The organism is Nocardioides panzhihuensis (genome assembly GCF_013408335.1).
GTDB classification, from domain to species: domain Bacteria; phylum Actinomycetota; class Actinomycetes; order Propionibacteriales; family Nocardioidaceae; genus Nocardioides; species Nocardioides panzhihuensis.
Genome location: NZ_JACBZR010000001.1, coordinates 1,533,132 through 1,590,136, shown reverse-complemented (window position 1 = coordinate 1,590,136; position 57,005 = coordinate 1,533,132). Strand labels below are relative to the sequence as shown.

Sequence of the window (57,005 nt, the reverse complement as noted above, 5' to 3'; positions counted from 1 at the left end):
CCGCGAACGCATGGCCGATGCCATGGCCGACACGGTCATCGCCACCAGCACCCGTCCGGACGGCACCGTCATCAGCCCGATGCGTCTGGCGGAGGCCCAGCTGACCAAGGCCGTCCTAGCCGCCCGCGACGGCAGCCCGGTGACAGCACTCGACCTCGCCGAAGCGGCACTCAACCACGAACGCCGGTCCCAGCCCAGCCTGCTGCTCGTCGCCAGCGAGGTCGCCCACGAGCTCGAGTACCGCTCCCCCGCCGACGGCGCCGAGTTCCGCGCCCACCTCCGCGCGCTCGGCACATCCGACAACCCGCGCACCTGATCAGGCCGTACGCAGCAGCCTGAACTCGTGCCGCCGCAGCACCTTCAGCACGAGCTTGGCCGGATAGCCGAACGCCTCCCGCCCCGCTTCGGACGAATAGGGCTCGATCGCGGAGACCTGGTGCCATTGCCCGTCGACCAGCAGCTCGCAGCCGCCAGCGGCAACGATGTTGCGGTACCAGTTCACGTCCTCGCCGTAGGTCAGCTCCGCGATGAACCCCTCCGGCACCCGCGCGACGATGATCGGCGTCTCGTACGTCTTCCCTGACTTTCGCCCGACGTGACGCACGAGCGAGAACGGGCCGCGACCCGAGCGAGCCGCCCGCGTCGTCACCCGGTTGAGCGTGTTCTTGAGCAACCACAGCCACTTGCGACGCATCTCAGTCCCCTAGGAGTCTCAGGTTCACCATCGGCAGTACCTCGACCTCGTGACCGACCGCCGTCTCGATCGCACCGCGCAGTCGCTGCCAGGCCTTCGGGTGCGCCTCCTGATACCGACCCAGCGCAGCGACAGCCTCCTCCTCCGAGAGGAACCTCGCCTGCGCCGCGACGCTCGTACGCTTCCCGATGCTGACGCGACATGCAGGCTCGGCCAGGAGGTTCCGATACCACTGCGCCGCGGTGCCGAAGCCGCTCACCACCACGATCTCGTCCACGCTCGGCCGCTCGACGACCTCGAGGCAGACATATCGCGGGACCCCTGATCGGCGTCCGATGTGTTCGAGCATCAACATCCGGGATCCGAGGAGCCACCCGGCCCGGTGCCGATAGAGCCAGATCGGCGCACGTACTACGGCCCGAGTCCGCAGCAACCGAGATACGACAGAGTCGATCGTGGACGTCACCTAACCGACCTTACTCACCGGCTTTCGGCTCCGAGGACAGACAGTGGGGTCGCGACTGGAGTCCTTCTCCAGTCGCGGCCCCACTCTGGTGGACCACCGGTCGGTAGGGTGTCCGGAGCTACGCTGGGCACCCTTTGGAGTCAGTCGTCAGTACAGGTCCGCAGGGGTGACCGCTGTGTCCCAGGCAGGGTTCGGAGGTTCTCCGGGCCAGTTGAACGACGTACTGTCCGTCTTGCTCGTGGTGGATGCAGCGGAGGCGAGTCTCGTCAACGTGGTGTAGTCCGCAGCTCCGGACTTGTCCTCAGTTACCGCGAGGAGAACATGGTCGCCGATCTGAGCGTGCGGAGCACCTTCCCATTGATAGTCGACCTTCTCGGCAAGTTCCTTCTTCGTGAGCTTGCGGCCGAGCTTTGACTCGAAGTCGTCACGCACCTGCTCGACATTCACGATGCCGCCGTATTCCCGCGCAGTCACCGTAGTCGCGCTCGACTCTTTGGAACTTTCTACGGCGATCGTCAGGATCGTTTCTACCGCGTTACCAGGTTGCGAAACGGTCGTCCGGCTCGCCTCGACCGTGCCGACGACCACGTTGGATACGTGTGGATCCTGTACGAACTCAGCGAAGGTCGGCAGCGAGAACTGTCTGATCAGGGAGCCCTCTGTCTGCACCTGATACCTGGCCTTCACCTCCTGTGTGTCCTGCGAAGGTGCAATCTGGGCAGGCGTGTTTGCGGGAGGGTCCGCTGCATCTGTCGATGAGCACGCCGCCAGCCCAAGGGTGGCAGCGGCGGCAGTGAACGCGATGAGGAGCCGCATATCAGGACCTCCGTCCGTAGAGTGCGATGATGCCATTTCGGTCGTCCTGCGTAGGTGCGTTGACGCTCGTGCCAGAGATGCCTGTGTACATCAGTGTGCCGCTGTTCGACGTATGAGCAAGACCCATCGCATGCCCCTGCTCATGGGCGATGATTCCCTTCCGGTGGGATATCGCCCCGCAGCTGTCCGTGTTATGGAACGCCGGGTCGATCGTGACCTTCGCCCACCACCAGTTCGTGTCGCGCGGGTCCACCGCGCGAGTGTCGACGTACATCTGGGTCGCCGCGCAATAGACGCCCGATTCGGTGGACCGCCGGTAGAAGTCAAGACGGCTCGAGCTCTTGGTGGACGTTCGTGTGTACCAGGCCCATGTGTCCTGGGTCGCATTCCAGAGTCCGACACCGTCGGTGATGGCGGCCGTGTGGCTGTTTGCGGCCGAGGTGTCCAGCCAGTAGTGCTGGTTGTTGATCCCGTAGGTGAGCTTATGGCCGCCGAAGGTCGCGTAGGCGTGCGCCGTGGGGGCGAGCACGCCGACCATCGCCATCGCAAGCAGCCCCGCCAGGACCGCGGTGATCGGCCTCAATCTGAGACTTCCCATAGTTCCTCCTTGTCGTCGCTTCCGACTCCCGAGGAACAAGCACCCACTGTGCTCAAGCCAAGCGCGCACGCAAAGGTCCCGTTCGCGACCACGCTCGTCAAGGGCATTGTGAGACCTGTGCCGATCAGCGGACCCGCTCAGTCGTTCCAGTCCTATCGACGCGTGGCGGACTAGGCTCCATGCATGGAGACGCTCCAAGACGTGGCTCGGATAATCGGTGAACTGCCCGAGGTCACCGAGGGCGAGCGTTACGGGCATCCGACCTGGTCCGTACGCGGCAAGGGCTTCGCCTGGCTACGCCCGTTCAGCAAGGCTGACCTCAAGCGCTTCGGCGACCAGACCCCACCCGTCCCGCCGATCATCGCGGTCAACACGGCCGGCCTGCACGAGAAGGAAGGCGTGCTCGCCGCCGGCATCGACGGCGTCTTCACCATCGAGCACTTCAACAACTACCCGGCCGTACTCATCGAGCTCAACGTCATCGCTCCAGGCGACCTCCGCGATCTGCTGGTCGACGCCTGGCTAGCCGCCGCCCCGGCTGAGCTGGTCGAGGCCTTCGACGGCTGAAGCACCGAGTCGAACGACGATCGACTGTACTCAAAGTCGCTGTTTGCCGATCCAGCGGTTCTCTGCGTCAGTGCCTAGTTGTCGCCGATCACTTCTGATCTCATCGCCTTCAGCAGAGCCGATTGCGAATCGTCGAGCTCCACCAACCTCCCGGCGAGTTCAGCGTCCAGCGAGTCTCGGCCGTTGGCCAACTCCGCGAGCGGCTTCGGGTCAGGGGAATCGATCCCTGAGAAGAGCTCAAGGGTTTCACGTTGGGCGCGAAGACGGCCCGCGGTCGTGTGCACGCGTCCGGCGGCCGAAAGGAAGCTGTGATGAAGGTGTTTCACGCGATCGGATACATATAGTTCCCATTGCTCGGGCCTGGGCTGCGGCCAGTTCTCGTAGTCGACTTCTTCGGCGCCTCCGTGCCGACCTTGCTCCGCCTGCAGTCGAGAAGCCAGGGACGCAGCTCGAACCCACTGCAGGGTGGCCTCGTACGTCCCGCGCCTGGCTTCGTGCGCCGCTTGGAACTTGAGCTCCTGCAACTTCCGGCCGTACGACCACCGAGCTCCTAGCCAAGCGGTGACCAGCCCCACGAGAAGCCCCAGCAACGACGTCAGCAGTACTTCAGGGAGGTTCATCGATTCGCTCCTATTGTGACCGCCGCGCATCAGTCAGGTGGCTCATAGCACTCTCAAGCGCCGGAGCTGGATGTGCACTCCGAGCAGCTCGTTCGCGCCGCCAACGGCCGCCTTCACGGTACGTCTATCGTGGCGAGACCCGGAGAGCCGCGTGCCCGATCCCCCAAGTTGGGGGCCGCCACGGCACCACGACCGCCGCGCCTCCCCGGCCGGCGGCTGAGGCATGGGCCCGGCCCCTGCGTCATTGCGCGCCTGCGGGTCCTCGCTAGTCCGGTTGGTGCTCCTCGAGCCAGGTCACTCTTCGGCGAGCTGACGCGCGCGAAAGCCAAGCGTCCTGCACGACCTCGGCGAGTTCGTCATAGCTGATCTCCCCGAGCCGCCTGGCTCGGACCAGAACCGACAGGTGGCCGTCGAAATGCGGAGTGGTGAAGAACGGCGAGGACTCGTCCTGCACCATCGCCAGCTTGTCACCCTCGCTAGGCACCCAGAAGACGATGACGTCGTCGTAACGCTGGCCGGTGTCCGGGTCGAACGCGTCAGGACGCGGATTCCGGAAGAAGACGAACGACTTTCCACCCACCTGATAGATAGGCCTGTTCTGGGTGCCCGCGCAGACGCGAACGTGGGGCATGCCAAGGGCAAGCTCGTGCACGTCCTCCACCCGCGCCGACCGGCCGTCCGTTCTCCTCACACAGCCAGGTTAGGTGTCACGTCGACGCCCGGGAGGCCTCCGGGTGCGTCAATGCGCCCAGAATGGGGCAGGTACGTTGGCGTCTCGTTCGTAATAGACGGCCTGGTTTCGTATCGTTCAGTTCCACCACGTAGGTCCTGACACTCCCGCACCTACGCGAGGCGTGGCGGCCCGGCACCCGTGATCGTCGTGCACATCGCCACCGCGGGCGTATGGAGAGCCTCAACTGAACGCTAGGGCCGAGAGGGGATGGCCTACGGGCAGGCCACTCATCGACGTCGAACCGGGTCAAGACCGGTTGAACTCCCAATAGGTGCTCGGCCTATTAGTCACGATCACCTTGGCATTGACGTGACTACCGGTGAGGGCAAACTCCAATCGCTTGGTGTCACCCTCGGTGATTCGCCTGACGTTGAGTTTGGCCTCGGCAACCTCGTCCACGACAAGGCGTATCAGACGGTTAACGCCGGTCTCGGCGCGAGACGCGCCCGGGTACTCGATGGTCATGTGTGCTCCCTCGGATGGGGAGAGGAGTCGTAATTCATGATGGTGCGAGCTCCTCCGCAACGGTCGTCGCACGGCGGGACTGCCGGGCGCGGCCTGAGTTCCACAGATTGGTCCAACTCGAATTAGGAGGAGCTCAAGCAGCACGCACGCTACCAGCATTGACCTGAGGCGTGAAGAACCTTCCGTCTGGCGGGGCCGACCCAACCGTGCTCCGCGTTTTGTGGCCCTATTGCGCCGGTAGAGCCAGGCGCCCGTGCCCGGTGGCGGGCCAGGCCGCTGCAGCAGGAACGACGCATCGCGCTCCCACCGGGAACCTGTCCGACAGTGAGGCCGTTGCGCTCGGTGCGTTGGGCATCGATGGGCTCCTTCGGCTGGTCCTGACCCACCAGCACACAGAGGATCGGCCCGGTTCAGTGGTCGCGCGCCACGACACGGTCTTGCCACGCGGCTGATTTCGTGTTAGGAGCCAGGGCTAGGTGTTGAATGCGCACATGGACGAACCACGTACGCCCCGACTCGTCAGCGTCGGTTACGAGGGTCGTGATGCTCAGGAGCTCACCGAGTACCTCAAGGGTGCGCGAGTTGACGTGCTGATCGATGTACGCCTCAACCCCATATCCCGCAAGCCAGGGCTGTCGAAAACTCGGCTGGCTCAGAATCTTCGCAGCAACGGCATCCAGTACATCCATTATCGGGAGCTCGGAAACCCGAAGGACAACCGCGAGGGCTTCCGGTCGGGTGATCTGTCCGCGCATGAGCGATTCAGAGAAATCCTTCGCGAGGACGACGCTGAGCGCGCGCTCGGGCATGTATCAGAGTTGCTCGACTGCGAAGTTGTGGCGTTGCTCTGCTTCGAACAAGATCACGCGTCTTGCCATAGAGGGCTAGTTGCGGAGGCCCTCGCTGAAAAGGTACCCGCTCTGGCTATCGACCGAGTCTAGAGCGGCGGAGACCAAAGGCCGCAGACCGAGAAGGACTCGCGGCGCTGATGTTGGTTTCCTACGTAGAAGTGAACGTCCTTCTTGCTTGCGTCGGTGATTTCGAGCCACTTCTGCTTGATCATGTCGATCGTCTTCGCGCCGTACTTGCGCGGCCACGTGTACCCGGCGGCACCAAGCTCCCAGTCAATCAGTTCCTGATTGTGTCCCTTGCACGAACTCTCCTCGCATTTGTACGAGAACTTGATACGAAAGGGCGCAGGCTGCAACTCGACGAGTCCATCTTGGTTGAAGAGGCTCGGTTCGGTCGCCGCATGAACCTTTGCGAGCTGCTTCGCGGTCCAAGGCGTGCCTTCTTCAACCTTCATGCTGCGGATGTTCGGACGGATCAGACCGAATGACGGGATGGCTTGGTCCATCGTCCCCTCCCGGTTCTTGTGCATGAGCTCGCAGGTCGTCGTGGCCCCGACGAGAGGGGCGATCAGTTCGGCTCGACGGGACCACTTCCGCTTCGTGTCGACCTTCTCCAGCAGCCTGAATGAATCGACATCTGGTTCGAACGATTCCGGGCGTGGGTCCCGCGAACCTCTGCTGCGAACCGCCACTTCAACGACTTGATACTTCGAGAACTGCTGCGTCCCCTCCAGCATTCGGAAGGGAACCGGATACAAGCGAATGAAGGAAGGCGGACGATCGTCAAACAGCCGCACTCCAGCGATGCAAACAGTCTCACCATGGCGGGCTGACGGCGCGGGGTACGTCTTGACGGTAATCAAGACGCGTGCCAACTCGTGACCCGGCTTCAATAAACTCATCCTGGTCCTGAAGGTAGTGCGGTCAGGCTTCTCATCATGCCCTGTTTAAGACGCTGCCGGTAAGAAAACGCGCAACGACTCCTTAGCCAAGCGCGAACCGCACCCATCGCGTCCGCGTTACAAGCGTCATGCCGCCGCGTCTGATCGCCCAGTAGGACGCTACTCCTCGCAGCGGAGGGTGCGTACCCGGCGGGCGAAGGCTCGCCCTTGCAACAGGTTCACCATGCGGAGTAGCGCCCACGATATGCGCCTCCCGGATCCTTGCGGAGTCCGGTGCCGGCGTCCCAGATCGGACCGGACCGGACACTCCTTGTCGTCGCCGACGACGGACGGCGTAACCGTGACGTTTCGCAGGCACGGTCAGAGAACGGTGACGCTGTATCGGCGCTTGGGGATGCGCGGGTAGCCCCGGGTGATGCGGTTATCCCCATGCAGGATCTTTAGGAGCCGGTCATGGACGTCGGTGACGTCAAGGTCGAACGAGTCCTCGGAGTCCGTGATGCGGTTGTACGGCTGCCCCAAGTGCAGGAAGGTTTCGATGACGTGGTCGGCCGACGCGGTTGGAGAGGCCCGGTCCAAGAGACGCAGCATCAGGGTCACGTCGCACCCGTCGCGGCCGTCACCGACCCGGGCAATGCGCCTCACTACAGCGGGGTCGAGCGGTTCCCGGTGCTGGTCTGCATAGATGGCGACGGCCTGCAGTTCTGCCCAGTCGTCCTCGGGCACGTACTCGTTCACGTTCGCGAGGACCATGCTCGCGACCTTCTCCGAAGTGTCGTCGTCGGTGAGTGCGTCGGCGACCATGTCGTTGAGGAGGGCGGCACTGTGGAATGACTTCACCCCGCCAGAGACCTTGATGGCAGGGCCCAAGGCTACCCAGCCTCCGGCCCGCAGGTGCATGAACGTGTCCTCCTCGTCACTGACCAAGCCGGCGTCGAGCAGACGCGCGAACAGATCGCTCTCCTCGGCGTTGATGCCCGTCGCAGGTAGTGGAGTCACCGGTTCCAGGGAGATGACGAGAGCGACGCGCACCTGCGTTGGCAGCGCACTCGTGTTGAGAATGGCGAGCGCTGCTGCCTGGCGGTCGTATTCGCCGCCGTCGGGGTTGGTAGTGTCCCCGTCTTTATCCACATGGACAGTTCCGGCGTCCTCGAGCAGCCACGCGAGATGGGCGTCGATCGAGCCGACCTTGCTGCGGTACGCCTCGATGTTGGCCAGGGACGAGCGGAACCGCTTAGCTTCGGCGAGTGCCTTCCAGGTGACCAGCGGCGCATTGCGCACGTTGCGTAGCCGGGCCGTCGACGATGTGCGGGCGAGGAGGTCAGCAAAGACACCACTGCCGAGTCCTTCCTGCTCCTCGGATATCTGCTCGTCCGTCAACGTCCCCACTTTGTCGGTGAGCACCTTGGCGAGGGTTCGCGGCGCGGTCACCGCGGCGGTGGTCTGCTCGTCGTGGTCGACCGCAGCGAGGTAGCCGGACAGATTCGCCAGGGCGTACGCGTAGACCGTCTCATTCCCGGCGGCGCCGGTGAGCGTCTCGAGGGGCACCGGGTCTGAGGCTTGCAACCCCAGGGCGATGCGAAGGTTGTCGGCCGTCAGGACATATCGGTTCCCCTCAACGACGAGCGTGCGGATATCGTCGCTCAAGGGCGCGAGATCGGGAAGGACGACGTTGCCGCGGCGCAACATCACATTGAGGCGCTCGGGCAGCCTCTCGGAGAGACCCTGCCTAGCTTCGTCGGCGAACGAGTGATTCGCGTCCTGGGCTTCAGACTCACTGGTGAAGACGGACATGCTGCTGTAATTCGCAGTGACGAAAAGGCAGACGTCCTCACCGAGGTCGTAGGTCGCGTTCGGGTCGAACGCCGCCAGGGCTGCGTTGACCAGCGTTACTCGCGCGTCAGCAGGCACGTCGTCGTGCGAGGTCAGGTAGGTGAAAACCTCTCGCCAGTCACACCGTGTAAGAAGCGCAGCGAGTTTCTCGCGCTGCGCCTTCTTCGAGGTGAAGTAGGCCGCGAGGAAGCTGCGTGCATTCTCCGCTGGCCAGGTGGCTATGAGGTGCCGCGCGACCGTGCCGGCTCCGGCATTGCCAGTCTCGATGAGGTGGTTGACCAAGTCGATGTTGAACGCAGCAACCGCGGTTAACAGGTCTTCACCGGCTTCCTCGGCCTCGAGGAGAAGGTTCGCGGCTGCGCCTTCGCGCTCGCCCTCCTTCGGCCGGCTTAAGTCGTAGTCGATGTTCATGACGTTCGGCTGGACATGCTGGATCATGAAGTTCGCGACGTCGACGCCGGTAAAGTTGCCGTAGAACTGGGCGGCGTACAGCGAATAGTTGCGGTCGATGTAGCCGCGTCGGACGAGGTCGCGGGCGAGCTCGGACTTCAACGTCGCTTCCAAGAGGTCGCTGAACGTGTGTGGGCTCCCGGCGCTCTTCAAGCGAGTGAGCTTCTTCGACGCGGCTTCGCCGTTTCGCAGCGTCAGCGTGAAATTGGTCGTGACGAGGTCGGCAAAGTCGGCGCGCCGCAGTACCTCAATGTCAGCTTCCTTGGTCGCGACCTCGGTGTCGATGGCATCCTGGTCGAATGCGGCCCACCGGTCAGCGTCAAGGGCTTCGGGGAGGAACATCTCCAGCCCAGCCTCGTCAAAGGTGTGTCCGACCGTGGTAGACCCACCGGACGCCTGGTGCGCCAGCACTATGCCAAGCGAGCGGGCCTTAGCGACAGCGGCCCAGAAGTCGTAGTGGTTGACCTTGTCGGCGTCGAACTCCCGGGTGCCGACGCTCAACCGGTAGAGCGTCCACCGGTTGTATTGCGAAGACTGCGCGGCCCTCACGTTCGAGGCGAACAAGGCGAGACGCTGCCCGAGCTGTTTGGCGCGTGGCTCGCGCTCGCGGAACCTGTCCGGCCTGGCCAGCAAGTCGCGGATGCGCTTCTCGTGGGCGCTGATTGTGTCGCGCGTGAGGCGCTGGGCGAAATCGTAGACCTTGTCCAGGTCGCTGTCGCGGCGCGTAATGCTCTCGAAGTCCTCCAGGTGGAAGTTCTTGTAGACGACCAGCGCGAACAGGTGCGTGGCACCAAGCCCGGGAGCAGGCGTGGTGGGCGCAGCCGGCTCCAGGAGGCGCTCAGCGAAAACTAGGTACTCGTTGCATATGTTGCGCATCAGCCGCATGTCGGTGCAGTGCTGCGCGACAGTGTTGACCAGCCGCGGGTCGACGCCGGTGATGTCGCGTTCGTCGAGGAGCCTGACCAGCAGGTCGCGCGCGTTCCGATGCGAGATGAACGGCACCAGCGGGATGACGATGTCGAAGAACTTAGTCCGGTTCGCGCGTAGGGTCTCCGCCGCAGCTTCATCGAGCTCCGGGTCAGGCGTCGGTGGCGGGTCCTCATCCTGGTTCTGAGTTGTGGGTGCCGGATCGGCAGAGGCACGCTTGGACGTGCCCTTGGCAGGCGTGGCGTCGATTTGGCTGAAGACGCTGTCACGCACCGCGTAGATGAACCGAAGCGGCTCGCCTAGTCCCAGCACACGTCCGGCCCAGGGGTACGGGAGCCGCATCTCGAGGAGGCCGGGCCACTCCTTGTTTATCCACCCGAGCACGTGCGCGATCCCACGCCCGAGGAGGTGCCCATTCCGCTTCCTGCGCCGTTCGGGGGTGTCGTTAAGCAATACGTTCAGCTCGCGCAACGCCTCGAAGATGTTCGGATCCTCGAACCGGTCGAGGTCCTCGAAGATGACAATGTCCTTCGACTCCTGCGCGAAGTAGTGCACGATCTCGTCGATGTACTTGTCGAAGAACGACTGCGGCTTCTCCGAGAGCGTGACGGCGGCACCGCCTGCGGACACGTCCTTCACGTCGTAGCGGCCATAAGTCCACAGACGGACTACGGCCCCCAGGGCAGTCACCAACCCAACGGCACCGATCCAGGTAGCCGCCCGTAGCCAAGTCGCCTCCTGCGCTGTGGGCCAGTTCAGGTGCGGAAGCACACCGAATACGTACGCCAAGCCCACGAGAGGAAGGACAACCGTCGCGGATTGCATGAACGCCTTGCGCCGACTCAGAACCGCGATCTTGTTGAACCGTGAGTTCTTCCCGACCTTTTCCGAAGCGCCGTATAGTAACTGCTTGACGATCTCCTTCTGGATGCGATTCGTCGTGCTCTCGCCCTCCTCGCCCGGCGCAAGGGTCGAGATGGCGAGCCGCAGAACCGCCCGCTTGTTCTTGTCCTCAAACTGGTTCAACACACTCGACTTGCCCGCACCGTAACGGCCCGTCAGCGCGATGTTCAGGTTGTTCGGGTCCTTAACCGCCTGTTCCAGACGCTTCAGGTAGGTGCCGTGGTGCGTCTCCTCATACTTGGGGGTCAGTGACTGCAGCGGCTTGTCGGCCGACCTCTTCGCGGCAGGCGCGCCGGCACCGGCCCCAGAGGCAGCAGCAGTGGGCTTGTTCGCAGGCGTGTCTGGCGTCGTGCCCGGGGCCGACTGGGTGTCCGTCCCAGGCTCAGCGGCCGGCATCTGCGCCCCAGAGTTCTTCGATGTATCATTCGAGCCAACTTGCTGGCCCTGCCTAGGATGTTGCCTAGCTCCTTGCCCAGCGTCCTGCGGTGCGTGTGCCACCGTATTCCCTTCGTGCGCGTCTCGTCGTCATCAAGACCTTGTGCTCAACTCGCTGCGCCCGGCCCTCATGGCTCGACCGCCCCGCACCTCTGACAGTCGCGGAGGAACACCTGAGTTTCTGCTCGGACCGTTACAGTAGCCTCGCGCGCCCAAGCAAGGACCCTTTTCTTGCAGTTGGTGTGCGGGTTAGCTCACTGCACCAATGTCGAGGTTCCACCTCGAGCGGTGCGATCGCGCGGCTACCTTGAGCCACGTCCAGTAGGCACGGGCAACAACTCGCGACCATGCCGCTTAGCGTTCCGGTCCTCTGCGTTCTGGAGGCCTACCGTTCAGGCAACGACAACACGCCTGGTTGCGAGTCTTCTTCGTTGAACTCCCCCACGGTGTCGCGGGTCGTTGGCAGACTCTCAGGCGTGGAGAAGGAAGTGACTGCAACCCAGCAGACCGGTGCCCTGGGAGAGGGGCAGGTCAGCGTCGCGTTGATGAAGGTCGGTTGGGCCCCTGCCGTGAAGATTGAGCAGGACATCGGCGACGACCTCCTGTCGTTCGCGCGCGTCACAGTGCCGAAAGTCGACGAGGACGAAGCTGGCTCGTCCACGGGCACCGACCTGTTCGACATCAGCATGCCGGTCATCCTGCAAGTCAAGTCCAGCCCTACGGAGTACTTGAGGACAAAGAGCCGGCACAGAAGTCGCGCCGGATGGTGGTACTGGGAAGACACCAAGGGGCACCTCGACCATTGGACCGGGTTTGGTCTGCCGTACTTACTCGTCTATCAAGACACCGCAAATGGCATCTCCTACTGGGCACACGTCACGCCGCAGAACATCGATAAGACGCCGAACGGCCGAAAGGTGTTCGTCCCAGCCGACCAGACAATCACGCCAGAGTGCCTCGACCAGCTCACCCAGGCCATCTTGACCCAACGACGCAACCTCCTAACAAACATCCAGCCCGGACGCCTGAAGGCTTTACCACCCGGACAACGTCTCCGTTACGCTCTCGTCGTTCCGCGACTCGCGGCACCGCACCTGAATCGGCTCTCGAATGCGATCGAATCCGAAGAGGCTGTTGCAATGATCCTCCGAGGACGGCTCGCCGATATCTACCACATCGCCGACTCGAGTGGTTGTCCGCCAGTGAAATCGTGGCGAAGCCACAAAGAGTGGGGCTGGCGGTTCGCCGGCGCGTTCTTGACTGCGCTGGATTCCGGAGATACGACCGCTCTGATGCGCTTGGCTGGAAAAGCGCCGTCCAAGCCGGAGCGGGACGCTTGCCGGGCCGTTGCAGGGGCCGTCGCGTACGCCAATGGCCGAACGACCGCCGCTTTGAACGCGCTCAGTGTCCAACCCGACGCGCGGCCCGTCGACCGGGGCTGGGTTCTCATGCTTCGAGCTCACGTGCTGTACGAGAAGGGCGACAAGCATGGCGCCCACAAGGCTGCCCAGAACGCGGTCCGATGCTTCAAGGTCTCAGGTGATCTGACGGCAGACGCATTGCGCGTTGGTTGCCTCTCAGTTGTCTACGCCTCTGCGGACGCAGCCCCGCTGGACTTCCAAGACGGGTTGGCTGCCCAAGACAACCTCGGCACCCTGTGGCGAGCACAGGCGGTCAGTGATGCACTCGCCCGCGACCTCGACGACCGATTCCGTGGGTGGGCAGGTGACAAGTCCATCCGCTTCGTATCCGTCAGGGCATTCGACTTACTTACACTCGCAGGTTGGAACGCAGCCTTCTCCGGCGCTTGGGGCACCTGGCGCGACCTTCTTTCGCAAGCGTCACGTGTCTGCCTCGCCAGTTCGCCCGGCTCAGATGACGTACGTGCAGCGCTAGATGCCCTAGTGCGCACAGGCAACAAGTCTCAGGTCAAGCTCGCAGCTCAACGCGTATGGCTCAACGGACCGCTCGATGGCCTCCACGCCTGCGCGAAGACGTTGGCGGCTGGGAGTTGGCCTTTGCGATCTGAAGGGGCGACCTTCGAACTCCTAGCCGAGGCCGGCGACCTTCTTACTGCCGAAGAAGCCGACGGCGTTATCGGGCGCATCATCAAACTCCTGCGAACCGATGGCACCGTCCGCCGCCTCGGAAACGGTTTCTCTGACCGTCTCGCTGAGGTCGACTCCACGCTTGGCCGACTTCTGTATGCCGCAAGCGACACTTCCCACATCATGTGCGCTGAACTCGTGGGTGACCTTTTCGACGACGACACTGGTCGGGCCGACGCCATGGTCCGAGTCGCGCGCAGCATCAACTTGTCCGTCGTACCCGTCGAAACACTCGACCTGTTGATCGAAGTCGCCCTCAAGCGTGGCGACCACTACTGCGTTGACCTGCTTATGGAAGTGGGCGAGGTACATCCGCCAGCCATCGCGAAACTTCGCGAGCTGCACGAATCCGGAAACGCGATGGCTGCACGAGCGCTGCTAGTAACGGGAGAAGTGACCCCGGAGACCTGGAGGGCACTCGGCAAGCAGAAGCTCGCCATCGTCCGCAAGATGATCGAGGATGCCACCCCGAAGTACCCGAACGGCTCCGTCGCCTTCGGAATGGGTGGATACGACCACCTTGACGACCTAACCCGCGCCGCCTTTCACACCGGCGACAACAGGTTGTGGAAGGGCGTCACCGACGCCCTTGCGGCAGGGGTACTCTCAGGAGACCAGATCGCATCGGCCGTGGAGTTCATCGCCAAGCATCAGAACCAGCTACCGCCTCACATACAAACGCGTCTGCGCAAGATTGCGCCCACCCTCAAACCTGCAAAGACCTTCGACAGCGAAGCAGGAAGGTTCACCTCCGCGCGGTTCGCGCTGCTGTCCGCCACCGGGCACCTTGACAGCGACACCACGATCGTCGGCCTCCTCGGACTGCGCGCGACAGATCCGCGCGGGTTCGCCCGGGTACTCCAAGATGTTCCGTCGGTGCACCAGGAAGGGTTCCTCATCGCCGCGCTCGTCGACCCCGAAGCCGAAACGCGCGCTCAAGCGGCGTATTCACTCATACGGGTCTCGAAGGGACGCCCCGCCGTTGCCACGCGAGCTGCCACAGCTCTCCTCGCCGCACTAACTATGAACGACGGGGCACGAATGCCGCTCGCAACCGCCGTCGCGCTAACCGACCTAGACCTCGAACAGTTCGACGACGTACGCACTTTCGTGGCCGCTCACCCTTCCGCCGTGGTTCGCTCGCGCACCCCGTAGGACGCCGCGCACATCTGCCGACCCGCGTCATACCGCCGCCAGCGGCGCTGATCCCACCTCGTTAGCGTTGATCTGTTCGAGCGCCTCGCCGTGTTGGCGGCGAGCATGGCCTGGCCTCGCTTGGGTCGTCGCGTGAGGTGCCGCATGTCCACCACATCAAAACTGCTGCCATTCCAGCCACTGTCGATGACGCCCGCCGAACTGGCCGCGGTCTCGTTCCTGGCCCGCTACTCCGGCCATACCCACGAGCTGTACTCCTACCAGCTGCGCCGCTGGTTCACGTGGTGCCAAACCAACGGGCTGGACCCACTGACCGGGATCCAACGCGCCCACGTCGAGCTCTACATCCGCAACCTGGACGAGGCCGGTCTCATGGCGTCCTCGATCAACACAATGATGCACGGTCTCCGGGGCTACTTCCGCTTCGCCCACATCGACGGACTGATCCCGGCCGACCCCGCCGTCTACGCACGCCTGCCCAAAGTGCACGCAGACGAATCCCGAACCCAAGGCCTCGACCGGCTCGAGCTGATCCGCTTCCTTCAGATCGCCCAGACCATCACCGTCCACCACGGCGCCCTGGCCTACCTGTTGGGCATCAACGCACTACGCGCCTCCGAGGCAGCAGCCGTCCGGATCGAGGACTACGCCGAAACACTGCGCGGCCACCGCATGCTCCACCTGGTCGGCAAGGGCGACAAGCCCGCGACCATGCCGATCACCGTCCCCGTCCTCCGCGTTCTGGAGGCCTGCCGCGGCGAACGGACCACTGGACGACTCATCTTGCGACCGATGTCGGGCAAGCCGATCTACCGACGCGACGCGTACCGGATGGTCACGCGGGTCGCAAAGGCTGCCGGAATCCCTCGGCACATCAGCCCGCACTCGTTACGCCACGCAGAGATCACCAACGCCCTCGACGCAGGTGTCCCGCTCCGTGACGCCCAGATCCTGGCCCGGCACGCAGACCCCAGAACCACCGAACACTACGACCGCGCCCGCGGGAACCTCGACCGCCACGGAGTCCACTTCCTCACCGCCTACGTCGCCGGCGTCTGACCGCTCAGCAGTGGGATCACGTCAACTTCGCCCAGAATGACCCGGGCAGGCCGCAGGGGCCGTCGCGCCACCATCGGCGACTACTCGTCTGTATCCCCGATGAGCGGACGCAGGAGTCCAGCCTCGTCTACGCAGCCGAGCAGGTCGGTGTGCGGCACGTCGTCAGAGCCATACCCATAACGACGGATGAGGAGGTCACGTACCTGCTCTTCCCCCGGTTCTTCCTGCCACGGCCGAAGACTCAGGCCACGGGCCGTGGCCATCGGCGTCATGACCTTATTGACCCAGAACGCGTCGTCGTCGAACCACTCGAGCGGGACAGCCTGCGCCGCATCGGACTCCAGCTCACGAAGGAGCGCCAGACCCTGCGCAGGCGTCACGTCCTGCGGCAAAATGCCGTCGCGGTCCATCCGGTAGCTGAGCGCAATGTTCGCCAGGATGGTCACGATCTGCCAGTCCAGCCACCCGTGGGCGCGAAGCTGCTCGACGGCCGCTCGCTTATCGGGGTCAGCGAGGAGGGCGGGGAGGGTGAACCGGAGGCTCTCCTGGGCGACGCGGTAGCGCTCCCGGATGGCTTCTTGCTCCTTGTCCCGGTCGTACCCGGGGCCGGGGGCCGTCGATGCCCGGAGCGGCTCGGCCGGAACCGGCTGGTACCCATCAGTGGCCAGCGGGCGGGTTGCTGAGGCCAACGTCGTGAAGTGGTCGTCGTCGAAGAAGTCGGTGGCCTCTTCATACGGGCGCCCGACCGCGATCTTGTTGATCAGGCCAGCCTTTAACAGCGGTTCAACGAGGGCTTGAAGCTCGTCGTGTGGCCGCAGGTGGACGGAATGGAGGAGCTGGAGACAGATGGACATTAAGGCGGGCACCCGAGTGTCGAGGTCTGAGAAGTCCATCGAGACCGTTGCTTCTGCAGTGATGTGGGAGCTGCTGTCGTCGATCTCAACGTTATAACCGTCGCGCCCGATCTTGTCGGTCACCGTGACGCTGACTCGGACGCTGGTGCTGACCAAGGCGGGGTCGTGCACGGTGATGTCGGCGAGCAGTACCTGAAGCGTGGCGCAGAGAGCTTCGGCACGGATGACTGTCGTGCGATTGTTGTCGAACTCGAACGTCCAGCGCACTCCGAGCGCCGAGAAGTCGATGATGCGGCGCGGGCCGACGTCACCGAGGAGTGGGCCGGCGTGCTGCTCACCGGCCCGGGCGCAGAACTCTTCCTCGGTCATCTTGAACCCGGCGCCGCCTGCTTCCTCGATGACCTCCACGAGGTCGTCGTACCAGTCAGTGGTGGTGCCGTGCGCCTGCTTGATCAAGGGCACCAGGTCGGGCCAGTACGTCCGGACTCCGGCGAGTTCCAGGATGGAGTTCTGATTGTGGTGGCTCAGGTCTGGGTGTTTTTCGAAGTCGAACGGGTCGGGCAGAAACTGGGCCCGCGCAAGGAGCGCTACCTCAGTCAAACCGGCCGCATCGACCCATGTACCTGCCGCCTGAACGTACCCGGCCGCCTCCAGCAACGCCTTCGCCACCTGGGGCTTCGTGTCATCATCGCCTGCGGACATCGCGAGCGCCGCCGCGGTGCAGGCGTACATCTTCGCCGCGTAGGTCAACCGGAGCTCGGAGTAGATCTTCGCGATGAACCGCATCGTCAACACCGACCCGTACAACGTGTCGCCGCTGAACCACCTCACCTTCGCGTCGTGCAACTCCCGGAGAGCCTGCAGAGGCTTGTCTGCGTTCACGAACGCGCTCGCCCGGTCACGGGATCTCTCCGCAGCCGCCGAGTCACCTGTCACCTCCGCTACCGCCGCATCCAGGCCGTCACGAACCTTCAAGTACTCCGGGTTCGAGGCCGCCAACGGCGCCAACATGTCGAACACCCGAGCCAGCCCGCTTACCGAGTACGCCCGCGCCTGCGGCAACAGGTCAACCAGCTGCGACAGGTACGACATTGCGTCGCCAAGGCCATCAAAGTCCGTCTCGTCCAGCAGCGAGACGTCGACGTCGTCCTCGGTCAACTGCACCCCGACGTTCCCCGCAACATCCCGAGCATCGGGCTTGCCGCGGGTCCCCTCCGCGACCGCCCAGTCCGGGATGAGGTGGGAGTACGCGAGGACACCGGTCAACGTCGCTGCCCGCACCGGGTGCGTCTCGGCATCGGTGTCGTCCAGGAGAGCCGCAGCGTGCTCGCGAACCTTCCTCAACGCCGCACTGATCTCGGACGCCTCAGCCCTCGCGACTCCTTGAGACCACATCACGCCCCAGTACGAGACCAAGGTGACCGTGTCGTCGAGGATGCGCGGCTGGTCACACGAACATGCGTAGACCACCGCGCGTCGGACAAGGTCCTCGATACCGGCCGCGGTCCCAAGGCCCCGGAACGTGGCCACCGACATCTCGTAGCAGGCGCGGAACACCAACTCGGTGTCCTCGCCGTCCTCGGAGTCGGCCAGGAATGCCCCCATGAAGTTGATCCACTCCGGAAGGTCCGCGTTCGTGTCCTCATCCCAGGTCGCGTGCCGCAACCCCTGGGTCACGCCACCTTGGACCCCTGGGGTCAGCGCAGCCGGCCCGTGGTTCTTCCGAAGCCCGTCGAGCAGGTCGGCGTACCACTCCGGCGCGGGCTCGCTCTCCGGCGGCGGAACGAGGTGCGACGGAAGCTCCAAGTAGTGCTGGGCGACCCAGATCAGATCATCTTGAGCGAGGAACTTGGCGATGTCCGAGGCGCAGAAGATATCCAAGGACACCTTGTGGGTCTTTCGCGCGGTCTTCTGCACCTCGTGGGTGATCCCCTCGGAGACTGCGTGCGCACTGAAGTACGCGATGTGCCCGACCGGGGCGGCGTCATCAGCGCAGATGCCGGCCACGTCGTCGAGAACCTTTTGCTTCAGCTTCGTCTCCTGCAGCGTGCAGGCCACCACCCACGGCGCCGTCGATGCGGCCGCTGCGAACCCAGCCGAGTGCGGCAGTTCGTCGGGCAGGCGGGTCTTGAACGTCTCCGCGTCACGCTGCTGGTCACCCTTCGAACTCACCGGGCCCGTGGCTATCAAAATGTTTGAGCTGACTCGCTTCTGCGCCACCAGGGTCGCGATCTCCTCGAAACGGTGGTGCTCGTTGCGCTCGGTCATCTCGAGAAGGCGGAACCGGATGGCGGCCTCAGCTTGGGGTCGAATCTCGCTCACGAGACCGATCCTTCCTTACGTCCATGCGGGAACGGACCATTTCTCCGTAGACCTCCTCGCGAAGTCGGCGCGTCCACCTTTCCAACGAAACGACCTCTTCATCAGGTGAGGTCGCGATGTGCCACCGCGCAGACGACGGACCTGCTCTCGGCCCCGGGGTCATCCCCCGAGTTCCAGGACGCGCGCTCCCACACTAGGCCGTGCTGTTGGCTGCCCTCGCCACGCGCTGGATCGCAACCCGGCGTCAGGTCACGAAATGGGCATGAACATCCTTTCAGTTCAGAGCGCCCGCGCCCCACGGCGCAAGTCTTCCTGACGCAGCGTCCCTGGGGCGGCACAATGCGAGGATCGACCATGCGTCTTACCGCCGCATGTGAGACGCCTACCTCTGCTGGGTCATGCGCATCCAACGATCGGGCGGCGCCTTGTGAGCCCGCATCGCCGCCTCCTCCAAGACCTCCCAGCGATCCAAGACATGCCGTTCAAACTCACGCGGAAGGCGCACACCGTGGTCTTGGACGTAGTGCGCAAGCCCCTGCGGCCACAGATACGAACCGTCGGTCAGTTCGGCGTTTCCGTTGTCCGAACGATCGCAGATCCGACAGGGCGAGAACCCCATCATGTGCAGCACGGGCAGACCACCTCGAAGGTACGCGACCACGAGTTTCCGCTCCTCGTCATCCCAGGTCTCATCAAGGTGCCCCCGCGGATCTGGCAGCGTGGGTTCGTACTCGCTGCGCCAAAACCCGACACGGATGAGACTCGTCATATCAACATCCTGACGCAACAGTCGCGACGACGTGTTGCTACAACGTGCCCACTCGGTCCCGCCGAGCGCGGCTTCGGAACTGCGTCACACCGGCGCATGCGGGGCTCACGCATTGATCCACCACCACGTCGACGACGTCCCGTGGTGGGTGACCTGACCCGCCGCCTGCAGCGTGTCCGTCTGCTGGCCCAGTGGTGCGAGACTGCGCCTGTGGCGATTGCAGTTGAGCTTGAGGACCGCTGGATCGTCGGGCTTCGTGATGCGACGGTCGAGTCCACCCGCAGTGAAGAGTTCCGGCTAGTCGTCGCGTTTGCGGGAGGGGCCGAGCTCACGATCGAAGGCGCAACGACACTCGGGCCGACGGCTCGCGCCACTGAACGACTGGATCTGTGGGCTAATCCGTCCGCGACGACCGACTCGTTCAGTGGGTTGGTTGGTCGCAAGGTGTTGTCAGCTGTCGCATTCAAGACCGTACATCTGCGCATAGTGTTCAGTCCTGGATTAGTCCTGCGGGTTCCGGCAGACAATCACCACGAGCCCTGGCAAATCGTGTTCCCCTCCGGGCAGCTCTTAGTGTCACAGCCAGGCGGCGGACTCTCCACCTGGTCTGGGAGCTAGCGCTAGCTTCTGCCTAGCGTGGGCGCCGCAAACCGCCGCCTGTCGGCGAGCTGGATCTACACACGAAGGAGACCCCGATAGCGTCTGGGTGTGGCCAGTCCTCGCCGATCCAGTGCTCGTCGCCGCGGCGGGCGTCCGCGCCGGAGCGGAACGCGACAACCGAAGCGGCCGTTGCCGGCCGTCGGCCCGGGCGAGCGGCTGTGGGTGCTCGACGTCCCTTACGGCACCCAGGTCGAGGGCGCGACGTGGCACCCGGGAGTCAAGACCCACCTGTACGTCGGGCACGCTGTGCCGGCGCACCTCGCGCCCTACGCCCCTGGTCCGTACACGCTCGGTCGGTTCATCGAGAGCACCCTCAATCCCGACCTTCCGACGCAGAGCCTCGAGGCGACCGACGCGCTCGAGCCGCGGCGGATCCAGTACGAGGCTGCTGACGCCATCGCAGCGCGCGCTGCGGCGGGCGGGCGGCAGTTCCTGCTGGCCGATGAGCCCGGCGTGGGCAAGACGATCTCCGCGGTTCTCGGGGCGACAGCGGTGGGCGACCTCCGCGGTGCGCGACGGGTGCTGGTCGTCGCCGACCGTCCCGCCGCGATCACGATCGGCCATTGGTGCCGCACTATCGCGGCGCTGGGCGACGGCGGTCTCGAATGGGTCGTGATCACATGGGACCGCCTGGAGAAGGTCAAGGATCACGCGTGGGAGGTGATCATCGCTGACGAGGCCCACGCGCTGCGACGTACGACGACGAAGCGGTGGAAGCTCTGGGCGCGGATCTCGGGCCACGGGCGGCCGCACGACAAGGCACCCTTCGTCATCGCGACGACCGCGACGCCCGGACACACGCCGCTCGACCTGCCATATCTCGCCCCGGCCTATGCGCAGGTCCTCGGCGAGCCGATGCAGGAGTGGACCTCGGCGACCCAGCCCGGCGCCACGTTCGCCACCGCGCTCGAGCGCAACGGCGTCGGGGTCGAGCGCGGACGTTACGGCGCAACGTGGACCGCGGACCCGGCGCGGCGCGCCGCCGACCTCAAGCTGGTACGCGGCTGGCTCGAGGACGAGCGGCCGCCCGCGATGCTGCACCGCGCGGCGCCGTGGGGGCCGGTGCCGATCTCCGGCATGCCGGTGGCACTCACGCCGTCGGAGCGGACGACGTACGAGGCCGAATGGGGAGAGTTCTGCCGCGAGATGGACATCGCCCGGCGTGGCCGCAATGTCGCGAAAGGGCGGGCAGCGCTGCTGCGCTTCCGGCAGAAGGCCGGCCTGATCCGCGTCGACTCCACGGTCGCCTGGATCGTCCAGCAGGTCGAGGCCGAGCGACAGGTGGCGTGCTCGGTCGAGTTCGTCGCGACCGCCGCCGACCCGATCGCCGACCGGCTGCGCGACTCAGGCCTCGAAGTCGCCACGATCTACGGCCGCGACCGGTTCGACGCAGAGGCCGAGCGGCTCCGGTTCCAGACCGGGCAGGCGAAGGTCTGCGTCTTCACCACGGTCGCCTCGATCAGCCTGCACGCCGGCGAGACCCTCGCCGACGGTCGCCGGGCTAGCAGCGAGCCGCGGGTCGGCGTCTTCCACCAGGCCCGCTTCTCGGGTATCGCAGGACGGCAGGTGACCGGCCGCACCCACCGCGACCACCAGCTCTCGCCGTGGCACATCGCGTACGCCGAGGGCACCGTCGAGGAGCAGGTCGGCAGGGTGATGGTCGAGCGGATCGCTGCGGCCTCTGCCACGGTGGGAAGCGACACCACCGGCCTCACTGCCCTCGCCCAGCTCCTCGGCGCCGACTGGCTTCCCTCCGCCACCCTGACCGAGGACGGGGCCTGACCTCTCGGCTCATACGAGGCGCACCGGCACCGTGGAGAAGCCCATGCAGAGGTGCGCGGCCCTCCGCCGCGAATATCGGGTATCCCTCGTCCCGAACATGGCCTGTGGCCAGACCGCACGTCCTACGGTCATGCGCCATGAACACAACCGTCATTGTGGCTGCGATGGGCTTCCTCGCCACTCTCCTTGGAGGTTGGCTAGGCGCTTTTCTTGCAAAATCGAAACACCCGCAATCTACAACTGCTGGACGCCAGGGTACGGGTGTATGGCGAGTGTGCCGCGAACCTGTACGAGTACGAGCGCGTCACCTACAGCCGTGTAAAGGCTCGGCTCGACGGGCTACCAGACGGAGATCGGGAGTTGCTTCGGCAGGAGGCCTACCGCAACAGCTCATCGACTCGCGCGGCCATCGGCCAACTGCGTGTTCTCAGCGCGGGCGGGGAGGTCCCAAACGGATTCGAAACCCTTCGTCGAACGATTGGGGACGACCTCAACAATGCATTGAGTCATCACGATCTCAGGAGGAGGCACGACGAGGTATATGCAGCCCTGGATCTTGTCTTGGAGAAAGCGCGCGTCGAACTCGAACGCTAGGCCGTGACGGGGACGCCCTCGATGCACCAGCCAGCGCCGCTCCCCTCCGCCGTGCGCCAGGGTGCCACCTATGGCGCAGGCTGTACGGCCGGGATCCGCGTGCCTCGACACGACGCTGCGGACCACGCGTACCGATCTCGCGACTGGGGAGCAATCAGTCATCTACAGCGCCCGCTCCCGTAAGACCGATCCTCGCCACCTCTTCGATCTCAACCGGCTGATCGCCACGAACGCGGTGGATCTTGACCACGATCTCGGTGGGTGAGGTCTCGAACTCGAGGAAGTGCTTGAAGAACGGGGGCTCGTCGAGCGAGTAGATCTCGGAGACGAACTTCTGGATCGGCCCGAACGGCGGGTTCAGGCCGGGGAAGGCGATCTGCGCTCGGCGTCTGGTCCGCCGGCCGACGCCCTCGACCACTGCGGGTTGGGCACCCATCCGGTCATGTTCGGCCTCGATGATGGACGTCGCAGCCGCCTCGCTGATGAAGTCGTAGTGCGTCGGGACACCCTGGCGGTAGCGGGGGCTCACCCACGCCTTGGGGTCCGCGATCAGCGAGTGGGCGCCGAGGAACACCAGGTGGGCGAGGAGGGCGGCGGCGCCGACCGCCACCGCAGTAAAGAGGGCTGCGCCGACCGCCACGGCCGGCCACCATGTGCTGAGCTCGTTCGCGAGCCGGCCGGGCCACCCGAAGCCCGGCACGTCGAGCAGGCCAGGGACCGCGGCCCCCAGCAGGAGCACGCCGAGGGCAAGGACGGCGACGACCACCAGCGGCATGTACAGGAGCTCGTGCTCCCGTCGTACCCAGTCGAGGACCAGCAGGCCGATCGCTGTCACCACGACCAGCGTTGGCAGAGCGAAGGCGGCCCGCATCCACTCTGAGTCGACGGCGTCGGCGGCCCACCACCAGAGCGCCAGCGTTGCGGGCGCCGCGAGGAACACGAAGGGCTGGACCAGCCAGCGCCGCCAGCGGAGCCACGCCCGCCCCCGGCGTTGGGGGTCGTTGCGCAAGTGGCGGGTGAGAAGGTCCGGTGCCAGCGGCGCCACGAGCAGCAGCGCGGCGATCGCCGCCAACAGCAAGAGTCCGAGCAGGCCGCTGAAGAACAGCAGGGTCAAGCCCTCGCCGCTTATCACTCGCAGCATCTCCCCCGACACGACGGCCGCCTGCGCGAGCACTGCCCACACCACCGACCACTTCAGCCAGCGTTCGGCACGGTCGCCACTCAGGTCGTCGACGATCCGCTTCCGCCACCCGACGATCGCTACGACGGCGTAGATGCCGACCGCGACGACCAGCCACCAGGGCACCACCGTACGTCCGTCGCCCGAGCCTCCCCCGTCCAAGGCCAAGGGCACCAGAGCCAGGGCCGCGAGAGCCGCCAGCACGCACCCGAAGGCGACGTGATGCCATCCGGGGACCCGCTCGACCGGGCCCCACCATCTCGACCATCGGGTGCACCAGGCGTTGAGGCAGATCCACAGGGTGCTCGACCCGAACAGCACCAGCAGCGCTCCGGCCGCATCAGGCAGGTAGTGGTGCAGGAACAGCATCGCCAGCACCCCCACGACCAGCGCTTCGAGACGCAGCAGCAGGCGGCGTCCGAGGAGACTGCGTCCCGTACGTTGCGGCAACAGGTGCAGCAGCACCAGCACCACCATCGCGGCGATGGCCACTCCCCCGGGGCCGACTCTCACCGGCTCGCCCCAAGGCTGAACCTGAAGGCTCCACCCCGAGCTGGCGAGCCACCAACCCAAGGCCACGCCCCCGCCGAACATCACGACGCTCAGCAGCAGCCGCCAGATGCCGGGGACGAGCTGCTGAGCGAAGTACGACAGGGACTCGGCCGACCGCGGGAAGACCCTGCTCGGCCGAAACCGAGAGTGGGTTCGCGCGTCCGAGCTGGCCATCCGGATGGGATGAGTGGCGTGGGTGTACGCGCCCCCGCCGCCACTGACGATGTGCCACAGGCCGTCGGGCGAGCTGTCCGGGCTCCGCGGGTCGTACAGCTGGAAGTTGTGCGTGTCACCGCCCACCGTCGCGACGTAGCGGTGCTTGGGCTCGGTCACGATGTCGTGGACGGTCTTGCCGGGTCGTCCGGACACCTCCCCCTTCCGGAGCTCACCGTTGTCGAGCATCGGCTTGCCGGTCATGAGGATCTTCGGCTTCTCGCCGTCCAGCGAGCTCAGCCAGTCGTACTGCGGGCCGTCGACGGTCCCGTCGATGCCGGTGTCGATGCACACCAGCTCCACGTGCTCGGTCTCGATGACGAAGTACGGCGCCGGCTGCAGCGGGGCTTCCGGGGCCGGGCCGCCGTCTGCGGCCGACTCCCCACGCCGCGCCGGCGCGGACCTGCCGGCCGGTTCGCTGGGTGTGCGCCACATGGCGCGGCCGAAGCGGTCCCGGATCAGCTGCCGTAGCCCCAGCTTCTCGTCGAACGTCGGCACCAGGAGATCGCTGGGCCAGGCCGGCGGCTCGTCCGCCGGGTAGAGGAACTGGTGGGCGAAGCCGTGGAGGCCGTCGTACCAGTCGTGATTGCCCGCGATCGCGTAGACCGGGACGTTCTCCGGAAGCGCGAACTCGTCCCGTACGTCCTTGGGCGCCTCGAGGTCCTGCACGCGGTTCGACCGGTACGGCTTGTAGAAGCCGTCCACGTAGTCGTTGACGTTGCCGGACGGGTAGATCACGTCGCTCAGGACGAGCACGAAGCCGGCTTGCTCTTGGCCCGAGCGCTCCCCCGCGGCTCGAGCCAAGGCGGGCGCGACCACGTACTGCGACGGGTCCTGCTCGCCGGTGTCGCCGATGACCAGGAACCTCGAGACCCCGGAGGCGGGGACCTTCAGGGGCTCGTCCTTCGTCCAGTGCGCACGCAGGTTCTCGACGAGCCCATGCGTGCCGCGTCCCAAGATGTCGTTGGCCGATTCGATGAGGGTGCGCGCGGTGGTCCAGGAGAGGCTGTTCCACTTGGTCGGGTCGTGCCGCAGGTAGTCCTTCGTGAGGCGCCAGTCGTCGCTCCCGGTCTCGGAGTCATCACCCTGAGCCACTGACATCCCCTCTGCAGGACGGATTCGTTCGGCTTGGACCCACGCGGACCTCATGCAACAGGTCTAGACAGATCCCCACGCGGCGCTACCGTAGCGTGGGCCGGCTCCTCAAGATGAGGTACCCGCACCGCGGCCCTACTCCTTCACACGCTTGGTCTCGTACGCCCACATCGCGACCTCGACGCGGTTGCGGGCGCCGAGCTTGTTCATCAGCGCGGCGACATGGCTCTTCACCGTGCTCAGGGTGATGTTCAGCTCCTCGGCGATCTCTGCATTGGTGCGGCCACGCGCGACGGTCAGGAGGACTTCCTCCTCGCGCTCGGTGAGCGGCTCGATCGGCTGGGCCGGCGGGGTGGCTCGCTCGAGGCCAACCAGCGTGGTGAGGAGGCGGCGGGTGATGTTGGGCGAGATGAGCGCGTCGCCGTTCGCTGCTGCGTGGATCGCCTGGACCAGCAGCTCGGGACCGGCGTCCTTGAGCAGGAAGCCACGGGCGCCGGCCTTGAGGGCGCCGTGGATGTACTCGTCGAGGTCGAAGGTCGTGATGACGACGATGGCGAGGGGGTCCTCGACGCCGGGGCCGGCGAGCCGGCGGGTCGCTTCGACGCCGTCGATGCCGGGCATCCGGATGTCGAAGAGGCAGACGTCGGGACGCAGCTCGCGGGCCACGGCCACCGCCTCGTGACCGTCCGTCGCCTCACCGACGACCTCGATCCCGGGCTGCGCGTTGAGGATCATCGTCAGGCCGGTGCGGACCAGGAGCTGGTCGTCCGCGACCACCACCCGGATGGTCATCGGGACACCTCACGCGGCAGGGTCGCCTCGACGGTCCAGCCACCGGCCGGGTCCGGCCCGGCCTGGCACACGCCGCCGAGGAGTTTGGCCCGCTCGGCCATCCCGAGCAGGCCGTAGCCCACGTTGGTCGAGAGGCGGGCGACTTCTCCGTCGTCGTGCACACGCACCTCCACGACGCCGGCCTCGCCCCGGACCTCGACGCTGACCCTCGTGGGGTAGAGGGCGTGCCGGATCGCGTTCGTGACCGACTCCTGACAGATTCGGTACACCGACACCTCGACCGGCTGCGGCAGGTCGGCGAGATCGCCCACGCACCGCACCTCCACCAGAGGGCTCATCCGGGTCAGCTCGTCCAGATCGCCGATGCCCCGCTGCGGCGCGTAGTCAACGGCGTCGGCCTCGCGGAGCACTCGGACCATCGTGCGCATCTCGGACAACGTACGTGACGCCTCGGCCTCGATCACCGCCAGCGCCTCGACCGCCAGCGCCGGGTCGGTGGCCGCCACCGCTCGCCCTGCCTGGGCCTGGATCGCGATGGCGGAGACGTGGTGGGCGACGGTGTCGTGCAGCTCGCGAGCGAGCTCGCCGCGCTCGAGCGTACGGACCTGCTGGACCTCGCGCTGGCGCGCAACCGCGCGGTAGCGCAGCGCGGCCCCGAGGGCGAACGACGCGACCACCACGGTGGCGCCACCGATCACGTCTCCGAGGGTCTGGCTGGTCGCGAGTCCCAGACTCACCGGTACGGCCACGATCGCCGTACCGACCAGAGCCTCCCGTCCCGATGCCCAGCGGTACAGGGCGTACGGCAGCAACAGGACGCAGGCCATGGTGTAGAGCCCCGCATCACGCACGCCGTCGACGATCATCGGGATGTGCAGCACCATCGCGCCGCCGAAGCCGACCGCGGTCGCCAAAAGTGGAAGAGTACGCCGCCAGAGCAGGACCGGGATCACCAGGAGCGCGACCACGGTGCCCAACGGGCGCCACGGTACGTCGGGGCGGAAGATCGCCTCGCCCGCGGCCGAGGCCAGCAGGGCACCGACCAGGGCCCAGTCCCACCACATCCGCGCCGGCGGGTCCGGGGCACGGGGCTCGGCGAGAACTGAGCGGACGAAGGCGGTCACCATCTCTCGACCCTAGCGATCCGACAGCCTCGTCGTACGGGGCACAAGCACGAGCCTCTCCTCGTCCTTTCGGCCGAGGAGCCCACTGCTCCTTGGCCCGATGTGGATCGTTCCTCGCCGGGCCACGGTAGGGACATGTCCAATCTCCTCTACCGGCTCGGCCGGTCCGCCGCGACCCGACCCTGGATCGCCATCGGCGCCTGGGTCGTTCTCGCGCTCGTCGTCATCGCCTCCTCCGCTGCCTTCGGGCGCGATCTCGAGGAGAGCTTCGAGGCTCCCGGCCTCGACTCCTACCAAGCCGCGGAGCTGCTCTCCGAGGCCCAAGCCGACGAGGGCGGCGTCACCGCCCACGTCGTATTCGAAGCGCCGGACGCCACGACGCAGGTGGCGCCCGTCGAGGCTGCCCTCGCCGAGCTCCCGCGGGTGCTGGGTACGACAACCAGCGTCTCGCCGAACGGCGACATCGCGCTCGTGCGGGTGCAGTACCCGGCGGTCGAACAGCTCGCTGCCGCCGACCTGGACAACCTCAAGGAGGCCGCCGCCGACCTGCGTGCGGAGTCGTCGCTGACCCTGGAGACCGGGGGCGATCTCTTCTTCGCGTTCGAGGAGGCACCGACCGGGCTCGGAGAGGTCGCGGGGATCGTCGTCGCGATGATCGTCCTGCTGATCGCCTTCGGCTCCTTCGTCGCGATGGGGCTGCCGATCGGGATGGCGCTGTTCGGTCTGGTCATCGGCATCACCTCGATGAAGCTGGTGACGTACCTGATCGACATCCCGGCGTGGGCGCCGGAGCTCGCGGCCATGGTCGGGCTCGGCGTCGGCATCGACTACGCGCTCTTCCTGGTCACCCGGCACCGCGAGAACCTGGCTCAGGGGATGCCGGTCCCAGAAGCGGTCGGCCGGGCCCTGGCCACCGCGGGACAGGCGGTGATCTTCGCCGGCGGCACGGTCGTCGTGGCGATCCTCGGTTTGCTCGTCGCGGGGATCCCGTTCGTGACCGGCGGCGGGGTCGCCATCTCCGCGATGGTGCTCGTGATGGTGCTCGCCTCGGTCACCTTGCTTCCGGCGCTTCTCGGACTGGCGGGGCAGCGGATCAACGGACGCCGGCGGCGGGGCGTCGTCGGGGCGTCCCGGCCCAACACTCGACCCAGCACCGGCTGGTACCGGTGGGGTGCTCACGTGACCCGGAACGCGACGGCGTACCTCGTCGGCGGAGCGGTCCTCATGATCGCCCTGGCCGCACCCGTCTTCGCGCTCAACCTGGGTTTCCCGGACGACGGCACCAAGCCCGAGTCCAGAACCGAACGACGGGCGTACGACCTCATCGCCGACGGCTTCGGCCCCGGCGCCAACGGGCCGCTGGTGATCGCCGTCGACATCTCGCAGGACAGGTCCGCCGCGGCGCCGCTCGCCGAGGCGGTGGCGGCCGACCCGGGCATCACCTCGGTCAGCGAACCGGCCATCGACGCCGGTGCAGGCGTCGCGACCCTGGTGGCCCAGCCGACCACGTCGCCCCAGGACGTCGCCACCCAGGAGACCGTCACGAGGCTGCGTAGCGAGGTCTTCCCGGCGATCCTCGACGGCACCGCCTCGACAGCGCACGTCGGCGGTCAGACCGCCACCTTCGCCGACCTCGGTGACCGGGTGCAGGAGCGGATGCCGCGCTTCGTCGCGGCGGTGCTGGTGCTGTCGTTCCTCCTGCTCACGGTGTTGTTCCGGTCGGTGCTGGTGCCGCTGAAGGCGGTCGTGCTGAACCTGCTGAGCGTCGGCGCGGCGTACGGCGTGCTCGTCATGGTCTTCCAGTGGGGCTGGGCGGCCAACCTGATCGGCGTGGAGTCGACGGTGCCGATCGTGTCGTTCATCCCGCTGTTCATGTTCGCGATCCTGTTCGGGCTCTCCATGGACTACGAGGTGTTCCTGCTGTCGCGAGTGCGCGAGGAGTACCGCCGCCACGGCGACAACACCCGTGCGGTCATCGGCGGGATCGCCGGCACCGGGCGCACCATCACCGCAGCCGCACTGATCATGGTGGCCGTCTTCTCGGGCTTCGTCCTCGGCAGTGACCCGGTGGTGAAGATGATGGGAGTGGGCCTGGCCACGGCGATCTTCCTCGACGCGACCGTCGTACGCCTGGTGCTCGTCCCCGCGACCATGAAGCTCCTCGGCGACGCGAACTGGTGGCTGCCGGGGTGGCTGGACCGGCTGCTGCCGGAGCTGGACGCTGAGCCGGCGGAGGAGCCGGTGGGAGTCGCGGCGGGGTCGCCGCCGCTGGCCTCCTAGGGCCGATGGTGCCCGGGTGGGGACAGGTGCGTGGATCTAACCTCTGACCATGGCGCCGCGACTTGGGGCGCCGAGCTCGCCTCAGTGAGAGGTGAGGACGGATCTCCATCGTCGACCCGACGGCCGGATTCGAGGACGACCCGAACGTCACCAACAGGAAATTGCCCCATGAACCCGACGCGTCCTTGCAGTCTGGAGAGTCCGTTCAGCGTTTGCGTTTGACAATCAGCGCTATCAACTCGCGACTACAGCCCAGTGCAGCCGCCAGTGCTCCGTAGCTCCAACGCTGGGGATCTTCAGCGCGTAACTGGAGGATCATGCGGTCGCGCCCGGCGCGGCACTGCGCAGCGACCCGGTCTGCCTCCGCTGCCTTCGCATGCAGTTCCTTGGCGCGAGCGGCTCGAGGGTCTGAGGTCCCTCGTGCGGCTTCGCGCCTCGGGGCGGCACCGGTATTGGTGCCGCCCTGGGCGCGGCTCCGGACTTCGCCCAACGGGTCAGAGGCCACGCGCGAACTCGGTGATCAGCGAGGGCACGGCCGCGTCGAACCCGACCACGTCGAGCATGCCGGGGTCGGCGGGATCGGCGATGCTGAAGTCTGTGGCGGTCATGCCAACCACAATGAGCTTCGCGTTGATCCCGGATCGACGGCGGTACTCGGCCAGAGCCTGGTGAGGATGAATGTTGCCTGCCCACGTCTCGTTGTCGGTGTAGATCACGAACGTGTCAACCTCGAGACCCTTCTCGGTCGCGTGCACCATGGGAAGCGCGCAGTCGGTTCCCGACATCGGCATGGCGTCGACAACCTTCAGTGCGTCGTCCAGGCGCTGGCGCGGGGAGATCGCAAGTGGCTGCAGGGCCGTGTCGTGCCAGTCCTGACCGTTGCGGGCGGTGAAGCCGACCGCGGTCGCCAACGGCTCCGTGGCCAGTTGCACGAGAGTCAGTGCCGCTGACGCCTCGCGGGCGGTGATCGGCATTCCGGAGATGGGCACGCCCATCGAGCCGGACACGTCGACCGCCAGCATGGTGCGGGTGCCGGACGGCTCGACTGCGCCGAACGCCGTGTAGAACGCCGCGTCGAGGGCATCGGTCACCTTCCGCGACGGCGCCCACTCGCCGGCACCGCGAGCCGACCGCCCGGCGGCGTACGTCCGCTGCGCGACCAGGACGTTGACCGGGTGGATCCGAGCTGCGCGCAGGCGGTCCGCGTCGGTGAGCTGGGACGCGACCTCGTCCGTTCGGCCTCCGAGGTCAGGCAGGAGGCCTAGCCGGGTGAGCCGCGGCAACTGCCGCATCAGTGCGGTTTGGGGCACGCCCACGTCGAGCAGCGCGTCCCATACCTCCACCTCTCGTAGCGCCGGGTCGGGAAACATCTCCCACGAGAGTCGGTGCTCTCGCACGAGCGCAGACCAGGTCTTCGGGTCAGTCGCCTCCTGCGCGCGCATGAAGCCCTCGATGAGCGCTGGCGTGTGGTCGCCAACCGCGCCGCGGACGATCCAGTCGAAAACGTCCTGAAGTTCAGGCACCGCGGTCTCAGGGTGCGCCAAGCGCAGGAGGTCACGGTGCGTCCAGCCTTCGCGCTGGCGGTACTTGACCACCTGATAGGCCAGGTCGCCGGCCTCCCGCGAGGTGTACCACGAGCCGACTGCACGTCGCAGACCACGGCCCCACCCGCGAAACTGCTCGACGTAGGCCGCGAACAGGAACAGATGCGTGCCCGTGCGTGCGACCTTGGGCAGTGCAGCCAGCGCGAGCGCAGAAGACTCCGGGTACGACGCTGCCAGGGCCAGCGCGAACAGCGTCGCGTTCTGCTTCGGGGCAGCGCCATTCCGCGACACCTCGACGATGGTCGAGACCAGGGTCTCCGGATCTTCCTGCGCCATCCGGGTGACGATCTCGGCGTTGTCGCGAGCAAGATCGCGCGGAGCGGCGTAGTAGGTGCCGCCGTCGACCCCGAGCACGAGGAAGCGACGCAGCCGCGTCGCGTCATCGAGGGTGAACGCGTAGCCGCCGGCCGAGTTGCGGCGCTGGCGGGCATCGGCTCGCTCGGACTGTGGCCTGCGGCGGATGCCGAGGCTGCGCAGGACGTCCATCATCAATCTCCTTCAATAGCGACAAGGCGGTGGCGGGCGTGTTGTGCGCACCGGACAGGCCCGGCGTAGCCGGGTGACCCTCCTCCGAGGGTCTCCTTGAAAGGGAGAGGTAACCGATCCGCTCCGGCCCGCCACCGCCGTTGTCAGCTGTGGGTAGAGCGGGCATGTGAATGCCGTCCGGAAGAGACGACTCGCGCCGCCGGCGGAACTCAAAGAGGACTCGAACCCCAACCGCCATGTGCCAGATAACCGAAATGCTCCGGCCCGCTCTTTGTAAAGGTTCGGGTGGGCATGGTTGTGACCACCGGAGTCATGTGCTCTGCCAAATTGAGCTACCTCGCCAAGGCGAGGACGGGACTCGAACCCGCACACCAGGATCCGTTAACCGACGATCTTCGGCCCACCCGAACCATCACTGTTCTCTTGTCTCCAAGGAGTGTAGGGGTCTACACACCGTGCGCGCCACCGCATTTTCGACGGGTATGACAGTGGACAGCAGGCGAGGTCCCTCGCCGAACCGAGGACCTTCACCCGAAGGACGTTGCTCTACCAATGAGCCAACGATGCGAGGTGGTTGCGGGTCCGCGAGTCGACCGCGAACCGACGGGCCGTCTCGTCCGCCGAGGCACTTCGGGCACACTGCAGGAGTGTCCGACCCACTGCGCAAGCTCCTCGCGGCGCCGCCCGACCTCCCCGTCACCGCGGGTCTGGCGGCCCTCGAGGAGGCACTCCGCACCAGCGGGGTCGCGGTGGTGCAGGCGCCACCGGGCACGGGCAAGACGACCCTGGTCCCGCCCGCGGTCGCAGGAGTCGTCGCGGGTCGGGTCGTCGTCACGCAGCCCAGCCGCATCGCGGCCCGCGCTGCCGCCCGGCGGCTGGCTCACCTGCTGGGCGAACCGGTTGGCGAGACGGTCGGCTACTCCGTCCGCGGGGACCGGCGCACCAGTCGACGGACCCGGGTCGAGATCGTCACGACCGGCCTGCTGCTCCGGCGGATCCAGCACGATCCCGAGCTGCCCGGCGTCGGGGCGGTCGTGCTCGACGAGGTGCACGAGCGCCACCTCGACGCCGACCTGACCCTGGCGCTGCTCATCGACGTCCGCGCCAACCTGCGCGAGGACCTGGCTCTGGTGGCGATGTCGGCCACCGTCGAGGCCGAACGGACGGCCGCCCTGCTCGGCGGAGGAGGCGCTCCGGTGATCCGCGTCCCGGGTGCCCTGCACCCGGTGCAGGCGGTCTGGTGCCCGCTGCCTGCGGGAGTACGCCGCACCGACGACCGGGGCATCACTCCGGCGTTCCACGACCATGTCGCAGCGACCGTGAGGCGTGCGCTGGTGGAGCACGAGGGGGACGTCCTGGTCTTCGTGCCGGGTGTCGCGGAGGTCAACGCGACCGTACGACGCCTCGCTGGCCTCGACGCCGACGTGCACGCCCTGCACGGACGCCTGTCCGGGGCCGAGCAGGACCGCGCGCTCAGCGAGGGCCCACGCCGACGGGTGATCGTCTCGACTGCGGTCGCCGAGTCGTCGCTGACCGTGCCCGGGGTGCGGGTGGTGGTGGATGCCGGGTTCTCGCGCGAGCCGCGCACCGACCACCGTCGCGGGCTGGCTTCCCTGGTCACCGTCGCCGTGAGTCGGGCAGCCGCCGAGCAGCGGGCGGGTCGTGCCGGACGGCTGGGCCCGGGCGCCGTGCTGCGCTGTTGGTCCGAGGCGGAGCACGCGCACCTGGCTACCCACCCCGAACCCGAGATCGCCACCGCCGACCTGACGGCCTTCGCCCTGGAGGTGGCGTGCTGGGGCAGTCACGACGTGCACGACCTGGGGCTGCTCGACCAGCCTCCGGCGCACGCACTGTCGGCGGCCAAGGAGGTGCTGGTGGACCTCGGTGCGATGACCGAGGACGGGCGAGCCACCCCACGGGGACGGGTGATCGCCGGCGTACCGGTCGACCCCAGGCTGGCGCGTGCCCTCATCGACGGGGCTGACCTCGTCGGTGCCCGTCGGGCCGCCGAGGTGGTCGCGATGCTGAGCGAGGACGTGCGCGCACCTGGCGGGGACCTGGTGGCCGCGCTCCGGTCGCTGCGCGGCGACAAGCGGGCGGGCTCGTGGCGCACCCAGGTCACCCGGCTGGAGAAGATCGCGGGGCAGGGCCACGGCCAGGCACTCACCGACGACGTGGCAGTCGGGCTGGTGGTGGCCCTGGCGCACCCCGACCGGATCGCGCGCAAGCGCTCCGGGTCCTCGAGCTATCTGATGGCGTCCGGGACTGGCGCGGCGCTCGATCCGCGTGACCCAGGGCCCCTGGCCGGACTGGAGTGGCTCGCGGTCGGCGACGCGGAGCGGCGGCCCGGGCAGCGCGAGGCCCGGATCCGGGCCGCGGCGCCGCTCACCGAGGACCTCGCACTGGAGGCGGCACCGTCCCTGTGGACCGAGGTGGACGAGGTCACCTGGAAGGCAGGGCGGGTCGTGGCTCGCCGGCGGACGCTGCTGGGCGCGATCGAGCTCAGCTCGGTCCCGCTCAGCGATCCGCCCGCGCAGGCCGTGACCGACGCGATCCGAGATGCGGTGGCGAGCGAGGGGATAGCTCTCCTCACCTGGTCGGAGGCGGCCACGGCGCTGCGCGCCCGCCTCGACTTCCTGCACCGTGCACTCGGTGACCCGTGGCCCGACGTGAGCGACGCGGCACTCACACAGAAGCTCGACTCGTGGATAGGGCCGCAGCTGGCGCGGGTCCGCTCGGCCCAGGACCTGCGTCGCATAGACGTGGCGGCCGCGCTCCGGGCGATGCTGCCGTGGCCGCAGGCGGGCCGGCTCGACGACCTGGCGCCGGAGCGGGTGGAGGTCCCCAGCGGGTCGATCGTGCGAATCGACTACTCCGCCGACCAACCGGTGCTCGCCGTACGACTGCAGGAGGTCTTCGGCTGGACCGCAGCCCCCGTCCTCGCCGACGGTCGGGTCCCACTCCTGCTGCACCTGCTCTCACCCGCGCGACGCCCCGCCGCCGTGACGGCCGACCTGGAGTCCTTCTGGGACAACGGCTACCCGGGCGTACGGGCCGACCTGCGCGGGCGCTATCCCAAGCACGCCTGGCCCGACGATCCTCGCAGCGCACCAGCCACCGCACGCACCAACAAGCCACGCCCCCGACGCTGAGTGCCGGAGGGGTTGGCAGACCTCCGATGCAGAGCTGGCTTCGTACGCAACACCCCCAGATTGGCGTATGGCAACACGCCTGGGCCGGGCTGATGATGAAAGTGCTAGCCCTAGCGACATCTCGGCCTTCCTGGCCATTCGTCTGGTTGAGCGGACCCCCAGCCGCAGTTCGGTGACGTGGCGGGGCGGGTCGGAGCCATCGAGAACGGAAGGAACAGAGTCATGAAGATCTTCATCGGAAGCTGCGCCATCGCGGCGGGACTCGTGCTGGCAGGAGCCGGAGCGGCGAGTGCTGGAGAGGTGAACGGCAACGGCAAGGACATCCCCGCGCCGGACCGCGCCTCGTCGGAATGCGTCTACTCAGGGCAGGACACCGCAGACGCCATCGAGGGCAACCCGCCGGGCTTCGACGACGACGCCCTGGCCACGCGCGGCAACCAGAGCCCAGGCGGCACCGACCGCTATCACGGGGTGCAGAGCTACGGCATGTTCGCCAAAGCCGGACTCAAGGACTTCGTGCCGTCTCCCGGTATGGCCTGTAACGGCCGCTGACGGCCGCAAGGAGGCGGGCTCAGCCTTCGGGTCGCGCCCAACGGCCCCGGGTCTGGCTGATGTGTGCCCTCATCAGTCGTTCGACCGCTTCTGGATCGTTCGCCTCGATCGCGTCCAGAATGAGGTCGTGCTCGCGGGCGGACTCCTCGAGCTCGCTCCCGTCCAAGGAGGCCAGGCCGTAGAGACGGGTGTGCGCCCGAAGGTCGGCGATCAGGGCACTGACGCGCGCGTTCCCCACGTAGCCCAGGAGCTGGAGATGGAAGGCGTGGTCGGCGTCGGTGTAGGCCACCAGGTCGCCGGCGAGAGCACCGTCCACGATCGCGCGGGCCAGGTCCCGCAGCTTCGGCATGTCCTCGGCCGGGATCTCCGCGGTGACCTTGGCCGCCAGCACGGGTTCGATCAGCATCCGCAGCTCGGTGATGTCGTCCAGGTCCGCTTCGTCCACGGTGGTGATGCGGTAGCCCTTGTTGGGCACCGTCGTCACCAGGTTCTCTCTCACCAGATCGAGCATCGCCTCACGCACCGGGGTCGCGGAGACACCGAACTTGGCGCCGAGCGCCGGAGCGGAGTACACCTCCCCGGGTTCGAGCTCGCCCGACACGATCGCCGCGCGGAGCGCGCGCGAGACTCGTTCGCGCAGGCTGACCTTCTCGAGCTGCTGCAGATTCGTGATGTGCACCGACACTGTCATCTCCTGACTCCGGACAGTGCGATCCTATGCGTCATTGTCATGTGACGTGGCACCGTCGCTCTCGGTCGACGTGGTGGCGAGCCTCTCCAGCGACACCGGCGCTGCGAACGTACGCTTGGCGAGCGGCGCGAGATCCGACACGGTCAGCGCCTCGCCGACCGGTTTCGCCAGCTTCGCCGCGGCGAAGCCACAGACCCGGCCCTGGCACCATCCCATCCCCGGGCGAGCCAGCAGCTTGACCGTGCGGGCGTCCGTGGCGCCGAGCTCCTCAGTGGCGGCGCAGATCTCACCGAGCGTCGTCTCCTCGCATCGGCAGACGGTCGTGTCCGGCTGCAGCCAGTCCTGCCATCCGGTGGGCACCGGGTGGGCGCGATGCATCGTGGCCGCGAACCGGCGTCCACGGGCGATCTGCCGTTGCAGGTATCGCACCCGCGGCTCGGAGACCGGACGTCCGGCATCGCGGCTCGCCGCCAGGGCCGCGAGCTCTCCTTCGGCGACCGCGAGCAGCGCCCCGCCGACCCCGGTCGCCTCGCCTGCGACGTACGCGCCGGGGACATCGGTCCGCTGCCAGTCGTCGACGTCGGCGACCAGCGACTCATCGACATCGACCCGAGTGGTCGCCCCCACGGCGGTGATCAGCTCCAGGGACGGGGTGAAGCCCCATCCGAAGGCGACCAGGTCGACGTCGAGATCCGCGAGGCTGACATCGGTCCGTAGCCGACCGTTGCGATCCAGCCGACCGAGGCCGACCGAACCGACCTCGGTCTCGCCGTGGATCGCGGTGACCACCGTACGCATCCGGTATGGGATCCGGTGCCGCGCGAGCAGCGCGGCGTACTCGACCGCCTCGAGCGCCTTCGACGGCACCGCCGCGGCGCCGAGCGGGCGCCGCGCCCAGCCGGAGAGCGAGCCGGCTTCGCAGACCGCGACGACCTCGGCACCCGCCTCAGCCAGACCGGCGGCCACCGGCAGCAGAAACGGCCCGGTGCCGGCGACGATCGCACGCCGCCCGGCCACGCTCCGGTGTGCCTTCAACAGCGCTTGCACGCCACCGGCGGCCATCACCCCCGGCAGGTCCCAGCCCGGGACCGGCAGCTGCCGGTCGTAGCCGCCTGGGCACAGCACCAACGCGGCCGCGTGAATCTCCGGTAGCCGGGTCTCGCCCTGGGTAGCGGACAGGTGCAGCAAGAACTCCTCGGCGAGGGTGTCGACGAACCACACCTGATGCCCGGAGACGAGCTCGACGCGGCCGGCTGTCCCCGAATCGGACTCGAGTCCGCGCAGCCTGGTGCGCAGGTCGGTGAAGCGGGACCACAGGTGCTGGCCGCGGCCCTCGTCCGGACGCGGGTGGTGCTCGTCGGGGTGGCGCCAGAACTGACCCCCGGGCTGCGTGCCGGCGTCGACCAGCGCAACCCTCAGGCCGTGCTCGGCGGCGGTGACCGCGGCACTCAGCCCGGCGGGCCCCGCCCCTATCACCGCGAGATCGAACCTAGCCACGCGTGCTCACCTCCCGCAGTCCGCCGCTCTCGAGGCGCATGCCGTCGCGGACGGGCACGAGGCAGGCGCGCTGGTTCGGGCGTCCGTCGACGGTCAGCAGACAGTCGAAGCAGACGCCGATGCCGCAGAACAGGCCGCGCGGTCGGTCACCCCGCCGGGTGCTGCGCCAGGATCGGATCCCGGCGTCGGTGAGCGCGGCGCCGACGCTCTGGCCGGCAGCTGCGGTGATGGCGGCACCGTCGAAGGTGAGCTTCACCTGGTCGGTCATGACACCTCCTGGAGGCTGAACCGTTCGGGGCGGAACGGTGTGATGTCGATCGTCGGTGTCGCCCCGGTCATCGCCTCGACCAAGAGCTTGGCGCTTCCCACCGAGAGCCCGATGCCCGCGCCCTCGTGTCCCGCGACGTGGGCCAGGCCGGGTGCGCGCGGGTCCGTGCCGATCACTGGGAGATGATCGGGGCAGTATGGCCGGAAGCCGAGATAGGTACGCATCAGAGCGACCGGGGCCAGGCTCGGGTAGAGGGCCAGCGCCTTGCGGGCGATCTCCCGCAGCGCCGGCAGCGAGACGGTCCGGTCGAAGCCGACGCGCTCACGTGAGGATCCGATCAGCACGGTCCCAGCCCGCGTGCCCTCGATGACGGTGGAGGTCTGCAGCCCTTCGTCGGAGCTCTGGGTGCTGGCGACGTACTCACCGGCGTACACCTTGTGGAACACGGTCGGCGGCAGCGGCTCGGTCACCAGGATGAAGCCACGCCGTGGCAGGACAGGCACGTCGACACCGGCCAGCGCGGCCATCTCCCCCGCCCACGTGCCGGCGGCGTTGACGACATGTCCCGCGGAGATGTCACCACGGTCGGTGCGAACTCCGGTGACTCGATCACCGTCGCGGAGGAACCCGGTGACGGTGGTGCCGGTGCGTACGCACGCGCCGTGCTCGCGGGCCAGCCGGAGCAGGTGGGCGGCCATCAGCATCGGCTGGACCTGGCAGTCCTGGGGGTAGAACGCGGCGCCGGCCAGCTCCGGGGTCAGATGTGGCTCGTAGCCGTGGATCTCGTCGGCCGCGACCTCGTGCACGTCGATCCCGGCCGCGCGCTGACGCTCGGTCAGCTCCGTCAGCCCACCCAGGCCGCCGGGGGGTGGCGGCGACCACCAGTCCGCCCTTCTCCTCGAACTCCCACAGCCCGCCGAACTCGCCGAGCTCGCCTCGCCACAGCTGGTGCGAGAGCAGTGCGAGGTCGAGCTCGGGACCGGCCTCCTTGTCGGAGACCAGCAGGTTTCCCTCGCAGGCGCTGGTGGTGCCGCTGACGATCGACCCGCGCTCGACGACCTCGACCGTGAGGCCGGCACGCGTCGCGAACCACGCGGTCGCGGCTCCGAGGGCGCCGGCGCCGATGACTACGACGTCTGGATGCGTACCGGGCATCGTCAGAGCTCGAATCCGGCCGGGAACGGGTCGTCGGGATCGAGCATGTACTGCGCCGTCCCGGTGACCCAGGCCCGGCCGGTGATCGTCGGGACGACTGCCTCGATGCCGCCGACCTGGGTCGTCTCGACCAGTCGTCCGGTGAAGGTGGTGCCGATGAAGGACTCGTTGACGAAGTCGGTGTCGAGCGCGAGCTCACCGCGCGCGTGCAGCTGCGCCATCCGAGCGCTGGTGCCGGTCCCGCACGGCGACCGGTCGAACCACCCGGGGTGGATCGCCATCGCATGGCGCGAGTGCTGCGCCGTCGATCCGGGGGCTTTCAGGTAGACGTGGTGACAGCCTGAGATGTCGGGCCGCTCCGGGTGCTGCGGGCGGTTCTGCTCGCTGATCGCGTCCATGATCGCCAGGCCGGCCTCGAGCAGCTGGCCCTTGGCTGCACGCTCGAAGGGAAGGCCGAGCTTCTCCAGGTCGACGACGGCGTAGAAGTTGCCTCCGAACGCCATGTCGTAGCCGACGCTTCCGTACGCCGGGACGTCGACGCTCTGGTCCAGACCCAGCACGAACGACGGGACGTTCCTGATCGTCACCGACCGGGCATGCCCGTCCTCCACCGCGACGTCGGCCACCACCAGGCCGGCCGGAGTGTCGAGCCGGATCCTCGTGACCGGTTCGACGACCGGCACCATCCCGGTCTCCACCAGGACCGTCGCGGTCCCGATGGTGCCGTGACCGCACATCGGAAGCAGCCCGCTCACCTCGATGAAGAGCACCCCGAAGTCGGCGTCGGGTCGGGTCGGTGGTTGCAGGATGCTGCCGCTCATCGATGCATGACCGCGGGGCTCGCACATCAAGAACGTACGCAGCTCGTCGTTGTTCTCGATGAACCACTCCCGCCGCTCGGCCATCGTGGCCCCGGGGAAGACCCCGACCCCGCCGGTGATGACGCGGGTCGGCATTCCCTCGGTGTGGGAGTCGACGGCGTGGATGACGCGGGTGGTTCTCATGCGGACCCTCCTGGGATGAGCAGGCCGTTGATGCGTCGGGCGATCGGGTGATGCGGAGTGTCACGGAGCTCGTCGGGCAGCAGCGCGTCAGGGAAACCCTGCCAGGCAACCGGGCGGACGAAGCGGCTCAGGGCCGCGGTCCCGACCGAGGTGGTGCCCGGGGCGGTGGTTGCCGGGTAGGGACCCCCGTGCTGCTGGGCATGGGTCACCGAGACGCCGGTCGGCCACTCGTTCCACAGCACTCGGCCCGCCTTGCGGGCGAGGGTCGCGACCAGCTCAGGGACGATCGCATCGTCGGTCTCGCCTGCGACCGTCGCGGTGAGCTGGCCGTCGAGGGCACGGGCGACCTCGATCAGCTGCTTCTCGTCCTCGTACGTCACCACGACGGCCGTCGGACCGAAGCATTCCGTCAAGATGCCGTCGACGTCCTCGAGGAGGGCATCGGCCGTGGTCGCCAGCAGGCTCGGCGCGGGCGGATCGGCCGGCTCCCGGTCGCCGCCGACGAGCGCGGTCACACCCGGGTGCTGGAGGAGCTCGTCGAGAACGTGACGATGACCGGCGACGATACGGTCGTTGAGAAGCGGCGCCGCCGCCGGGAGCGCCGCGGCGCTCAGCCGCTCGACCAGGCCGGAGCCGACCGGGGCGAGGAGCACACCGGGCTTGGTGCAGAACTGTCCGGCACCGAGCGTGAACGATGCGAGGAACCCGTCGGCGATCTCCTGGGCTCGCCGCTTCGCCGCTTGCTCGGTGACGAAGACCGGGTTCACGCTGCCGAGCTCGCCGTAGAACGGGATCGGCTCGGATCGCGCCTGGGCCAGGTCGAACAGCGTACGTCCGGCGGGGATCGAGCCGGTGAAGGCACCGGCCTTGATCTCCGGGTGGGTCAGGATCGCCCGCGCGTCCGAGGGCTCTTCCACGAGGGCGAACAGTCCGTCCGGAGCGCCTGCCTCACGCAGCGCGCCGGTGACGACCTCCGCGGTCGCGATCGACAGCTCCGGGTGCCCGCCGTGAGCCTTGAGGATCACCGGACATCCGGCCGCGAGGGCCGAGGCGGTGTCGCCGCCGGCGACGCTGAACGCGAACGGGAAGTTCGAAGCGGCGAACACGATGACCGGCCCCAGCGGCACCGCCGTACGCCGCAGGTCCGGGCGGGGTGCGCCCATCGGCCAGTCGGCGTCCGCGTGGTCGATCCGGACGTCGAGGTGCTCCCCAGCGGCAGCGGATCCGGCGAGCAGCCGGAGCTGGAACGTGGTCCGCGTCAGCTCACCTCGCAACCGCGTCTCGGGCAGGTGCGTCTCGGCAAGCGCGATCGGCACCAGTCTGTCGGCGGCCGCGTCGAGCGCGTCGGCGACCATGCCCAGGACGGTGGCGCGGTCCGCCGGAGCCGTCTGCGCCCAGATCTCGCCGGCACGGACTGCGTCCGCGACAATTCGTTCACGGGCGACGTCGGTCAGTTCCATGGCTCTCGGTTCTCCTCTGAGGTCGGTGGTGTGGGTCTGCCGTTCTGACCGAGCTCGGTCAGAACGGCAGACCCACGGAGATCAGTTGAAGCCCTTGCTGATCACGGCTTTGGTGTCCGCGGTGACGCGCTCGACGGTCTCCGGGGCGAGCGGGAGCCGCGGCGGCCGGCACGGGCCTCCGCGACGACCGGCGATGTCCATCGACAGCTTGATCGCCTGCACGAACTCCGTCTTGGAGTCCCAACGCAGCAACGGGTGCAGGTCGCGGTACATCGGAAGAGCCTTCTCGATGTCCTCGGCCCGTCCGGACGTCGCCAGGTCGTAGAGCTCCTTGCAGGCCCGCGGGAAGGCGTTCGTGTAACCGGCGATCCATCCGACAGCACCGGCCAGACCGAGCTCGAGGAGCACATCGTCGGACCCGATCAGCAGGTCCAGCTCAGGCGCCAGCTCGCGGATCTCGTAGGCCCGGCGTACATCTCCGGTGAACTCCTTCACCGCGACGATCAGGCCCTCACCGTGGAGCTCGGCCAGCACGTCGGGAGTGAGGTCGACCTTGGTGTCGTAGGGGTTGTTGTAGGCCACGACGGGCAGTCCGACCGCAGCCGCGGCACGGTAGTGCTCGATCACCGTCTGGCGATCCGCGCGGTACGCGTTCGGCGGGAGCAGCAGCACCGACTGCGCCCCGGCCGAGGCGGCCTGCTCGATCCAGCGGCAGGTCTCCTGAGAGCCGTACGCCGCCACGCCGGGCATCACACCGAACCCCTCCGGCGAGGCCTCGACCGCGATCTCGACGACTCGGGCACGCTCCTCGTCGGTGAGGTTGTGGTACTCGCCGAGCGACCCGTTCGGGGCGACGCCGTCCATCCCGTTCTCGGCGAGCCAACGAACGTGGTCCGCGAATCCGTCGAAGTCGACGGCCAGGTCGTCGGTCAGGGGCAGAGCGGTGGCGACAGTGATGCCGCGCCAGGGCTTGTGGGTCATGAGTTCTCCTCGTTCCGATGTCTCTCAGATACTATGTGACATTGCACTGTCACACAAGGGGTGAAATTCGGGTTCGATCAGTGCCCCCGCGCCTCGCTCGCAGCGTCCGTCTGCGTCGCCTCGGCCTGGCGAGCGACCCAGTAGTCAGCATGACGGATACCCAGCCGCACCGGGTCGAAGGTCGGGTCGACACCAGCGCGCCGCTGTTCGTCGTAGTCACGCAGCGCGACCAGGGCAGGCTTGAGCAGGAACAGCAGGCAGACCAGGTTGACCCAGGCGAGGCTTGCGTAACCGACGTCGCCGATCGCCCAGATCAGGTCGGCCGCCTGGACCGAGCCGAAGAACGTCATCCCCAGCAGCACGAGCTTGAGCACCATCGTGGCCGCACGGTTCGTGCCCCGCAGCAGGTACGTCAGGCTGGTGTCGCAGATGTAGTAGAAGGCGACGAGCGTCGTGAACGCGAACAGCGCGAGCGCGATCGCCACGACCGGTCCCCCGACGCCCACCCCGACCGTGTCCAGGGCGGTCTGCGTGTAGGCCGGACCGGCCTCGACGCCGTCGAGATTGCTCACCACCGTCTTGCCGTCCGCGGTGGCGACGTTGTAGCTGCCGGTCACGATGATCATGAACCCGGTCGCCATGCACACCATCAGAGTGTCGACGTAGATCGAGAAGCACTGCACGAGCCCCTGCTTGGCCGGGTGGGACACATCGGCGGCTGCCGATCCGTACGTCCCCTCCCCCACGCCGGCGACGTTCGAGAACATCGCTCGCCGAACACCCCAGGCGATCGCCGCCCCGACCATCCCGCCGAACACCGAGTCGAACCCGAGCGCGCTGGAGACCACGAGGCTCAGCGCCTCCGGCAGCTCGGTGATGTTCACGGCCAGCACCACGACAGCAGCGATGATGTATGCGACCGCCATGAACGGCACGACCTTGTCGGCGAACCCGACGATGCGCTTGCGCTCACCGAGGACGATGAAACCCAGCGCAGCCACGATGGCGATCCCGGTGATCCAGGTCGGTACGCCGAACGCACCCTCGAAGCTCGACGCGATGTTGTTCGACTGGATGCCGGGCGCGAGCACGGCGTACAGGCTCACCGCCGTGACGGCCGCGATCACGCCCAGCCAGCGCAGCCCGAGCCCCTTCTCGAGGTAGTACGGGATCCCGCCGCGGAACTGGCCGTCGACGCGCTCCTTGTAGATCTGGGCGAGCGTGGACTCCACGAAGGCAGTCGCACCACCGAGAAAGGCCATCACCCCCATCCAGAACAGGGCTCCCGGCCCGCCCGCATAGATCGCGGTCGCGACGCCTGCGATGTTGCCGACGCCGATGCGGCTCGACAACGTCAGCGCGAGCGCCTGGAAGGACGAGATCCCCTCATCGGACGAGCTGCCCCTTCGAAGCTGCCGAATCATGTCCGGCAGCCGCCGCACCTGCAGCACGCGGGTTCGGACGGTCAGGACGAGCCCCAACCCCAGGGACAGCACGATCAAGGGGTTCCACAACCACTCGTTGATCTTCAGCAACAGATCCACGGCTACCTCATTCAGTCTCGACATGGAGTGACGGCAATCACACAGCGATCGGTAACACTACGGTGTGACATTGCACTAGCACAACCTTTTGACTGGACGCGATCTCGCGTACCGCTCCCCCGCTGTCGGTTGCGGACCGGCCCGATCGCGGGTCGCTGGCACCTCACTCAGATCGGTGTCGGCGGCGTCTGCCTCCTCCTCTCCGTCGTCATCGCCGTGCTCTTGTTCAAGCGCTCCGCGCAGGTCACACGCGAAGAAGGTGCAGAGGCATAGGCGTACCGTGGGCTGATGGGTGAGTACCGTGAGTTCGCGCCGCCGACCGGGCTGATTTCCGTTGTGGCGTGCTTGTGGGAGAACGACGGGATTCGCGAGCAGGTACAGCGGGTCGTTCCTGACGGGTGTGTCGATCTGGTGTGGCTGAACGATGAGCTCCTCATTGTCGGCGCCGACACCGGCCCGGTGCTGTTCGCCCCGACGGGTGGGGGCGAACGGGTCAGCGGGATCCGACTGCGGCCGGGTGCCGCAGGCGCCGTGCTCGGTATCCCGGCGTCGGAAGTGCGCGATGCGCGCGTGCCAGCAGCAGCCGTGTGGCCGGAGTTCGCGGTATCACTGGGCGGAGCGCTTGCGCTCGCGGATCCAGCCGATCGTCTCGACGTGCTGGCCCGCGCCGTGCTGCAGCGGAAGGGCGAACGCGACTGTCTCGTCGCTGCCGCAGCAATTCGGCTCGCAGCTCCATCCGCGCGGATCGGGACTGTCGCCGCTGACCTCGGAGTGAGCGAGCGGCACCTGCACCGACGCACGGTCGCCGCGATCGGATACAACCCGAAGACGCTCCAGCGGGTCACCCGGATGCGACGGCTGATCGCGATGTCCGAGCATTCGAGTCGGCTGCCGCTCGCTCAGCGCGCCGCCGCCGCGGGCTACGCGAGCCAGGCACATATGTCCGACGACGTGCGCCGACTCACCGGACTCACTCCTGTCCGATTCCTGGAAGACGCCTCGCTCACTGCCGCCTAGCGTGGACGACATGTCCATCGATCTCCACGCCGCCCGACAGTTCCTCTACAACGACGCCCGCCTGTTGGAACGGCACCTCGCCTCGACGCTGCTCGACAACGCTCCTGCTGAACCGGTCCTGACCGCGCTGCGCGCCTATCGCACCGACGACGGCGGCTGGGGTCACGCCCTCGAACCCGACCTCCGGGGCCCCAACAGCCAGGTTTCGGCCGCCATGTCCGCCCTAGGCGTGCTCGCACAGATCGACGGATCGGGCAATCCGTTGATCATGGAGACTGCCGACTGGCTGCAATCGGTCACCCTCCCAGACGGCAGTGTGCCGCACGTGCTGCCCACTGCATCCGCCTACCCCCGCGCCCCATGGATGGAGCCGAACGACGCGGGCTTTCTCACCTACAGCACCGCCGCGCACCTGTGGAGCCTCGGCGCCGACCACCCGTGGCTCAGGTCCGCCACCGGATGGTGCTGGAAGCAGATCGAGACCAAGGAGCTCGCCGGGTACGAGGCCGTCTTCGCCCTGCGCTTCATCGACGCCGTACCAGAGCCGGCGCGCGCGGCACGCGCGGTCGAACGGTTCCGGCCCAGCCTGCGTCCTGACGGCAGCATCCCCATCCCAGGCGGAGTCGACGGCGAACGCGTCACGCCCCTGCAGTTGTCGCCGCGACCGGGAGCACCGAGCCGAGCCCTGTTCCCCGACGACCTCATCGAAGCGGGCCTGGATAAGCTGGAGAACGAGCAGCTTGATGACGGCGGCTGGGACTTCGACTTCCTGCACTGGTCGCCCGGACAGATCGTGGAATGGCGCGGCATCGTCACCCTCGCCGCCCTTGACACCCTACGGACCCACGGCCGCGTCGCCGGAGATGTCCCGCGCCACTGATGCGTATGGGGCGAGGTGGGGCACCGCTCAGCCGCCCTGCACCGTGCCCCGGGAGCATGCGATGACTGCCCCGAGGTCGACACCGTACGTCGGCCCGGCACCCCGCTCGTACGCCTCCAGCCGACCCGCCGCCCGCTCGATCAGGCGCGCCGCACCGACGGCGTTGCCCCGCTCGTGGTGGGTCAGACCCACGCACAGCTGAGCCAAGCCCTGCCACAGCTCACGCTCTTCCTCCGGGCACGACTTCCACCGCACCTCGAGGGCCTCATGGGCCGCGAAGGGCCGCCCGTCGTCGAGCAGCCTGCGGGCGTACGCCAGAGTCTCGGCCGGCGGAAGCGGCTCCTCCGAGATCGGCTCGACGCCGACCTCGCCGTACGGCAGCGGCCGCCCGAGCGCGTCGCGCGGTCGAGCCTGCTGCGCACGCCCTTGATCGTTCCGATCGCGATCGCTCACCATGTCAGCCTCCTCGGCTCCCACCATACGGACCCGCTGAGATAACCGATTGCGCGGGACGGCTGGGCCGGTGACGCTCAGCCCATGGAGTTCTTCTGCTACCACCGCGACCGCCCAGGGTCGACGCCGCTGCGCACCCAGATGGTCGAAGAGCATTGGACCTACATGGACCAGTACGCCGCGACGATGATCGCCCGCGGCCCGACGTTCACCAGCGACGAGACGTTGACCGGGAGCGTACACATCCTCGACCTCCCCGACGCGACCGCAGCTCGCACCTTCGCCTTCGAGGAGCCCGGCTACCAGGCCGGCGCCTATCGCGACGTGCTGCTGCGGCGGTGGCACAACACGCTCGGTCGCACGATGTGGGACTTCGACGACCGCCGGCCAGATGCCGACCGATACCTCGTTCTCGGCCTCTCAGAACCTGCGGCGGAGCCGATCGACCTGCCGCGCGGCGACGACCTGATCGCGTGCGGGCCGCTCCTGTCAGACGACGGATCCATGATCCTCGGCGCGGCGGTGCTGCTGCAGGCAGCCTCCGCCGACGCAGCCCAGCAGGTCCTCTCCCCCGACCGCTTCGCGTCGATCGAGGTCCACCAGTGGGACTTCGGCGGGCGGTCCGACTGAGACACCCACAAATGCACGAAGGGCCCCGACTGCAGAAGCAGTCGGAGCCCTTCGAGTTAAATCAGGAGACGCGGACGTTCTCAGCCTGCGGGCCCTTGGGGCCGGCGGTGACGTCGAACTCGACCTTCTGGTTCTCGTCGAGCGACTTGTAACCGTTGGTCTGGATAGCGGAGAAGTGAACGAACACGTCCTCGCCGCCACCGTCCTGCGCGATGAAGCCGAAGCCCTTGTCAGCGTTGAACCACTTGACAGTACCCTGAGCCATGATCTTGTTCCTTTGTTCGGTGCTGGGACACTGTGCCCCGAGCTGCTGAAGACATCCACACCTGAGCTGATGTCCAGCGAACCGAAAACCAGAAGTAAAAGATACAAGCCGCGACTTGGTGTGCGGCCAGGACGGCATTCGTGCCCGTCCCTTCAACAAGACCAACTGTAGCGCATCTGCCCCAGGTTCGTGGTTTCGACGTTCTTCGGCGCGGCGGATCAGGCCCGCGCCGCCTCCCCGCTCGTTCCTTCGGCACCGGCATCGAGCAACCGGATCGTCTCGTCGAACTCGGCCTCGATGGCCGGGTTCTCCTTGTAGGTCAGCAAGCTGACCACCACCGCGACGATCGAGTTGAGGATGAAGCCCGGCACGATCTCGTACATCTGCGAGCTGAGCGCGTCGATGTTGCCCCACACGACGACCGTCACCGCACCGACCACCAGACCGGCCAGGGCGCCGGCCGCGGTGAGCTTCCGCCACCACAGCGCCAGCAGGATGATCGGGCCGAAGGAGGCGCCGAAGCCCGCCCAGGCGTAGGCGACCAGATCGAGTACGGTCCCGCTCTTCGGCCAGGCCAGCACGGCCGCCACGATCGCGACCCCCAGCACAGCGAGCCGGCCGAACATGACCAGCTGGCGGTCGGAGGCATCGCTCTTGAAGACCGCCTTGTAGAGGTCCTCCACCAGAGCCGAGGAGGTCACCAGGAGCTGCGAGGAGATCGTGCTCATGATCGCCGCGAGCACGGCGGCGAGCATGATGCCGGCGACGAGCGGGTGGAAGAGGATCTGCCCCAGGGCGATGAAGACCGCCTCCGGGTCCGTCAGCGTCGCGTCGGGGTTCTGCTGGTAGTAGGCGATGCCCACCAGGGCGGTGCCGACCGCGCCGAAGAGGCTCAGCAGCATCCAGCCGATGCCGATCCGCCGCGCAGCAGCGGCCTCTCCTGCCGTACGCAGGGCCATGAACCGGACGATGATGTGCGGCTGGCCGAAGTAGCCCAGCCCCCACGCCAGGGCCGAGACGACACCGAGGAAGGTCGCCCCTTCGACCATGCTCAGCCGCGCCGGGTCGACGGCACGGATGCTGTCCAGGGTCTCGGACGGCCCGCCGGTCACGAAGACACCGACGACAGGGACAAGGATCAGGGCGAGCAGCATGATCGCGCCCTGTACGAAGTCGGTGTAGGAGACCGCGAGGAAGCCACCGAAGAGCGTGTACGCCACCACGACCGCCGCGACCACCAGCATGCCGGTGTGGAAGTCGGTGTTGAAGGAGCTCTCGAAGAAGACGCCGCCGGCGACCATTCCCGAGGAGACGTAGAAGGTGAAGAACACCAGGATCACCGCCCCGGAGGCGATCCGCAGCAGGCGCGAGGAGTCCTTGAGCCGGCTCTCCAAGAAGCTGGGCACGGTGATCGAGTCGCCCGAGACCTCCGTGTACGTCCGCAGCCGCGGCGCCACGATCTTCCAGTTGAGCCAGGCGCCGACGGTCAGGCCGACAGCGATCCAGCCCTCCATCAGCCCGGTCGCGTAGATCGCGCCGGGAAGGCCCATGAGCAGCCACCCGGACATGTCCGAGGCACCCGCACTCAGCGCACTCACCATCGGGCCGAGGTCACGGCCACCCAGCATGTAGTCGTCGAGGTTCGAGGTGCGCCGGTACGCCCAGGCGCCGATGCCGAGCATGGCGACCAGGTAGGCCACCAGCGCGAGCATTTGGTAAGTCAGGTCTGACATCAAGACTCCTTGATCGGGAAATGCCGCAGAAACCTATCCCGTCAGCCGCGTTTGGCTGTGATCGGCGTCGCAAGACACCGGTAAGGCACGCCTGAGGTCGCTTGCCACCGACCCGCCGGCCCGCTGAGACCGTGGCAGGGTGGTCGCCATGGCGACCATCCATGGCATCGAGGCGACCGCTGCCCAGCTGTCTGCACTCGCACTGACCGGCTATGGCCACTTCACCTCGATGCACGTCGAAGAAGGCGCCGTACGTGGCCTCGACCTGCACATCGAACGCCTGATCGGCAACGCCCGAGTCGTCTTCGATGCCGATCTCGACCGCGACGCGTTGGTGGCCGACATCCGCGCGGCGATCGCCGGATCATCCGTGTCCTACACGCTGCGCGTCACCGTGTTCGACCCGGCGATCAACCTCGGGAACCTCGGGACGGTCACCGCGCGCCCCGTTCCCCTGATCACCACCCGCCCCAGCGGCGCCGGGCCGCTTCAGCCGCTGCGCGTGCGGACGGTCGCCTTCCAGCGCGACACCCCGGAGATCAAGCACGTCGGCCTCTTCAGTCCGCTCCACCTACGCTTCGCCGCGAGGAGAGCGGGCTTCGACGACGTCCTCTTCACCGACCCCACCAGCACCAACGTCTCCGAGGGAAGCACCTGGAACATCGGCTTCGTCACTGCCGACGGAACCGTGCTCTGGCCCGACGCCCCGGTCCTTCCCGGGGTGACCATGACGCTCCTCCAGGCCGCCGGCGGGCACGTCCTGCGGTCCGTCGCGGCCACTCAGATCGGCGAGATGCGAGCGGCGTTCGCGACCAACGCGAGCATCGGCGTGCGCCCGATCAGCATGATCGACGACCACGGCTTCGATCCGGACGACCCGGTGATCTCGGAGCTGCAGCGGATCTACGCAGCCATCCCGGCGCACGGGGTCTGACGCACGGTGACAGATATCTGACAGACGACGCTTGGATATTGGCCGCCATGAAGAGTCGAATTGCTCGTTATCTCCTGACCGCGCTCCTCGCAGCTCTTGCCATGTTGGGCCTCAGTGTCGCGGCCGCCCCCTCGGCGTCGGCGATGTTCATCGAACCCGGCTGCGCCCAGGCGCCCGACGGCAACGCGTACATGCAGATCTACGTCGTCGACGACCCGTCGGCTCCCATCAAGATGGGGCGCTGGACGAATCAGCACCGTTGGTACGACTACGGCTCCTACAACCTCGCCAACGAGTACGGCGAGCGCCGAGTCGTGAACTGCCAGTGGGGCGGCGCCCGAGTTCAGCTCTGCTATGGGTACGGCGGCACGAACTGCGCCATCACCATCCCGGCAGGTCACGTGTGGGAAGGGTCGATCACCCCGATCAACTCGGTGAGGCTTCTCCGCTAGGCGTCATGCGACGATGGGCCAGCGCTGCTCGGACGCTGCTATCCGGTAGACGAACTGGCCGAATGCCGCCTAGCGGTCTTGGTGCTCGACGACGCGAAGCGCGCCGGAGGGGCAGCGCCCGATCACCTCTCGCAGGGTCTGTGCGGTGCTCTCGGAATCGGCCCGCGCGGGGTCGATCCACGGCCGCGCAGTCGTGTCGAACACGGTGGGCATCCCCCGCACACACTCGGCCGCATGCCGACACACGTCGCCGTCGAAGGAGACATCGATCAACGGTCCCGTATAGGTCTTGCGCGCCATGATCAGTCCTTTGCCGTGGAAGGCGGGATCCGCCTCACGAGCTCGACGTACTCGCGGTGGCGGCCGATCCAGTCCTTGATGAAGGGGCACAGCGGCATCACCTTGCGCTGGCTGGAATCGCGTACGTCGTCGAGCGCGAACCTCGCGATCGCCGAGCCGACACCCTTGCCCTCGAGGGCGGGGTCGACCTCGGTGTGCGTGAAAACGATCAGGTCATTGGCGAGGATGTACTCAGCGAATCCCACCACGGATCCATCCACACGCGCTTCGTAGCGCAGGCGCTCTGGCGCATTCGCGACCTCGATCTCGATGTCTGTCATCTTCTTGTCCTCGCTCGGGGTCTGGGAATGTCCAGGCACACAATCACCATTAGATGCTTGCACAAACAATCATATCGACGACTCGCACCAAAGCAAGAGGCGCGCCGCGACCTCGAAACGGAGCGAGCGCTCGCGTCGGCCGAGGGCCGAAGATCAGCGAGCGCGCCGGCGTACCGGTGGCCCGACCTCGGCCTGGGCGATCGCCGCGAGAGCGTCCGTCAACGCCACCAGATCGACACCCTGAAGATGGTCCATCACATGGCGGCGGACGCTGTCGAGGTGCGTCGACCACGCCTTCTTCAGGCACTTCAGGCCGGCAGGGGTCAAGCAGGCGAGCTGACCGCGGCGGTCCGCCGACGAACGAACCCGCTCGACCAGACCCGCCCGTTCCAACCGCTCCACGACCCGGGTCAACCCGCTCACCGAGATGACCACATAGTTGGCCAGCTCGCTCATACGCAACGAGCGCTCTGGAGCCTCGGAGAGGTTCATCAGCACCGCGTAATCCGTGAGCGTCAGCCCCTCAGACTGCACGAGGTCGGAGTCGAGCACTCGCGGGATCACGAGGACTGCGCGCGCCAGAGCGCGCCAAGCCGCTTCCTCTTCCGGCGAGAACGGGGCGACCTCCCCCGCTGCTTCGCGCCGAGCATCCATACCAGGAGGCTAGCGCGTAGTTGCTTGACGTAACAATGATCCGGTACGCGGCGACTGATCCTGTCAGTCGCGATGCCGGTAGCGCAGCCAGACGAGACCGTCGCCGATGGACTCGACGTGCTCGAGCGTGAACATCGCGGTCGCGTCGCTCGCGCCGTACCACAGGGGCGCCGACCCCGAGCCCACGACGACCGGGTGCACGAGAAGGCTGATTTCATCGACCAGGCCCTGCGCCAGGAGTGCGCCGGACAGCCCACCGCCACTGTCGATCCTGACCGTCTCCGCCCCCTGCTCGGCAAGCCGTTCGAGCGTACGCCGCAGATCGACACGCTCTCCGGGCTGATCGGCTTCGATGCGAATCGCGTCGCGCCAGTGACCGGCGTTGCGAAGGGCCTCCCATGCCGTGACCCGCCCGCGACTGTCCACGACCGCCAGGAGCGGCCCGTCCGGGTCCGGGCCTGGCCCACGCGGGCCGGCGGCCAGGGCCTGCTCCTGGGCCAGGATCGTGTCGGCGCCGACGAGCGTCACGTCCTCGTGCCACGTACCGATGAGCCCGTAGAAGACGCCCATGTCGGGCGCGAATTCGGTGGTCGCGCCGTCGAGCGAGACCGCAACGTGCGAGATCACCCGCGGGCGCGACCTGCTCGACATCATGGTTCGATGCTACGACCGAGAACGAACACATTCGACTGTGATGTTGCCTCGGCGGCATCGCACGAGATCGAATCGGTATTCGACGCCACCCTGAGGACGAACCTACGGTGATCAGCACCGTCATGTGACTTGGATCACTCCCTGACAGTCACGACGGCTGGGACAGGAGCCTCAGATGAAGAACGTCATCCGTCGATCGATCGGCCCGGCGATCGCGATCATGTGTGGGTTGGCACTGGTTCCACCTGCGGCGGCAGCCCAGGTACGCGGCGCCATGACCGCGCCCGCGAGCGTCTCGGCCGACGAGGCACAGCCGGGAGTTTCGCACCCCGATGCCCCTGGCATCCGTCTCGCAACAGGCAGCGGCGTCACGAAGCTCCCCCGCCCCCGCGGTCCATTCCTGGACATCACCGACTTCGGCGCGTCCGAGACCGCGACCGCCCTGGCGAACCAGGCCGCGATCAACGACGCGATCGACGCGGCCGCGGCCGATGGCGGCGGAACGGTGGTGATCCCGTCCGGCGAGTTCAAGACCTACACCGTCCGGCTCAAGAGCGATGTGGGGCTCCATCTCGCCGCACCCGACTCCGTCCTCCGCGCCGCGATCGCCGGCACCGGGCCGGGACAGGAGGGTGGCTTCTACGACGCGCCCGAGGTCAATCTCTTCGTCGGACTGCAGGATCACGGCCACAGCCACTGGGCCAACAGCCTCATCTACGGCGAGAACGTCGAGAACGTGATGATCTCCGGCCCCGGGCTCATCGACGGGAGCAGGATCGAGAACGGCGTCACGCGCAACGTACTCACCGGCGGGGACCCGCGAGAGGTCTCGGTCCGCACCGACTCCGGGACCCCCGGCGACGGCAACAAGGCGATCGCCCTCAAGAACGCCGACGACATCGTCTTCCGCGACTTCCGGCTGAAGAACGGCGGCCACTTCGGCATCATCGGGACGGGCGTGATCGGCTGGACGATGGACGGCATCCTGGTCGACACGAACCGCGACGCGGTCGACATCGACGCGTCCCAGGACGTGACGGTGCGGAACTCCATCTTCAACTCACTCACCGACGACGCGATCGTGCTGAAGGCCTCTTTCGGTCTCGGCCGCTTCCTTCCGCTGCAGAACGTGCTGATCGAGAACTCCACGGTGAGCGGGTACGACGCTGGCTCCGTGCTCGACGGCACCTACTCTGCCCGCAAGCTCGTCGCGACCGACCAGGACGGCCCGACGGCACGCATCAAGCTCGGGACCGAGGGAACTACCGGCTTCAACACGGTGACCGTCCGCGACGTGACCTTCGACCGCTCCCGCGGATTCGCCGTCGAGACGGTCGACGGCGCAGACACCCATGACATCGTCTTCACCGACGTCCGGATGCGCAACGTCAGCAGCTCCCCCATCTTCATGCGCATCGGAGACCGTGGCCGATCACCGGTGACCGGCATCAGCACCGACGAGTCCACCAACGCTGCGAACAACGTGCGCCTCGACGACACCGGTTGGGTGCTTCCCAACCTGCCGGAGAAGTACGGTCACCATCCCGCGACCCGCTACGTCCCCTCGTACGCCAAGTCGAACCGCGTGGAGGTCGATGGCGGAAGCGCCTTCTCGATCGTCGACCCGAACCAGCCGACGCGACTGAACCCGAACTCGATCGCCCCTCAGGACCCGCTGTACGCCAACGCCGTCGGACCTGGGTTCGCGACGTTGCGGGACGTCCTCATCAGCGACGTCGTCATCGAGGATGTCGACCCCCGCTACCCCGTGCTTCTCGCCGGCCTGGTGGACCACCCGATCGAGAACGTCACCATCCACGACGTCTCCATCGAATACCGCGGTGGCCTGACGATGGACCATGCGGTCGAGCAACGCCAGCTGAACCAGTCATGGGCCTACACAGGCCATCAAGCCGCACCCGCAAGGCAGACTCTGCCCTGGCTCGCCAACACGTTCTTCGCCAAGAACGAGGCCCTGCTCCCCCGCGTCGGCTGGGACCAGAAGGCCGGCGGCGGAGCCGGAGGCTGGGTCCCCGACCCCTACAACGTCCCGGAGATGCCCCGTGAGTATCCCGAGCCGAGCAACTTCGGGATCCTGCCGGCGTACGGAATCTATGCCCGGCACGTCACGGGCCTGAAGGTCTCTGACGTCTCGCTGCGCACCACGACCGGAGACAGCCGACCCGCCGTCGTGCTCGATGACGTGAGCGACTCGGTGTTCGTGGACTTCAAGGCGACCACGAAGCAAGGGGTCCCGACGTTCGTCAAGGTCACGAACACCAAGAAGCGCGAAGCGGTGCGCGAGTACGTCAAGGACCAGCCCTACCGCACCACCAGCGTCAACAACGTCACGCTCCCCGACCGTGCCTCGGTGCGAAACGTCACCGTGGACCGCCCGGCGCCTGGGACTCCTCCCGACTCCTTCTACCAGGCGCCGACCGCGCCGAGCGCCGAGCACCCGTATGCCTACGACGTCCCCAACTCGGCCTACCCGCAGCCCCTGACCGTCTACCGGCCGACCTTCGACCCGATCCCCGACCGGACCATCGGCAAGCAGGAGCCCGTGCGGTTCACGGTCGTCGCCCTGACGCCCGCCACCGGCGTGACCCTCGAGTACGCCGCGGAAGGACTCCCCCGCGGAGCCACCTTCGACCCCGAGTCACGACAGTTCTCCTGGACCCCTCAGAAGGGACAGGCCGGGCGCCACACTGTGACGTTCGTCGTCGACGACGGTGTCATCCCCGTGCGGGAGGAAGTCGTGCTCGCGGTGAAGTGAAGTCGCGGATGACTCGGGTTTCAAGCGCCCCATAACCGACGAACGGGGCACGCGATGCGACCGCCCAGAACCCGTCGCCGGAAGACGAGGGGTCGCGTCGCTGCTCCCGCGGTCACGTCGTCACGAGATCGATCACGTAGACGTACTCATCATCGCCGTTCACGCCGGCCCGCGTGAAGCCCACACGCTCGAGGGTTCGCTGTGAGGCGAGATTGTCCTCGTCCGTGTGGGCGACGATGCGGGACAGCCCGTGTTGGCGGGCCAGAGCCACGAGCGCGTGGGCCACCTCTGCTGCGTAACGTCTCCCTCGCGCGGATGGAACGAGCCCGTATCCGATCTCGACGGAGCCGTTGTTTGGCCTGCCCTTGAAACCGATGCCGCCGATCGTCATCCGGTCAACAGTGCGCGTGATCCTGTAGTAGCGGAACGGACCTTGATCATCATGTGTGCCCGAGGCCTCGAGGAATGCGGCCAGAGCGAAGAGATCCCCACCCAAGGGGTAGCTCTCCGCCCAAAGATCTTCGCGGCCGGGTCGGCGCGCGATGATGCGTTCAGCTTCGGCGGTGTCGACCGGATGCAGCGTCAGCCGATCGGTCTGCAACTCGGTCACGGCGGGTGATGAGGTGACGTCTGCGCACGGTCGGGGTCGGCACATTCCCGGGTCAGTCGGCATTTCGGCGAGCCTCCTGGGTGTCGCGCAGTAGCCCCCACGTGTCAGCGACGGGACCAACGTGGCCGAGCTTGTCCGGGTTCATCACGGCGCGGATCGTCTGGACCTGTCCGTCGAAGATCTCCAGTGTCAGGGTGTTCACGACTCGGCCCTCCTGGTCGCGGAGAACCGCGCCGGGGTGACCGTTGATCTGTTGCAGCTCCACGATTCCGCCGATCCGCAGGAATGGCGGCGCAAGCGTGGCGAGGAGTCGAGACACCTTCTCGGCGCCGAGAATCCCACTACCCCATCGGGGCGCGTTGCCGCCGCTGTCTCCGATCATGGCGACATCGGCGGCGAGGAGGTCGCGCAGCCCATCGACATTCCCCTCGCTGAAGGCGTCGAAGAACTGTTCGGCGAGCTGGTCGCGCGCCTCACGGTCGGCATCGAATCGAGGGCGCCCGGCGTCCATGTGTCGGCGAGCCCGTGCCGCCAGCTGGCGGCACGCCGCGTCAGAGCGTCCTACGGTCTCGGCGATCTCGTTGTAGTCGAAGTCGAACACCTCCCGCAGGACGAAAACGGCACGTTCCAGGGGACTGAGTCGCTCCATCAGCACGAGGGCCGCCATCGACATGGAGTCGGCGAGCTCAGCCGAACGTTCTGGATCCTGGTACGGGTCGCCGAGCAGCGGCTCGGGGAACCACGGCCCGGGATAGGTTTCCCGCCGCTTCCTTGCCGAGTGGAGGACGTTGATCGAGACCCTGGTGACGATTGCCGACACGAACGCCTTGACCGATGTCGGGGAGGTCGGTGAAGCATCCCACCGGAGCCACGTCTCCTGTACGGCGTCCTCGGCCTCGCTCACGCTGCTCAGGATTCGGTACGCGATCGAGAAGAGCAGGGGACGCAGCTCTTCGAACTGGGCGGCCTTCTCGCTCCGTGTCATTGCAGCTCCTCTTTGAAGCCCTCTCGCCATGACGGGTAGCTCAGCTCCCAGCCGAGCTCTCGCTTGGCCTTGGCGTTCGTGAAGCCACGCCCCTCGGTCATCAGCGTCACCGCGAAGTCGCCGGCAAGCACCCGGGCAAGCCAGACGGG

General features: G+C 67.1%; 50 protein-coding genes and 1 pseudogene (2 of these 51 cut by a window edge). 17 read left to right on the top strand and 34 right to left on the bottom strand.

The features are described 5' to 3' along the window. Window positions 1-316: the 3' portion of a hypothetical protein gene (locus BJ988_RS07395; RefSeq protein ID WP_179657433.1), read on the top strand. The gene continues 275 nt to the left of window position 1, outside the view; 316 of the gene's 591 nt are visible here — the last part of the coding sequence; its start codon lies beyond the left edge, outside the window; its stop codon occupies window positions 314-316. Here the strand turns inward: BJ988_RS07395 and BJ988_RS07390 are convergent, their stop codons facing one another. The 4 genes from BJ988_RS07390 to BJ988_RS07375 form a co-directional block, all read right to left on the bottom strand. Continuing rightward, a complete protein-coding gene (locus BJ988_RS07390; RefSeq protein ID WP_179657432.1) occupies window positions 317-694 on the bottom strand; it encodes a nitroreductase family deazaflavin-dependent oxidoreductase in 378 nt (125 codons plus the stop codon). It lies immediately after the preceding gene. A gap of 1 nt (window position 695) precedes the next feature. Then, the gene (locus BJ988_RS07385) at window positions 696-1,160 is read right to left on the bottom strand and encodes a nitroreductase family deazaflavin-dependent oxidoreductase (RefSeq protein ID WP_179657431.1); all 465 of its coding nucleotides are present in this window, start codon (window positions 1,158-1,160) and stop codon (window positions 696-698) included. Between the two features lie 147 nt (window positions 1,161-1,307). Then, window positions 1,308-1,976 carry a hypothetical protein gene (locus BJ988_RS07380; protein ID WP_179657430.1) on the bottom strand — a complete coding sequence of 223 codons (669 nt, stop codon included), beginning with the start codon at window positions 1,974-1,976 and terminating at the stop codon, window positions 1,308-1,310. Between the two features lies 1 nt (window position 1,977). Continuing rightward, entirely contained in the window at window positions 1,978-2,559 is a 582-nt protein-coding gene (locus BJ988_RS07375) for a matrixin family metalloprotease (RefSeq protein WP_179657429.1), read from the bottom strand. A gap of 198 nt (window positions 2,560-2,757) precedes the next feature. Between BJ988_RS07375 and BJ988_RS07370 the strand changes: the two genes are divergently transcribed. After that, the gene (locus BJ988_RS07370; RefSeq protein ID WP_179657428.1) at window positions 2,758-3,141 is read left to right on the top strand and encodes an MmcQ/YjbR family DNA-binding protein; all 384 of its coding nucleotides are present in this window, start codon (window positions 2,758-2,760) and stop codon (window positions 3,139-3,141) included. Window positions 3,142-3,215: 74 nt separating this feature from the next. On the opposite strand, the gene BJ988_RS07365 is transcribed toward BJ988_RS07370, so the two are convergent. The 3 genes from BJ988_RS07365 to BJ988_RS07355 all read right to left on the bottom strand — a co-directional run bounded on the left by BJ988_RS07365 (window position 3,216) and on the right by BJ988_RS07355 (window position 4,959). After that, a complete protein-coding gene (locus tag BJ988_RS07365) occupies window positions 3,216-3,761 on the bottom strand; it encodes a hypothetical protein (protein WP_179657427.1) in 546 nt (181 codons plus the stop codon). Window positions 3,762-4,026: 265 nt separating this feature from the next. Continuing rightward, window positions 4,027-4,452 carry an MmcQ/YjbR family DNA-binding protein gene (locus BJ988_RS07360; protein WP_343051523.1) on the bottom strand — a complete coding sequence of 142 codons (426 nt, stop codon included), beginning with the start codon at window positions 4,450-4,452 and terminating at the stop codon, window positions 4,027-4,029. A gap of 288 nt (window positions 4,453-4,740) precedes the next feature. Beyond that, complete coding sequence (locus BJ988_RS07355) at window positions 4,741-4,959, bottom strand: hypothetical protein (RefSeq protein WP_179657426.1); 219 nt, start codon at window positions 4,957-4,959, stop codon at window positions 4,741-4,743. A gap of 491 nt (window positions 4,960-5,450) precedes the next feature. Here BJ988_RS07355 and BJ988_RS07350 point away from each other — a divergent pair, with 491 nt between their 5' ends. Further along, window positions 5,451-5,900, top strand: a complete 450-nt coding sequence (locus BJ988_RS07350) for a DUF488 domain-containing protein (RefSeq protein ID WP_179657425.1) — start codon at window positions 5,451-5,453, stop codon at window positions 5,898-5,900. On the opposite strand, the gene BJ988_RS07345 is transcribed toward BJ988_RS07350, so the two are convergent. After that, window positions 5,897-6,712, bottom strand: coding sequence for a hypothetical protein (locus BJ988_RS07345; RefSeq protein WP_179657424.1), 816 nt, complete (start codon window positions 6,710-6,712; stop codon window positions 5,897-5,899). The two genes, BJ988_RS07350 and BJ988_RS07345, sit on opposite strands and share 4 nt — an antisense overlap. A 360-nt stretch (window positions 6,713-7,072) precedes the next feature. Beyond that, window positions 7,073-11,221 carry a YobI family P-loop NTPase gene (locus BJ988_RS07340; RefSeq protein ID WP_179657423.1) on the bottom strand — a complete coding sequence of 1,383 codons (4,149 nt, stop codon included), beginning with the start codon at window positions 11,219-11,221 and terminating at the stop codon, window positions 7,073-7,075. A gap of 515 nt (window positions 11,222-11,736) precedes the next feature. Between BJ988_RS07340 and BJ988_RS07335 the strand changes: the two genes are divergently transcribed. Both BJ988_RS07335 and BJ988_RS07330 read left to right on the top strand, forming a co-directional pair. Then, the gene (locus tag BJ988_RS07335) at window positions 11,737-14,523 is read left to right on the top strand and encodes a DUF4365 domain-containing protein (RefSeq protein WP_179657422.1); all 2,787 of its coding nucleotides are present in this window, start codon (window positions 11,737-11,739) and stop codon (window positions 14,521-14,523) included. 186 nt (window positions 14,524-14,709) lie between these two features. Further along, window positions 14,710-15,582 carry a tyrosine-type recombinase/integrase gene (locus tag BJ988_RS07330; RefSeq protein ID WP_179657421.1) on the top strand — a complete coding sequence of 291 codons (873 nt, stop codon included), beginning with the start codon at window positions 14,710-14,712 and terminating at the stop codon, window positions 15,580-15,582. 80 nt (window positions 15,583-15,662) lie between these two features. Here BJ988_RS07330 and BJ988_RS07325 read toward each other — a convergent pair whose 3' ends face one another. Both BJ988_RS07325 and BJ988_RS07320 read right to left on the bottom strand, forming a co-directional pair. Continuing rightward, window positions 15,663-18,656, bottom strand: a complete 2,994-nt coding sequence (locus tag BJ988_RS07325) for a hypothetical protein (protein WP_218860652.1) — start codon at window positions 18,654-18,656, stop codon at window positions 15,663-15,665. 484 nt (window positions 18,657-19,140) lie between these two features. Further along, window positions 19,141-19,527, bottom strand: a complete 387-nt coding sequence (locus tag BJ988_RS07320) for a hypothetical protein (RefSeq protein WP_179657419.1) — start codon at window positions 19,525-19,527, stop codon at window positions 19,141-19,143. A 96-nt stretch (window positions 19,528-19,623) separates the two neighbouring features. Between BJ988_RS07320 and BJ988_RS31550 the strand changes: the two genes are divergently transcribed. Beyond that, window positions 19,624-20,145, top strand: a complete 522-nt coding sequence (locus BJ988_RS31550; RefSeq protein WP_425490818.1) for a DUF6188 family protein — start codon at window positions 19,624-19,626, stop codon at window positions 20,143-20,145. Between the two features lie 171 nt (window positions 20,146-20,316). Beyond that, a complete protein-coding gene (locus BJ988_RS07315; protein ID WP_246321425.1) occupies window positions 20,317-21,969 on the top strand; it encodes a DEAD/DEAH box helicase in 1,653 nt (550 codons plus the stop codon). 748 nt (window positions 21,970-22,717) lie between these two features. Here the strand turns inward: BJ988_RS07315 and BJ988_RS07310 are convergent. The 3 genes from BJ988_RS07310 to BJ988_RS07300 all read right to left on the bottom strand — a co-directional run bounded on the left by BJ988_RS07310 (window position 22,718) and on the right by BJ988_RS07300 (window position 27,522). Continuing rightward, window positions 22,718-25,603, bottom strand: coding sequence for a metallophosphoesterase (locus BJ988_RS07310; RefSeq protein WP_179657418.1), 2,886 nt, complete (start codon window positions 25,601-25,603; stop codon window positions 22,718-22,720). A gap of 135 nt (window positions 25,604-25,738) precedes the next feature. Next, on the bottom strand, window positions 25,739-26,395 hold the full coding sequence (locus tag BJ988_RS07305; RefSeq protein ID WP_179657417.1) for a response regulator: 657 nt from the start codon (window positions 26,393-26,395) through the stop codon (window positions 25,739-25,741). Further along, window positions 26,392-27,522, bottom strand: coding sequence for a sensor histidine kinase (locus tag BJ988_RS07300; protein ID WP_179657416.1), 1,131 nt, complete (start codon window positions 27,520-27,522; stop codon window positions 26,392-26,394). The genes BJ988_RS07305 and BJ988_RS07300 overlap by 4 nt, the downstream gene beginning before the upstream one ends. 132 nt (window positions 27,523-27,654) lie before the next feature. Between BJ988_RS07300 and BJ988_RS07295 the strand changes: the two genes are divergently transcribed. Beyond that, window positions 27,655-29,799: an MMPL family transporter gene (locus tag BJ988_RS07295; protein ID WP_179657415.1), complete on the top strand. Its 2,145-nt coding sequence runs from the start codon at window positions 27,655-27,657 to the stop codon at window positions 29,797-29,799. A gap of 101 nt (window positions 29,800-29,900) precedes the next feature. After that, window positions 29,901-30,077: an NAD(+)--rifampin ADP-ribosyltransferase gene (locus BJ988_RS31545; RefSeq protein WP_425490916.1), complete on the top strand. Its 177-nt coding sequence runs from the start codon at window positions 29,901-29,903 to the stop codon at window positions 30,075-30,077. Between the two features lie 216 nt (window positions 30,078-30,293). Here BJ988_RS31545 and BJ988_RS07285 read toward each other — a convergent pair whose 3' ends face one another. Next, window positions 30,294-31,889: a TROVE domain-containing protein gene (locus BJ988_RS07285; RefSeq protein WP_179657414.1), complete on the bottom strand. Its 1,596-nt coding sequence runs from the start codon at window positions 31,887-31,889 to the stop codon at window positions 30,294-30,296. A gap of 563 nt (window positions 31,890-32,452) precedes the next feature. Here BJ988_RS07285 and hrpB point away from each other — a divergent pair. Both hrpB and BJ988_RS07275 read left to right on the top strand, forming a co-directional pair. Then, window positions 32,453-35,041, top strand: coding sequence for an ATP-dependent helicase HrpB (gene hrpB / locus BJ988_RS07280; protein WP_179657413.1), 2,589 nt, complete (start codon window positions 32,453-32,455; stop codon window positions 35,039-35,041). A gap of 222 nt (window positions 35,042-35,263) precedes the next feature. Further along, window positions 35,264-35,593: a hypothetical protein gene (locus BJ988_RS07275; protein ID WP_179657412.1), complete on the top strand. Its 330-nt coding sequence runs from the start codon at window positions 35,264-35,266 to the stop codon at window positions 35,591-35,593. Between the two features lie 19 nt (window positions 35,594-35,612). On the opposite strand, the gene BJ988_RS07270 is transcribed toward BJ988_RS07275, so the two are convergent. The 9 genes and pseudogenes from BJ988_RS07270 to BJ988_RS07235 form a co-directional block, all read right to left on the bottom strand. Further along, window positions 35,613-36,284 (bottom strand): GntR family transcriptional regulator, encoded by a 672-nt coding sequence (locus tag BJ988_RS07270; protein ID WP_179657411.1) that lies wholly within the window; start codon window positions 36,282-36,284, stop codon window positions 35,613-35,615. Between the two features lie 24 nt (window positions 36,285-36,308). Beyond that, window positions 36,309-37,781, bottom strand: a complete 1,473-nt coding sequence (locus BJ988_RS31275) for an FAD-dependent oxidoreductase (protein WP_179657410.1) — start codon at window positions 37,779-37,781, stop codon at window positions 36,309-36,311. Beyond that, entirely contained in the window at window positions 37,774-38,049 is a 276-nt protein-coding gene (locus BJ988_RS07260) for a (2Fe-2S)-binding protein (protein ID WP_179657409.1), read from the bottom strand. The genes BJ988_RS31275 and BJ988_RS07260 overlap by 8 nt, the downstream gene beginning before the upstream one ends. Then, window positions 38,046-38,855, bottom strand: a complete 810-nt coding sequence (locus tag BJ988_RS07255; RefSeq protein WP_343051519.1) for an NAD(P)/FAD-dependent oxidoreductase — start codon at window positions 38,853-38,855, stop codon at window positions 38,046-38,048. The genes BJ988_RS07260 and BJ988_RS07255 overlap by 4 nt, the downstream gene beginning before the upstream one ends. Before the next feature lie 112 nt (window positions 38,856-38,967). Then, a pseudogene (locus BJ988_RS30905) lies at window positions 38,968-39,204 on the bottom strand (FAD-dependent oxidoreductase); the annotation flags it as partial. A gap of 2 nt (window positions 39,205-39,206) precedes the next feature. Beyond that, window positions 39,207-40,208: a proline racemase family protein gene (locus tag BJ988_RS07250; protein WP_179657408.1), complete on the bottom strand. Its 1,002-nt coding sequence runs from the start codon at window positions 40,206-40,208 to the stop codon at window positions 39,207-39,209. Next, entirely contained in the window at window positions 40,205-41,668 is a 1,464-nt protein-coding gene (locus BJ988_RS07245; protein WP_179657407.1) for an aldehyde dehydrogenase (NADP(+)), read from the bottom strand. The genes BJ988_RS07250 and BJ988_RS07245 overlap by 4 nt, the downstream gene beginning before the upstream one ends. An 81-nt stretch (window positions 41,669-41,749) precedes the next feature. Then, window positions 41,750-42,649 carry a dihydrodipicolinate synthase family protein gene (locus BJ988_RS07240; RefSeq protein WP_179657406.1) on the bottom strand — a complete coding sequence of 300 codons (900 nt, stop codon included), beginning with the start codon at window positions 42,647-42,649 and terminating at the stop codon, window positions 41,750-41,752. A gap of 77 nt (window positions 42,650-42,726) precedes the next feature. Beyond that, window positions 42,727-44,193, bottom strand: a complete 1,467-nt coding sequence (locus BJ988_RS07235; RefSeq protein ID WP_179657405.1) for an amino acid carrier protein — start codon at window positions 44,191-44,193, stop codon at window positions 42,727-42,729. 288 nt (window positions 44,194-44,481) lie between these two features. On the opposite strand from BJ988_RS07235, the gene BJ988_RS07230 reads away from it, so the two are divergent. Together BJ988_RS07230 and BJ988_RS07225 are read left to right on the top strand one after the other, a co-directional pair. Continuing rightward, a complete protein-coding gene (locus BJ988_RS07230) occupies window positions 44,482-45,210 on the top strand; it encodes a helix-turn-helix domain-containing protein (RefSeq protein ID WP_179657404.1) in 729 nt (242 codons plus the stop codon). A gap of 10 nt (window positions 45,211-45,220) precedes the next feature. Further along, window positions 45,221-46,090 (top strand): hypothetical protein, encoded by an 870-nt coding sequence (locus tag BJ988_RS07225; RefSeq protein WP_179657403.1) that lies wholly within the window; start codon window positions 45,221-45,223, stop codon window positions 46,088-46,090. Between the two features lie 27 nt (window positions 46,091-46,117). Here BJ988_RS07225 and BJ988_RS07220 read toward each other — a convergent pair whose 3' ends face one another. After that, the gene (locus tag BJ988_RS07220; protein ID WP_179657402.1) at window positions 46,118-46,546 is read right to left on the bottom strand and encodes a DUF309 domain-containing protein; all 429 of its coding nucleotides are present in this window, start codon (window positions 46,544-46,546) and stop codon (window positions 46,118-46,120) included. 81 nt (window positions 46,547-46,627) lie between these two features. Between BJ988_RS07220 and BJ988_RS07215 the strand changes: the two genes are divergently transcribed. Beyond that, window positions 46,628-47,173, top strand: coding sequence for a YciI family protein (locus tag BJ988_RS07215; RefSeq protein WP_179657401.1), 546 nt, complete (start codon window positions 46,628-46,630; stop codon window positions 47,171-47,173). 61 nt (window positions 47,174-47,234) lie between these two features. Here BJ988_RS07215 and BJ988_RS07210 read toward each other — a convergent pair whose 3' ends face one another. Next, window positions 47,235-47,438 (bottom strand): cold-shock protein, encoded by a 204-nt coding sequence (locus BJ988_RS07210; protein ID WP_045547499.1) that lies wholly within the window; start codon window positions 47,436-47,438, stop codon window positions 47,235-47,237. 218 nt (window positions 47,439-47,656) lie between these two features. Next, entirely contained in the window at window positions 47,657-49,171 is a 1,515-nt protein-coding gene (gene putP, locus BJ988_RS07205) for a sodium/proline symporter PutP (RefSeq protein ID WP_179657400.1), read from the bottom strand. A gap of 148 nt (window positions 49,172-49,319) precedes the next feature. On the opposite strand from putP, the gene BJ988_RS07200 reads away from it, so the two are divergent. Further along, a complete protein-coding gene (locus BJ988_RS07200) occupies window positions 49,320-50,105 on the top strand; it encodes an aminotransferase class IV (protein WP_179657399.1) in 786 nt (261 codons plus the stop codon). A 47-nt stretch (window positions 50,106-50,152) separates the two neighbouring features. After that, on the top strand, window positions 50,153-50,557 hold the full coding sequence (locus BJ988_RS07195) for a hypothetical protein (RefSeq protein WP_179657398.1): 405 nt from the start codon (window positions 50,153-50,155) through the stop codon (window positions 50,555-50,557). Window positions 50,558-50,626: 69 nt separating this feature from the next. Here the strand turns inward: BJ988_RS07195 and BJ988_RS07190 are convergent, their stop codons facing one another. From BJ988_RS07190 to BJ988_RS07175, 4 genes are all read right to left on the bottom strand, one after another. Next, the gene (locus tag BJ988_RS07190; RefSeq protein ID WP_179657397.1) at window positions 50,627-50,857 is read right to left on the bottom strand and encodes a (4Fe-4S)-binding protein; all 231 of its coding nucleotides are present in this window, start codon (window positions 50,855-50,857) and stop codon (window positions 50,627-50,629) included. Window positions 50,858-50,859: 2 nt separating this feature from the next. Next, on the bottom strand, window positions 50,860-51,177 hold the full coding sequence (locus BJ988_RS07185) for a GNAT family N-acetyltransferase (RefSeq protein ID WP_179657396.1): 318 nt from the start codon (window positions 51,175-51,177) through the stop codon (window positions 50,860-50,862). A gap of 153 nt (window positions 51,178-51,330) precedes the next feature. Continuing rightward, window positions 51,331-51,831, bottom strand: a complete 501-nt coding sequence (locus BJ988_RS07180) for a MarR family winged helix-turn-helix transcriptional regulator (RefSeq protein WP_179657395.1) — start codon at window positions 51,829-51,831, stop codon at window positions 51,331-51,333. Between the two features lie 63 nt (window positions 51,832-51,894). Next, window positions 51,895-52,485, bottom strand: a complete 591-nt coding sequence (locus BJ988_RS07175) for a RibD family protein (RefSeq protein ID WP_179657394.1) — start codon at window positions 52,483-52,485, stop codon at window positions 51,895-51,897. Window positions 52,486-52,660: 175 nt separating this feature from the next. On the opposite strand from BJ988_RS07175, the gene BJ988_RS07170 reads away from it, so the two are divergent. Continuing rightward, complete coding sequence (locus tag BJ988_RS07170; RefSeq protein ID WP_179657393.1) at window positions 52,661-55,261, top strand: putative Ig domain-containing protein; 2,601 nt, start codon at window positions 52,661-52,663, stop codon at window positions 55,259-55,261. A 112-nt stretch (window positions 55,262-55,373) separates the two neighbouring features. On the opposite strand, the gene BJ988_RS07165 is transcribed toward BJ988_RS07170, so the two are convergent. The 3 genes in view from BJ988_RS07165 to BJ988_RS07155 are tightly spaced (at most 52 nt apart) and all read right to left on the bottom strand, a layout consistent with a single transcriptional unit that may run on beyond the window. Next, complete coding sequence (locus tag BJ988_RS07165) at window positions 55,374-55,871, bottom strand: GNAT family N-acetyltransferase (protein ID WP_179657392.1); 498 nt, start codon at window positions 55,869-55,871, stop codon at window positions 55,374-55,376. A 52-nt stretch (window positions 55,872-55,923) separates the two neighbouring features. Beyond that, window positions 55,924-56,856: an RNA polymerase sigma-70 factor gene (locus BJ988_RS07160; RefSeq protein WP_179657391.1), complete on the bottom strand. Its 933-nt coding sequence runs from the start codon at window positions 56,854-56,856 to the stop codon at window positions 55,924-55,926. Continuing rightward, window positions 56,853-57,005: the 3' portion of an NAD-dependent epimerase/dehydratase family protein gene (locus BJ988_RS07155; protein ID WP_179657390.1), read on the bottom strand. 765 nt of this gene lie beyond the right edge of the window; 153 of the gene's 918 nt are visible here — the last part of the coding sequence; its start codon lies beyond the right edge, outside the window; its stop codon occupies window positions 56,853-56,855. The genes BJ988_RS07160 and BJ988_RS07155 overlap by 4 nt, the downstream gene beginning before the upstream one ends.

What these genes read in the sequence shown, in the direction of transcription:
- BJ988_RS07390 (WP_179657432.1), bottom strand. Translation starts at nt 694, where the DNA reads ATGCGTCGCAAGTGGCTGTGGTTGCTCAAGAACACGCTCAACCGGGTG.
- BJ988_RS07380 (WP_179657430.1), bottom strand. Translation starts at nt 1,976, where the DNA reads ATGCGGCTCCTCATCGCGTTCACTGCCGCCGCTGCCACCCTTGGGCTG.
- BJ988_RS07370 (WP_179657428.1), top strand. Translation starts at nt 2,758, where the DNA reads ATGGAGACGCTCCAAGACGTGGCTCGGATAATCGGTGAACTGCCCGAG.
- BJ988_RS07365 (WP_179657427.1), bottom strand. Translation starts at nt 3,761, where the DNA reads ATGAACCTCCCTGAAGTACTGCTGACGTCGTTGCTGGGGCTTCTCGTG.
- BJ988_RS07355 (WP_179657426.1), bottom strand. Translation starts at nt 4,959, where the DNA reads ATGACCATCGAGTACCCGGGCGCGTCTCGCGCCGAGACCGGCGTTAAC.
- BJ988_RS07350 (WP_179657425.1), top strand. Translation starts at nt 5,451, where the DNA reads ATGGACGAACCACGTACGCCCCGACTCGTCAGCGTCGGTTACGAGGGT.
- BJ988_RS07345 (WP_179657424.1), bottom strand. Translation starts at nt 6,712, where the DNA reads ATGAGTTTATTGAAGCCGGGTCACGAGTTGGCACGCGTCTTGATTACC.
- BJ988_RS07340 (WP_179657423.1), bottom strand. Translation starts at nt 11,221, where the DNA reads ATGCCGGCCGCTGAGCCTGGGACGGACACCCAGTCGGCCCCGGGCACG.
- BJ988_RS07330 (WP_179657421.1), top strand. Translation starts at nt 14,710, where the DNA reads ATGACGCCCGCCGAACTGGCCGCGGTCTCGTTCCTGGCCCGCTACTCC.
- BJ988_RS07320 (WP_179657419.1), bottom strand. Translation starts at nt 19,527, where the DNA reads ATGACGAGTCTCATCCGTGTCGGGTTTTGGCGCAGCGAGTACGAACCC.
- BJ988_RS31550 (WP_425490818.1), top strand. Translation starts at nt 19,624, where the DNA reads ATGCGGGGCTCACGCATTGATCCACCACCACGTCGACGACGTCCCGTG.
- BJ988_RS07305 (WP_179657417.1), bottom strand. Translation starts at nt 26,395, where the DNA reads ATGACCATCCGGGTGGTGGTCGCGGACGACCAGCTCCTGGTCCGCACC.
- BJ988_RS07300 (WP_179657416.1), bottom strand. Translation starts at nt 27,522, where the DNA reads ATGGTGACCGCCTTCGTCCGCTCAGTTCTCGCCGAGCCCCGTGCCCCG.
- BJ988_RS07295 (WP_179657415.1), top strand. Translation starts at nt 27,655, where the DNA reads ATGTCCAATCTCCTCTACCGGCTCGGCCGGTCCGCCGCGACCCGACCC.
- BJ988_RS07285 (WP_179657414.1), bottom strand. Translation starts at nt 31,889, where the DNA reads ATGGACGTCCTGCGCAGCCTCGGCATCCGCCGCAGGCCACAGTCCGAG.
- hrpB (WP_179657413.1), top strand. Translation starts at nt 32,453, where the DNA reads ATGCGAGGTGGTTGCGGGTCCGCGAGTCGACCGCGAACCGACGGGCCG.
- BJ988_RS07275 (WP_179657412.1), top strand. Translation starts at nt 35,264, where the DNA reads ATGAAGATCTTCATCGGAAGCTGCGCCATCGCGGCGGGACTCGTGCTG.
- BJ988_RS07270 (WP_179657411.1), bottom strand. Translation starts at nt 36,284, where the DNA reads ATGACAGTGTCGGTGCACATCACGAATCTGCAGCAGCTCGAGAAGGTC.
- BJ988_RS07260 (WP_179657409.1), bottom strand. Translation starts at nt 38,049, where the DNA reads ATGACCGACCAGGTGAAGCTCACCTTCGACGGTGCCGCCATCACCGCA.
- BJ988_RS07250 (WP_179657408.1), bottom strand. Translation starts at nt 40,208, where the DNA reads ATGAGAACCACCCGCGTCATCCACGCCGTCGACTCCCACACCGAGGGA.
- BJ988_RS07245 (WP_179657407.1), bottom strand. Translation starts at nt 41,668, where the DNA reads ATGGAACTGACCGACGTCGCCCGTGAACGAATTGTCGCGGACGCAGTC.
- BJ988_RS07240 (WP_179657406.1), bottom strand. Translation starts at nt 42,649, where the DNA reads ATGACCCACAAGCCCTGGCGCGGCATCACTGTCGCCACCGCTCTGCCC.
- BJ988_RS07230 (WP_179657404.1), top strand. Translation starts at nt 44,482, where the DNA reads ATGGGTGAGTACCGTGAGTTCGCGCCGCCGACCGGGCTGATTTCCGTT.
- BJ988_RS07225 (WP_179657403.1), top strand. Translation starts at nt 45,221, where the DNA reads ATGTCCATCGATCTCCACGCCGCCCGACAGTTCCTCTACAACGACGCC.
- BJ988_RS07220 (WP_179657402.1), bottom strand. Translation starts at nt 46,546, where the DNA reads ATGGTGAGCGATCGCGATCGGAACGATCAAGGGCGTGCGCAGCAGGCT.
- BJ988_RS07215 (WP_179657401.1), top strand. Translation starts at nt 46,628, where the DNA reads ATGGAGTTCTTCTGCTACCACCGCGACCGCCCAGGGTCGACGCCGCTG.
- BJ988_RS07210 (WP_045547499.1), bottom strand. Translation starts at nt 47,438, where the DNA reads ATGGCTCAGGGTACTGTCAAGTGGTTCAACGCTGACAAGGGCTTCGGC.
- putP (WP_179657400.1), bottom strand. Translation starts at nt 49,171, where the DNA reads ATGTCAGACCTGACTTACCAAATGCTCGCGCTGGTGGCCTACCTGGTC.
- BJ988_RS07200 (WP_179657399.1), top strand. Translation starts at nt 49,320, where the DNA reads ATGGCGACCATCCATGGCATCGAGGCGACCGCTGCCCAGCTGTCTGCA.
- BJ988_RS07195 (WP_179657398.1), top strand. Translation starts at nt 50,153, where the DNA reads ATGAAGAGTCGAATTGCTCGTTATCTCCTGACCGCGCTCCTCGCAGCT.
- BJ988_RS07190 (WP_179657397.1), bottom strand. Translation starts at nt 50,857, where the DNA reads ATGGCGCGCAAGACCTATACGGGACCGTTGATCGATGTCTCCTTCGAC.
- BJ988_RS07185 (WP_179657396.1), bottom strand. Translation starts at nt 51,177, where the DNA reads ATGACAGACATCGAGATCGAGGTCGCGAATGCGCCAGAGCGCCTGCGC.
- BJ988_RS07180 (WP_179657395.1), bottom strand. Translation starts at nt 51,831, where the DNA reads ATGGATGCTCGGCGCGAAGCAGCGGGGGAGGTCGCCCCGTTCTCGCCG.
- BJ988_RS07175 (WP_179657394.1), bottom strand. Translation starts at nt 52,485, where the DNA reads ATGATGTCGAGCAGGTCGCGCCCGCGGGTGATCTCGCACGTTGCGGTC.
- BJ988_RS07170 (WP_179657393.1), top strand. Translation starts at nt 52,661, where the DNA reads ATGAAGAACGTCATCCGTCGATCGATCGGCCCGGCGATCGCGATCATG.
- BJ988_RS07160 (WP_179657391.1), bottom strand. Translation starts at nt 56,856, where the DNA reads ATGACACGGAGCGAGAAGGCCGCCCAGTTCGAAGAGCTGCGTCCCCTG.